This window comes from Roseicyclus sp., from assembly GCF_018402035.1.
GTDB lineage: Bacteria > Pseudomonadota > Alphaproteobacteria > Rhodobacterales > Rhodobacteraceae > Roseicyclus.
Map to the genome: position 1 here is coordinate 1 of NZ_JAGYJN010000010.1, position 51,797 is coordinate 51,797.

The following is a 51,797-nucleotide window of genomic DNA, read 5'->3' on the forward strand; positions in this document are numbered from 1 at the left end:
AATCGTGATCCGTGACAATCTGGCCCAAGGGGCGATCCCCGCGACCGAAACCGAAGTCGCCGAAGCCGTCGCCAGCCAGATTTTCGGCGTTGTCGGCAGTTCTGACCTGCCGCTGATCTGGACCTTTGCCGGATCATTACCCGCGCAGCTGGCGCTGGTCGTGCTGGTGCCGGGTCTGCTGGCGCTGGTGTTCGGCTGGCTGGCGTTCCGCAGCCGGGTGACAGGCGTGTACCTGTCGATCCTGACGCAAGCGATGACATTGGCGCTGTCGCTCTATCTGTTCCAGAACGACACGGGCCTGCGCGGCAACAACGGGCTGTCGGGGTTGCAGAACATCCCCGGTGCGCTCGACGTGCCGCAGGCGGTGATCTCGGTCTGGTTCTTCTGGGCATCGGCACTGGCGCTGGGCTTGGGCTATCTGCTGTTCGCTTGGGTGGTGTCGGGCAAGTTCGGCTCTGTCATCCGCGCGATCCGCGATAACGAAGCGCGGGTGCGGTTCCTTGGCTATAACGTCGAAAGCTACAAGCTGTTCGTTTTCACGATCACCGCTGTCGTGGCGGGGATCGCAGGCGCGCTTTATTATCCGCAGGCGGGGATCATCAACCCCGCCCAGATCGCGCCCATCGCCTCGATCTATCTGGCGGTCTGGGTCGCCATCGGAGGCAGGGGGCGGCTTTATGGCGCGGTGATCGGGGCGGCCTTCGTGTCGCTGCTGTCAAGCTGGCTGACAGGCGGCGGCGCGCCCAATATCGCACTCGGACCCGTCCGCATCATCTGGACCGATTGGTGGCTGGTGCTGCTGGGCCTTGGGTTCGTGGCCGTCACGCTGTTCTTTCCCAAAGGCATCGGCGGATTGTTTGATTATCTGGTGAGGAAGAAACCATGACCCTGCTGGAAGTCTCGGGCGTGTCGGTCACCTTTGACGGGTTCCGCGCGATCAACAACCTGTCGATTGCGATAGGCGAGCCGGAATTGCGCGCCGTGATCGGGCCGAATGGCGCGGGCAAGACGACATTCATGGATATCGTCACCGGCAAAACGCGCCCTGACACGGGTCGCGTGCTGTGGGGCGAGCTGTCCACCGATCTGGTCAAACTGTCCGAAAGCCAGATCGCCAAAGCGGGGATCGGGCGTAAGTTCCAGAAACCCACTGTGTTCGAAGACCAGACCGTCCGCGCCAACCTGTCGATGGCCCTGAAAAACAAGCGCGGCCCCTTTGCCGTCCTGTCATGGAAAGCGACAGCCGCCGACAAAGCCCGGATCGTCGCACTGGCCGAGGAGGTCGGACTGGCCGACCGTCTTGACCACCGCGCTGGCGATCTGAGCCATGGGCAGAAACAATGGCTGGAAATCGGGATGCTGCTGGCGCAGGACCCGCGTCTGTTGCTGGTCGATGAACCCGCCGCTGGCATGACGCCGGCGGAACGCGAACATACGACAGACCTGTTGAAACGTGCGGCACAGACGCGGGCGGTGGTGGTGATCGAACATGACATGGAATTCATCCGCCGTCTGGATTGCCGTGTGACCGTGCTGCACGAAGGGTCGGTGCTGGCCGAAGGATCATTGGACCATGTGACCAAGAACCAGCAGGTGATTGATGTGTATCTGGGGCGCTGAACCATGCTGAAAGTCGAAAACCTGACGCTGCATTATGGTGCCTCGCAAATCCTGTGGGGCGTGTCGCTGGACGCGCGGGCGGGGGCGGTCACCGCCGTGATGGGCACCAATGGCGTGGGCAAGACCAGCCTTTTGCGCGCCATCGCAGGGCGGCATCCCTATTCGGGCGGAACCATTTCGCTGGACGGGCAGGTGCTGGATCATCCGCGCGCGGCGCAGGCTGCTCAGGCGGGCATCGCCTATGTCCCGCAGGGGCGCGAGGTGTTTGCGCTTTTGACTGTGACGGAAAACCTGCAAACCGGTTTCGCCTGCCTGCCACGCAGTGACCACAAGATCCCCGACCGGATCTATGACCTGTTCCCCGTCCTGCACCAGATGCGCGACCGGCGCGGGGGCGATTTGTCGGGGGGCCAGCAGCAGCAGCTGGCCATCGCGCGCGCGCTGATCGCGCGGCCAAAGGTGTTGTTGCTGGACGAACCGACCGAAGGCATCCAGCCCAATATCATCAAACAGATCGGCAAGGTGATAGAACTGCTCCGCGACGAGGGCGAGATCGCCATCGTGCTGGTCGAGCAGTATTTCGACTTTGCCTACAGCCTTGCCGACCAGTTCTGCGTGCTGAACCGCGGTGAGGTGGTGCTATCGCAACCCGCCAGCGCCGTGACGCGGGATGCGATCCTGCAACGGGTGTCGATCTAGCGGGCGTTACCGCGCGAAAACCAGCATCTCCTGCTTTTCCTCGAAATGGCAGGCGACCATATGGCCGTTGTCGGCGTCGGTCATCGGCGGGCGGATCTCGGTGCAGATGGCTTGCGCCTTGGGACAGCGGGTGCGGAAGACACAGCCCGAGGGCGGGCGCAGGGGTGATGGCAATTCGCCTTCCAGCACGGGTCGTTTGCGCGCGCGTTCCAGCACCGGATCAGGGATCGGGACCGATGCGATCAGCGCCTGACTATAGGGATGGCGCGGTCCGGTGGTCAGCGGTTTGCTGTCTGCCATTTCCATCGTGCGGCCCAGATACATGACCATCACCTTGTCAGACATGTTTCACCACGCTCAGGTCATGCGCGATGAATATCATCGACAGCCCCATGTCGCGCTGCAATTCGCGGAGCAGGTTGACCACCTGCGCCTGCACCGACATCGAGCGCAGACACGGGTTCATCGCAGATCAGCAGTTTGGGTTTCAGGATCAGCGCCCGCGCGATCCCGATCCGCTGGCACTGGCCACCGGAAAACTCATGCGGATAGCGGTTGACCAGATTGGGCAGCAGACCCACGCGTTCCATCAGCGCCTGCACGCGGCGGCGAACCTCGGCGCGGGGGACTTTGGGTTCATGCGTGATCAGCGGTTCGGCGATGATATCGCCCACCGTCATGCGCGGGTTCAGGGCCGCCAGCGGGTCCTGAAAGATCATCTGCACATCCTTGCGATGCACGCGGCGCGCCGATGGGGACATGGATGCCAGATCATGACCTTCGAACATGATGCGCCCATGGCTGGATGGCACAGTGCCGACAATGGCGCGCGCAAGGGTCGATTTGCCCGATCCGCTTTCGCCGACGACACCAAGGCATTGACCGGGGGCAAGATCAAAGCTGATCCCGTTCACCGCATGCAATTTCTGCGGCTTGGTCAGGGCCATGCGCCTTGCAGGTGGATGTCGAAGGTGACGCTCAGGTCCTGCACAGAAAGAATTGGTTCCATCACGCGACCTCTTCGATTGGCAGGTGGCAGGCGCGGCGGCGGGTGCCGTCGAAGATTTCCAAGCTGGGTTTCACTGTCAGGCAATGCGGCATCATGGCCGCACAGCGCGGCGAGAACGGGCAGCCCGCAGGCAGGCGCGACATGTCGGGCGGTTCGCCCGCGATGGTCAGCAGTTCGTCATCATCGCGGTCAAGCCGCGGCACCGCGCGCAGCAATCCGGCAGTATAGGGATGCGACGGACGGGCAAAAACATCATCGGTCGGCCCTTCTTCCATGATCTGCCCGCCATACAGCACCAGCGTGCGGTCGCAGGCATCGGCCACGATCCCCAGATCATGGGTGATCAGGATCATCGCTGTGCCGAAATCGCGCCGGATATCGGCCAGCACCCGCATGATCTGCGCCTGCACCGTCACATCAAGGGCGGTGGTCGGTTCATCCGCGATCAATAGGCGTGGTTCGCACAAAAGCGCCATGGCGATCATGATCCGCTGGCGCATGCCGCCGGAAAATTCATGCGGATAGCTGCTGATCCGCGCTTTTGCATCAGGGATGCCGACCGCATCCAGCATCCGCACCGATTGCGCGATGGCATCGCGTTTGCTGATCCCTTTGTGCAGGGTCAGCACCTCGGCCATCTGGTCGGAAATGCGGATATAAGGGTTCAGCGATGTCATCGGGTCCTGAAAGATCATCGCGACATCATTGGCGCGGATCTTGTTCAGCACCTTTGCGGCATTGCCAGCAGGTCTTGGCCGTCGAACAAAGCCTGCCCTGTCGCTTGGCCGTTGCGGGCAAGCAGGCCCATGATGGCAAAGGCTGTCTGGCTTTTGCCCGACCCGCTTTCGCCGACGATGGCCAGCGTTTCGCCTTTGTCGATGCTGAAATTCACGCCGTTTACCGCGTTCACGGGGCCATCGGCGGTCTGGAAGGTGACGGTCAGGTCGTTTGTTTGCAGCAAGGTCATGTCAGCGGTCCTGGGGTCGAGCGCGTCGCGCAGCCCGTCGCCCACGAAGAAGAACGCAAAAAGCGTCACGATGAAGAAAAACAGCGGAAAGACCAGTTGCCAGATCACGCCATATTGCATCTGGCCTCACCCGCCGAAATCAGCGCACCCAGCGATGTGGCGGGTTCCTACACGCCCAGCCCAGAAAGCTGATGAAACTTTCGGTGATGATCATGGTCGGCACAAGCAAGGTCGCGTAAACGATCACCAGCCCCAGCAGGTTCGGCACGATATGGCGCAGGATGATCGTCATCGGGCGCACGCCGATGGCGATGGCAGCCTCGACGAATTCCTTGTTTTTCAAGGTCAGTGTCTGGCCCCGCGCGATGCGTGACATATCCAGCCATGAAATCAGCCCGATCCCGATGAACAGCATCAGGATCGACCACTAAAGATCACCAGCATCAGGATCAGCACGAACATGAACGGGATCGCCATCAGGATATCGACGATCCGCATCATGATCCCGTCAGTGCGCCCGCCGAAATAGCCTGCAATCGCGCCATAAAGCGTGCCAACGATCACCGCGATGGCGGCACCCACGAAACCCACCAGCAGCGATATGCGTGTGCCTTGACGGTGCGCGCATAAAGATCGCGGCCCAGTTCATCGTCACCGAAATAATGACCATTGGCGATGCTTGGCCCGCCGGCCTGCGCGACATTGCCCATCATCGCCCAGTCGATTTCCTCGGCGCTCCACCTTGCCAGAAACCCGCCGAAAAAGGCAAACAGCGTGATCAGGATCAGCGCGACCAATCCGGCCACTGCCGCCTTGTTGCGCATGAACCGCTGGCGCGTCTTTTCCACAGCGACCGGCCTTGCACCTCGGCCAGATGGGCGGCATCGACCAAACTGGCGGCGGTTGTCTTGTCCGGGATACATCGCGCGCCCTCAATACCGGATCTTGGGGTCGATCCATGCGTAAAGCACGTCGACCAGAAGGTTGAAAACAATGGTCAGCACGCCCACCAGAATGGTGAGTCCCCATGATGACCGCATAATCGCGGCTGAAGGCCGAATTGACGAAAAACTGGCCGATCCCGCCGGTCGAGAAATAGACGTCGATCACGACCGATCCCGTGATCATCAGCACGAATGCAGGCCCCAGATAGGACAAGACCGGCAGCATCGCGGGTTTGAGCGCATGGCCCAGAATGATCCGCCATGTCGGCAGGCCCTTGGCACGCGCCGTGCGGATGAAACCGGCGTTCAGCACTTCGAGCATGGATGATCGCGTGATCCGCGCAATCGACGCCATGTAACTGGTGGACAGCGCGATCACTGGCAGGATCAGATATTGCCATTGCCCGCCTTGCCAGCCGCCGCCTGGCAACCAGCCCAGCCACAGCGTAAAGACCAGCACCAGAATAGAGCGCCATGACGAAGTGGAGCACCTGCGCCGACCGAAATGCCGACGGCAAGGTAATCCAGCCATGTGTTGTGTTTGATCGCGGCAACCACGCCCAGCGACACACCGACGATCACCGCGACGACGAAGGACCAGAACCCATAGGTCAGCGTGACGGGAAACCCCTGCATGATGACATCTGTCACCGTCCGGTCGCGGTATTGAAACGACGGGCCGAAATCGAACCGCGTGACCACGTTCACGACGTAATCATACATCTGTTTCCAGTAAGGCTGGTCCAGCCCGTAACGCGCCTCGAGATTGGCCAGCACTTGCGGCGGCAGCGGGCGTTCGCTGTTGAACGACCCTCCGGGGCCGCGAACATCAGCATGAAGGACAAAACGATCAGGATCAGGATCGTCGGGACCGCAATCGCCAAGCGCTTGAGCACGAAATTGAACATGGCAGTCTCCGCTGCGACAAACGACAACCTGCGCCCCCGTCAGGAAGGCGCAGGTCGGATTTCAAACTGTCAATCTATTCGCCAGCGACCTTATAAAGTTCGCGGCTATACCAGTTTTGTTCGACGTTATCGACAGGCCAGCCCTTCAGTTCAGGGTTGAACATGTACCCGTCAGCATAATGGTAGATCGGGATGATCGGCACCTCTTCGGCGATGATCTGCTCGACGCGGGTATAGTTCGGCTGCGGGTCTGCGGCTGTCTTGGCCTCTGCCATCAGCTGATCGACCTCTGCATTCAGATATTCGCATCGTTATAGCCCGAATTGGTGGTCACCAGATCAAGAAAGGTCGATGCCTCGTTGTAATCACCACACCATGCGCCACGGGCCATTTCAAAGTTCTGGTTGCCGCGGGTCTGCAAAAGGTCTGCCATTCCTGATTGGCCAGCGTGGTCTGGATCCCCAGCGTCTGCTGCCACATCTTGGCCAAGGGCCACGGCGATGTTCCGTTGCGCCTCGTCCGTGTTGTACAGCAGTTCGATGCTCAGCGGCTCACCACCGATGCCGTAACGGCTTCGGTTATCAGCGCGACCGCCATCGCGTTGCGGTCTTCTTGCGTCATGTCGGCAATCGGCAGATCTGGCAGGTTGAAACCAACGTACGCACCGGGGTAAAGTTATAGGCTGCCGTTTGGCCTGCGCCCAGAACGTTGTTCACGATCACATCGCGGTTCACGGCCAGGTTCATCGCCTGACGGACGCGGACGTCCTGCAACGCCTCTGGCCCGCCTCGACAGGTTGAAGTTGTAGTAGAGACACAGGCGCGGAATGCTGATCGCCTGATCGGGATATTCGCAGACAGACGCTGGAACTGGCCCGGGGCACCTCGGTCCGGTCAAGCTCGCCTGCCAGATAGCGGGTCAGGCCCTGATTGACGTCATTGATCACCAAGGATGTGACTTCGTCTATGATCGTGTTTTCGTTGTCCCAGTACATTTCGTTGCGCACGCGGACCAGACGTTCCTGCGGGACATGTTCACGCAGCACATAGGCGCCGTTGGACACGATGTTTTCGGGGCGGGTCAGGTGTCGCCATGCGCCTCGACCGTGGCCGGATGCACGGGGAAAGTCGTAGAATGCGTCGTCATCTGCGCGAAATAGGGCAGGGGCTGTGACAGGTCACAACAAAGGTGCTGTCATCGGGGGCTGTGACGCCAGTGCGTCCTTGTCCATCTCGCCCGCGATAATGGCGGCGGCGTTTTCGATCGACATCAGTTCCATGAACCACGCGTATTCGGACGCCAGCGCCGGATCAACGGCGCGTTTCCATGCGTAAACAAAATCGCTGGCCAGCACCGGATCACCGTTTGACCAACGGGCATTGTCGCGCAGGGTGAATGTATAGGTCAGCCCGTCCTCGGACACATCGAACCCTGTCGCCACACCGGGGACCAGTTCGCCGGTGGCATCCTGATTCATCAGACCTTCGAACAGGTCGCGCACGACCTCGGCACCAGTCACATCCTCGACCACCTGCGGATCAACAGAGGAATGTTCATCCAGCACGCGGTAGGTAAAGGTCTGCACCTCTGCCAGCGCCTCGCCGGTTTGGGGTGGGTCGCCTGCGCGTTTGCGGCGATGGCCGACAGCAGGACAATGGCGCTGCTGGCCTTGAGTAGAGTTTTGAGTGTCACGGAAATCTCCCTGTTGCCTTTGTTCGAAAGGGCTGTCGGCACCTGCCGCAGATTGTTGCGTCCGGCGTCTGACGGCAGGACGCGCAACCTTCGGATGTAATAACCGGATTGGCAGAGCATGGGGCAGGTGCCGCCACGGCAGGCCGCGACATCGGACCAGTAGATGCCTACAAATCTGCAATGGTGCCTCGTGAACAGGCACCAAAAATATGCTCATCTGTCACATCCTTAAATTATTGCGTGGTGACGTCTTGTTCGGAAGCCGTCAGCGACCGGCAAGGGGCTGTCGGTCATGAACAAATGCACAGCACCCACCTGTTCTGGCGCTGGCCTGTGGCACGCGACTGACATATTGCCTCGGTTGTACCGCGCGGTCGACGACGACTGGGTACATTGTTGACGGCGTGCGGGCCCGGGGCTGACATGAGCCGGTCTGACTTTGGGGCGCCTCTTGCTTTGCAGCACCTAAGACGAAGCTAGTCAGGCAAAATCGACGCCTTGCGCGTCATTGAACCGCCCCATGCCCTGCAGGTGTTTGCAGTCGGCACCGGCGCGACAAACCTGATCTATAGTCTGACAGTGCCTTCTCGTTTCACACTGTCATGGCCAAGCTAGCTACAGCTGTCACTTTACCGCTTTGCACCACGCGCCGCATCTTTGGCTGCTGCTGATCACGACGGGGCAGAAAATGCCCCACCATCGCTATGGTCCCACGCTCAATCATGAACCGATTTGCTCGGTCGGCATGTTATTTGCATGAACTTTTGCGTCACGCGAAAGATATGCACTTGCCCACCAAGCCGCCATCTCAGCATTTGTCAGTGGTCAACGATTCCCATGTCGCGGCCAATCATGGCCGCATGCGCACGATTGCGTGCTCAAGCTTGCGGCAGATCGTGCGCATATGCATCTTGATCCGCGCTTCGTTCATATCAAGGTTATTGGCGATATGCTTGTTCGTCATGCCCGATGCTGCCATCTGCAGGACCGCCAATTCGCTTTCGCTCAGAACCGATTGTCCGCGGGAATCACCGGGGGTATGCGGTTTTCGGCTGGTATGAACATCTGTCCGGACTGGATAAGCCGCAGAACACTGCCCAAGGACTGCAGCGGCAGGGTTTTCGGCACAAGACCCGCACACCGACCTCGATCGCGCGTGCCACGGTATGCGTGTCAGCATTGGCCGAAAACAGCACAACATTCGCGTCGCCAGCGGCATCGACCACCTTTTTGATGCTGTTGATCCCGTCCATACCAGGCATGCGCAGATCCAGCATGACAATGGCATAGGGTGGTTCTGAGATGATTTTTCCAAGGTCGAGGACAGGCTATCCGAGATTTCGACATCGAAACCCCTCGCTCATCGACAGCGAAAGCGAGACGGATCCACGATCAATCGGTGGTCATCAGCGACAAGTATCCGGGTCATGGCTGCTGACCGACGAGAAAACGTTTTGTGTCACTAACGCCTCCTTACATTTCCGCACATCTGGTGCGTGCATCGAGATATTTAATACCTTATAAAGTGATTTTGTATAAGTTGCTTACGCCAGTTCCCGTGTAAAGTTCTTAAACTAGTAAAAGGAAAAGTAACACAACAACTTAAGATAACTTTATATCTAAAGTTAGCTTTATATTGCTTTGGGCGCTGTTATCCGTCTGTTGGGGAAACTGGTTGGTTGCGGCAAAGCTTTCAAGACTCAAGCAACATGCGCGCCGATGTTACCGAGAGCGTGTTGGAGACTAGTGCTTGGTCCGATGCTATCAAATCTCGCGGCGCAGGGTGGATAGATGTTGATGTGCCTCGAACACGCATGAATATGCAGCCCGACCCGTTGCATAAGATGATGGCCCAGACCACCGCAGGCGCCGATTTCCCAACATTACGCGCGGTCCCTGCAGTCGCGCTATTGCGCGGACGCTTGCATTTGGTGCGCGTCGGTCGCGATATCCGCATCGCCGGTGATGCATTTTGTATCCGGAACAAAAAGTATGGTATTTGTAAAGCCTCGGTCCGATAGCCTCGTCTGCTGTGGGATCGAAAGTTTTTACCTTCAACTGTTTCTTAACGTACTCAGGCCGAGGTTCTCGCGGACTGAAGGGGTGTCATGGCGTCCGCTACATCCATTTTCTTGCGCCATTGAAATCACGTCGTTTTTTCGTCGGTCGATTGTCCTTTTCCTTCTTCTGACTTGCATATTGATACTATTTAATGCCGCATCGCTGCAGCAACGGCAAAAGACAATGCGTGAGACTGCGGCCGAAGCTGCGCGCGCGCAGCTCGTCGATCTTGACGTGATCCATGGCGCACTGGTGCTGGCGGCGGATGGTCTTTTGCTGTCCCGTTCAGATCCAGAACTGGATTCGCAAAACGGTTTGGCCCGGTTGAACCTTTTGTTCGACGGATTTTCACAACGCGTTGAAGCGGCAAGGTCTTGTTGTCTGATCCTGATCTTGCTCTCGGTATTGGCGAAAAACTTGTGGCGATTATGCGGTCCGTAACGCGCTCGCGGATCGGATTGATGCGATCGATACAACGGATGCGCGTACGATTCGTGTCGTGACGACACGCCTGCACGCGGCTGCACCGATCGTGCAAGACATCACGGCTGCGGCTGTCTTGTATGCTGTCCGTACAGTTGAGATCGCGCAGCAGGCTGAGCGGTCATTTTGCGACAACTTTGGATACACAGTATCGTGGCGATACCGTGGCAATGTTGTTGTTGGTGGCTGGCCTGTCCCTGTGGCATCGCGTCGAAGGTCGGGCGCAGCACCTGTCAGGCATCTTGGGCAAGGCATACGATTCTGCCGTGGACGCGATCATCGTTGTCGATGCAGACGGCAGGATTGTGCTGACCAACCAGACGGTGACTCGCGTTTTGGCGTGCCGGGTGACGATCTGGCCGGAGTCATCACATCGGCGCGCTGATCGACATGCAAGACGTGCAGCCAGCAATGCGCAACCAGAGGATGCCGCTGTGCTACCGCCGCTGATCGCGATGGGCGTTACGCGTGTCACGGCACGCCGACCGAACGGGCCGTCATTCCCCGCAGACCTATCCGTGACAGCCGATATCGACCTTGATGGCCGCCCGATCATGATCGTGTTCATCCGCGATATGACCGCCGCCGCCGCCGCCGAAGACCAGCTGCGCATTGAACGCTTGGGCGCAGAAAGGAACGCTGCAGCCAAGACTGCCTTTCTGGGGATGATGAGCCATGACATGCGCACGCCGCTGCAGGGCATGATCGCGGCGCGATTTGCTGGACCAGACAGGAATGGACCAGGTCGGCCGCAACTTGGTGCAGACAGCGCGTGACTGTAGCCTGCGTGCCTTGCAACAGATCAATGATGTGCTGGATATGACGCGGTTGAATGGGCAGCAGCAGCAAGAGGTGCTGTTTGATCCTCCTGCGATCGTTGCCGCGATTCTGAACGAATTGACCCCGCTGGCTGCTGGGCAGAATACGCAGCTTGCCCTGCGCGTAGAACAGGGCGACACGCCGCTACCGTCCTTTGTCGGCACGCCGCCCGCCTTTGTGCGCGCTATCTACAATCTTGTCGGAAATGCGGTCAAATTCACGGCGAACGGGCGCGTTACCGTTGCGCTATCTTTCCGTGAGCCCAGCGTAGAAAGTTCACGCTCGACGTGGCAGTGGTAGACACTGGCGTCGGAATTGCGCTAAAAACAAGAGAGTTTGTTTGAAGAGTTCAAAATGTTAAATGGTGATCGTGCGCACCCGCGCGAGGTGCCGGGCTTGGCTTGGTGATTGCAAATGCTGCCATCAAGCAGATGAACGGCACCTTGGGTCTGACAAGCAGCCCGGTGAAGGAAGCACCTTCAGTTTCAGTATTGATCTGTCGACTGCCACCGACAGTGCCTCTGCGCAGACGCTGTCGCAGCCTGCAGCGCAAAACCGGCATGAGAAAACCTTGGTCGGGCCGCGCAACATTTTGGTGGTTGATGACAATGCAATCAACCTTGCGCTTCTTGCGGCGGTGGTCCGTCAGCTTGGGCATAGTGTCGATGAAGCAAAGGATGGCAGCATCGCTGTCGGTCTTGCCGCAATGCGGGCCTATGATGTCATTTTGATGGATGTGAACATGCCAGTAATGGACGGCTATATTAGCATCCCGCATCATCCGCGCGGGTGGCCCGTCTTGCGATGCGATGATTGTCGCGGTGACAGCCTATACCGATATACAATACAGCGACGACGTGCGGAATGCGGGCATTGACGGCGTATTGACCAAACCAACGACGCAAGCCGAGATTGCGGCGGTTCTGGATGGGTACTTGCCACAAGAAACTGCGCCCGCACCCGCGCCCGTCGCGGGCGACCCCGAACGCACCAGTTGCAGCGCGCTGTCGCCGCATTGTCGGAAACGTTGGGTGACGACAATGCGATCAGGCTGATGAAGGCTGGGCTGACAGAAGTTGCCGAATTGTTGGATGCGCTGGATGCGCATCCCGACGCAGATGATCAGGCTGCGCGCGATCCATCGTGTGGTCGGATCGACCGCGGTTTGGGGTTTTCAGGATTGTCCAAAACGCTCTCCGCCGCCGAGCAAGCCGCAAATGCGCGCGACAGGCAAAACTGTGGAGCTTGCTCGAAACGGTCAAGTCTGACCGCGCCAGTATAGCCAGCGCCTTGGCCGCCCGTACCGCCTGACCAAAAGATCGTGATCTTTCACTGAACGCGCTGGATAAAACGTGGCGTCTGCGGGGATTGCCCTAGCTACGCCTGTCTTTGTTATTCAAGATGCCGCTTTCAATGGCCAGTGCAAGTGACACATCGGTACACGGCAGGCGAGGATGCATCAGCGATCGCACGTCTTTGGAGCGAAATTGTTTTCGAGAATGTGCTGCTGCAGATAATCACCGGCACGTCGGGCAAAGCCAGCTTGACGGCGATCAACTGTTCAACAGCATCATTCATGTCCACGATCAGGTCAATATTCAGCACAAGAGCGACGCTTTCGTGCAGCGTGTCCATCGCGGCCTCGGCTGCGTCTTCGAGGCTGGCGAAAGTTTCGATGGATTTTGCCGTCACGGCCACATTGCTAACCTTTGGGTATAAAGTGCCGCCCGTTTGATCAACGATATAGATCGCAGTGTCTTCGATCAGCTCTGGCGCGATTAGATCGAAGCTCGCAGTCGCAGTGTCGAATAAAAGCTGATCTTCAGCGGCTGATTGCGGCTCACGACCTCACCATCCACCCAGGACCGGATATCATAGAAGATACCGCGCAAACCTGTGGGTCTTTTTCAGTTTGGCTGCCGGGGTATTGATGTTGATAAGCGACATGGTCAGATCAGCTTATCTGTTGATCAGTCCCTTCCATCGAAGGGCAAGACACCGCATTTTACCATGCCGCCAACAGATACAGCATCAATCCAGAAGTATGATATTTCTATCTTTCGACATTCTGATTTCAAAGATCGGATTATTTCGGCTTTACCCGTGAGCAACGAGGTGGGTGCGTGCCGGAAACGCCCAGTCTGACTGTCATGACATTGCGGCAAACACAGGGTGCTTTCAACCACAGAAGGGGCTGAAAAGCAGATCAAGAAATATGTTCATGTTGGTCCTTGACCTTCCAGCGACTGGAATACCCATGTCGACAATCAAGGTATCAATCGGGTTGGAGGAACCATGCAGTTTCAGATCGACAAGATGGGGTGCGGTGGATGCGCCAGATCCATCCCGCCACGATCCACACACTGGACCCCGCAGATGTCGTCATCGACCTACCGACAAAGCGCGTCGCGGTGACATCGACAGCTGACGGCATTGCGATCGAACAGGCGCTGTCGCAGGCCGGTTTCCCGCCACGGCGGATTGCGTGACCCGCATCGCCCCGACAGGCCGTGGCTTGCGATTGGCGCTGTTGCCGGTCCTTGTGCTGATCGCGCTATTTTCGGGCTGCCGGGCGATGCCGCAGTGGCACCAAGCCATGATCGGGCTTTACATGCATCCCATGCGATGCATCATGAGCCTGTGGCCGCAGATGGCCACCATTTGCCTGCCGATTGCGCGGGTTCTGCGTTTTGTGCGATGATGGGCCTGTGCCATCCGGCCCTGACACCAGCCGCGCTGTCATGCCATGGTATCGCATGTGAACGATCCGGTCGCGTCCCACGTTACTGTCAGGTCGGACGTCATCCGGCAATTATCGTTCCGCCACCCCGACGGTTGTTCGTTTGACCACGCAAGACATTCAGAAAAATCAGGAGAAAACAGATGAACACCGCTAAAACACTTTTTGCGACTGCAGTTGTTGCAACCACTTTCGCAGTCGCGGCGCATGCGCAGGAACCTGTGTTCCAGCTTCCCGACCAATGCAATGTCGTTCCCGCGATGGTGCGATGGACCATAGCGCCATGGGCCATGGTGCCATGCATGGCGACCAGTCCGGCGGCATGGGGTCGGCATGATGGGGATGATGGACATGGGAGATGTCGATCTTGAATCCATGCCTGAACATGTGCAGGACAACATGCGCCGCATGATGATCAGCATGCCCGCCATGCAGGACGGCATGATGAACGAAAACGCCGATGTGGCCTTTGCCTGCGGGATGATTGCCCACCATCAGGGTGCCATCGACATGGCGCAGGTACTGATCGCACATGGCGAAGATCCGCAGATGCTTGCTCTTGCGAATACGATCATCGCGGCACAGGTGGCCGAGATGGAAGAGATGCGCAATTGGTTGGTTGAAAACGCCAATTGACCCGATCAGGACCGCGCGGTGCAAACCGCGCGGTTTTCACAAGACGAAGCTGTGGTTCGCATAGCATGTCGATGGGCGATTGGGGCTAACGCAGACATGAATACTGCTGCCGACCTCTGGTCCGGTCGGGGCGAACGATAAATTATCACCGCTGAGAAAGCCGTTACTGTAGCAAGGTTGGGAGCTTTCAAATGGTTGACATCAAAGCCCATCACTTGACCGACGGCGCCCTGTCCGATCGGCGTATGACATCCGCTTGCTACGCCGCGCTGGGTGGCCTCTGCACTGCGCCAAAGATGCCGCAAACAGATCGTGCGACGGCAAGCGTTCAAACGGCAATCTCGATCAGGCGCAAATCTATCAGGCCTTTAGCAGCCTCAGGTTATCGCTTGAAACGCTGACCGGAGCCAAAGAAAACACCAAGATCGCGCAACCGCTCGCAAGTGGCGCGCCGGACAGGATCAGCCGGGCTGCATTGTCATCCGATCCAGTTACGCGGCCACAAGGCGTCCCAGATCATCGTTGTGAGATTTGCCCAATATGCGCAACAGGGGACGATCTTGCTGCCGCCTGCTGGCCCCGTCAAACTGTCCACCGGCACCACCAGATCACACAGTTGCGATTGGCGCTGGCAAGCGACAGTTTGAAATCCCTTGTCCAAAGCCTGAATGGCCTACCCGGCCTGAAGGCTTGGCTGTTGCAGACAAGGCAGGGTCTAGCACTTGTTCTCAAAGCCTTCCGGCACGGCGCATGCCTGCAACTGGCGTCGGTCGCGACAATTTTACGCGTCCTGCAAGCAGCTTTGCCGCCCCAAGGCCAGCCGCTTGTGGTGTCGGTTGACGAAATTCCGGCCACGGATGGCGTGGCGGTGGAGCCTCGCATCGTTCTGACACCACAAAATCACGCATATCTGCACCCAAAGAGACGATTGCCGCTTTGCAGCTAAGGGTGGCGTCGCCAGTCCGTGAAGTGAATGCGATACAGACTTTTCTTGCAGGCATCGCAAAACGAGGCGCCGGCAGCAGCACAGATATCAGCCCGCAAGACCGGATACTGGCGCAAGCTCTGCTGGACCGGCTGCGCAAGATCACAACCCGTCCGGTCTATGGCTTTGCGTCAAATCCTGTTTTGCCTGCCGACATCGGGATTGACGTCGGCGAAGATGGTTTGCTGACGTTCAACGCGGGTTCGTTTAACAGGATGTCGAGGAGAGGCCGGATCTGCTTGCGGCGATGATCGGCCCCAATGGCAACCCTGATGACATGGTCCCGCCACCTGATACCCAAGCGGCAGATCTGCTGAAACAAGGTGTTTATACGCTGATCTATGACCCGACACAGACGCCCGTCATGGCGACGTTGGACAGGTTCCCCCTGCAATTATCCCACGATCCGGACGGCCGGCCAGTTTTGACCCTTGGCGCACACGATCAACACATTGCCATCGTCCTGCCCATGGATGCGCCAGTGGCAGCCAAGCTTGTTTACCGGCTGAGCCTGTTTGATCAGTTGGCCGAGATCACCGCCACAACCTTGTCGCCCGACGCCCCGCATCTGCAATCTGGCACGGTGCACGATATGGTGTCGCCTCGGACAAGAAGGACGACGCGTCAGTCGAGAACATGATCCTTGCCGTATTGGCGCAGGCGGTCGACCAATCCGCCATGGCCCAGCCGGCACAGAGTAATACAATGCCTGTGCAAGTGGCCGAGTTGCTCTTCTATCTGCTTTGGATCGGTTTGTTTGTGCCTAGGGTTGATCGTGACCGGCGCAAAAAGCAGCATCAGGAAAGGCAGCCAATGCTGCATGGCGCATCTGTTCGTATTATCTGGCAACCGCCGCCGCCAAGCGCGCATGGTGATCTTTGAAGGCCGCGGGTTTGAGCTAATCGCCGGATACACCCTGATCTTGGCCGCGGAACCTAGATTGGGGAGGATAAACCGTCAGGGGCCAGCGTGCCTTTTTGCCCGCCCGGTTGAACGGCTCACGGTCGATGACACCGCCCCAACAGACAATCTGTCGATCCAGATGGACCGAACTGGGCGCGCTCTGCCGCCACCCCAGCCCAGCGGCGGCAGCTTCGCGTTTTGCGGATCGCGGAGCAATGCGATGCATCACGCGAATCCTCTGACAAGGCGAAATCAAAAGCCACATTTGGACGGCTCAAATTCGCCAAGTACTCTGATTTTGCAGTATACCTTAGGATACAAAAATTTTATTATTTTACAAGAGCTTAAAAAACATCACAAAATCGTCATATTAAATTTATTACGCATTTTACCACTTGACGAAACATTCCTGCGCGTAACTTTATTGCGTACCACCTTTCGGATGGGCCCGCTCAAAGGTTCACCCCGTAAGAATACGCCACGATGTGGCTGCGAATAAGACACGGGAAAGAGCACGATGTTAAAGTCAATTTTGGTTCCAGTGCGCGGCGATGGCATGGCTGCGACCGTGTTTGCCCACGCGGCACAGCTGGCAAAGCAGCATGGTGCACAGGTCAATGTTGTGCATTGCCGCGTCCAGCCCAACGACCTTCTGCCGCAAGGCGTTCCGCTGAAACGACTTTGCGCGCAAGGTGATGCTAGAGCAGGCGGTCAGGCTTGCCAACCGGCAGGAAGACCATCTGCAGGGCATCCTGCATCGTCTGGCGCGTGAATTCGGGCTCAGCGAAGATGGCGGCGAAGCCGGTATCGCGACCTGCACTTTCGCGGAAGAACCTGGGCGCATGGCCGATGTGGTCCGGCACGCGGGTCGCCTGACCGATCTGATCGTGCTTCCCAAGCCCCAGCGGGAAAACAATTTGGGACCGACTTCGCTCAAATCGGCGCTCTATGGGGCGGGTCGCCCGGTGCTGATCTGTCCGGGACAATTGCAGCCTGACGCGACCTTTGCGCAGCATGTGGCCGTCGGCTGGAACGGATCGCTGCCAGCGGCGCGCGCTGTCGCGTCGTCATTGGACATCGTACATGCGGCCCAGCGCGTCAGCATTCTGACCGGCGGCAAATTGCAGCCGCACGGTCCTACATCAGAGGAACTGGCCGCCTATTACGCCATTCGCGGGATCACTGCCGAGATCGTTCACTTTGATGGCAAGGACCCTGCGACCGCGCTTTGGCCACCTGCAAAGCATCAGGGCCAGTTTGCTGGTGACAGGTGCCTATAGCCACAGCCATGAGACCGAAATGCTGTTCGGCGGCAACACGCAGCGCATCGTGGATGGCACCGAGATGCCGGTTTTGATGGCGCATTGATGCATCACCCGTCGGCGCGAAACGCCACAGTGCGGCGTTTCGCAGGAATTAAGCAAGGCCGCGCAGAACGCGGAAACATCAGGCCGGGACAACCGGACATACCAGGGAGGAACCCACCATGAAACTTACCAAAAGACTTTTTCTTGCGCTGGCAGCCAGCACCACAATCGCGACCCTGCACTAATTGCGGCTTTTGCCCAAGACTGGCAGCCCAAACGCCCGATCGATTTGACCATCATGGCAGGCGCGGGTGGCGGTGCGGATCAGATCGCGCGTTTCATCCAATCCGTGGTCGAGGAAAACAGTTTGACCAATGCCCCTTGATCCCCACCAACCGGGGTGGCGGTTCTGGGGCAAGTCGTGCTGCACCTCAACGATGCGCGTGACCCTGATCACACGCTGATGGTCACGCTGAACTCCTTTATACGACACCGATCCGTCAAGAGGGTCTGGGCGTCGATATTGAAACCTTTACCCCGGTCATCATGATGGGCGTCGATCCGTTTGTGCTGTGGGTCCATAAGGATTCCGGCATCACCACCTTCGAGGACTTTGTCGCCAAGGTGCGCGAAATGGACGGCGAATATGTCATGGGTGGCACCGGCACCGGTCAGGAAGATTCGATTGTGATCGCCTATCTGGCCAGCGCCTATGACCTTAAGATCAAGTATATCCCCTATGATGGCGGCGGTGCCGTGGCCAAAGATCTTGCAGGCCAGCAGGTCATGGCAACGGTGAACAACCCGTCCGAGGCCAAGGGCTTTTACGAGGCGGGCGATGTCGTACCGCTGCTTAGCTTCTCCGACGAACGGATGGACGCCTATCCAGATGTGCCGACCCTAAAGGAAAAGGGCCACGATTTCTCTTATTACAACCAGCGGGCTGTCGTGGGCGCACCCGGCATGTCGGCTGAAGCGGCAGCCTATTACCGCGAGACATTCGGCAAGGTTTACGACAGCGAAAAGTGGCAGGGATACCTTGTCTCGGAAAGCATGTCCCCGCTGGTGATGGATGAGGCCGAGACCCGCGCCTATTGGGCTGTCCAAGTCCAGAACCATCGCACGCTTTTGTCTGAATTGAACAACTAAGCCGAAAGGCAGGAAAGAGGGCAGTCATGCGCCAAGGTGAGATATCTCTGTTGGGCTTTTGGCCCTCTTTCCCCTCTACCTGATATGGAAGAGCACCGAACTTCCAATCGGCTACATTAGAGGACAGGGGCCAGGCGGCGGGTTCTGGCCCTTTGGCTTGCTCTGGGCATGCTGCTAAGCTGCTTGGCCAGTGCAGAAATGGTGGCGCACACAATCGCCTGCGTCGCGGTCGGACGAACCGTTTATGGATGCTTTCGGGTGGCGGACACTGCTTTATGTCGGCGGCAGCGTGATCGTTTGTCGGGCTGATCTCGATTGTGTCAATGTATGGCGCGGTTGCGGTGTTTCTTTTGTATTACTTGCGCTTCCTTGGACGGCATTCATGGTTTCTGACTTTGGCGATTTCGCTGTCGTTACCAATTGGGCTGTTCTTTTTCTTCGAGGCCGTGATGCTGATTTCCATGCCTCAGGGGATGTCATTCACCCAGCCCGCCTTCGATCTGATGTACGACATCATTTACTGAAATCCCCCAGACCCGGGTCTTCTATGGAAGTCATGTCCTTTCTTGCCGATGGTATCTTGTTGGCGCTTGAGCCAATCAATCTTGCCTTGATCATCGCCGGTGTCACTGTTGGGCTATTTATCGGGGCGATGCCCGGTCTGGGTTCAGTGAACGGCGTTGCGATCCTTTTGCCGATCACGTTCCTTGTGCCGCCAAATTCGGCGATCATTTTTCTCGCGGCGATCTATTACGGCGCGATGTATGGCGGGGCGATTTCGTCTGTGACATTGGGGATCCCCGGCGCGTCGACGGCTGTGGCGACAACCTTTGACGGCCGTCCACTGGCGCTTAAGGGGCAGGCAAGTCTGGCACTGGTGACTGCGGCTTTGGCCTCATTCGTTGGTGGGACTGTTGCCACTGTCCTGTTTACGCTTTTCGCGCCTGTTCTTGCATCGACGGCGTTGTCTTTTGGGCCACCGGAAATTTTGCGCTGATGCTACTGGCCTTTGCTACTTTCGTGGGTCTTGGCGGCGACGACATTCCAAGACTGTGTTTTCGATCTGCCTTGGCCTTGTTCTGGCGGCCGTCGGGTTTGACACGATTTCCGGCGAGCCGCGGATGTGCTGTTCGAGATCGACGGTTTTATGCGCGGGATCGGCTTTATCGTTCTGGCGATCAGCGTCTACGGGATTGGGGAAATGCTGTGGACAATCGAGCAGACCCGAGGCGAAGTCACCACAACAAACCCCAAGATGACGGCAAAAGGCATGATGTCGGACGCCAAGGAAGCCGCGCAGCGCGGATGGAAAGGGACCGCGATCGGATCGCTCATTGGGTTCTTCGTGGGCATCCTGCCGGCGGCGGGCGCGACACCGGGGTCCCTGATGTCCTACGGCGTGGCCAAGATGTTGTCAAAAACGCCCGAGGAATATGGCAAAGGCTCTCCGGACGGTGTGGCGGCGCCCGAATCAGCCAACAACTCTGCCTCGACAGGCTCGATGTTGCCGATGCTGACGCTGGGGATTCCAGGCTCGCCGACAACAGCGATTCTGCTGGGCGGCATGGTGATCTGGGGCCTGACACCGGGACCGCGTCTTTTCATTGACGAGAGCGAGTTCGTCTGGGGCCTGATCGGTTCCTTCTACATCTCGAACATCGCGGCGCTCGTCATCAACCTCGCTTTCATTCCACTGTTTGTGTGGATGCTCAGGATGCCGTTCACGATTCTCGCGCCGCTGATCTTTGTGCTGTCTATCGTCGGCGGCTTTGCCGCCTCCCGCAGCATCCATGACCTCTGGCTGATCGTGATTTTCGGGCTTTCGGCGTTCTTTCTGCGCAAGTTCGACTATCCGCTGGCCCCCGCCGTGCTGGCCATCGTGCTGGGACCCATTGCCGAACCCACGCTGCGCCAGTCCCTGCTGCTGTCCTCGGGTGATCCGATGATCTTTTTCACCCGTCCCATTGCAGGGCCGATCACGATCATCGCAATCATCTTGATCCTGTTGCCGGCCGTAAAGCTTTTGCGGCGCAAATTGGCTTTGGCAAAAAACTGATCGCACGCTAGCCATTGTCCGGCGTGTCGGATTTAATACGACGACCAACAAGAGAGAAAATTGATGCACACACTCGCAGACTTGATCCAGCGACATCCTGACACCGCAAATGCCATTGGTGCCCCTGGGCGGGACTGGATGTCCTATGGGCAACTGAACAGCCTGACGCGCACGGTTCGGACATTCCTGCGGAGCGCCGGTATCGGCGCGCAGGACCGTGTGGCGATTGTGTTGCCCAATGGGCCAGAGATGGCAGCGGCTTTGTGACCGTGGCGCAATCCGCCACCACCGCACCATAAACCCGGCCTATAAAGAAGACGAATTTCGCCTTCTACCTTGCTGACCTCAAAGCCAGCGCAATCATACTCGAGGCAGGTTATGACGGTCCAGCGCGCGCGGCGGCGCGCGTTTTGATCTGACCGTGATAGAGCTAACAGCGACCGAACCTGCCGGTACGTTCACGCTTTCGACCAGTGACCGGCACGGCTGCCGACACAGTCCCACAGCGGATGACGTGGCGCTGATCCTGCATACGTCTGGGACAACGTCGCGTCCAAAGATCGTGCCGCTGCTGCAATCCAACATCGCCGCGTCGGCCCGCCACATCAGCGCGTCTTTGGCGTTGACGCCTGCCGACCGCTGCATGAACGTGATGCCGCTGTTTCATATCCACGGCCTGATCGCCGCAGTGTCGTCCAGCCTTGCCGCGGGCGGCTCGGTCTGGTGCGCGCCGGGTTTCGACGCGCTCAAGTTCTTCGGCTGGATGGAAGACGCGCGCCCGACATGGTACACGGCCGTTCCCACCATGCACCAAGCGATCCTCGCCCGCGCCGGGCGCAATGCCGACACGATTGCAAACGTGCCGCTGCGATTCCTGCGGTCCTCCTCCGCGTCGCTGCCCGGCCCGGTGATGGAGGCGCTGGCAGAAACGTTCAAGGCGCCGGTGATCGAAGGCTATGGCATGACCGAAGCTGCGCATCAGATGGCATCGAACCCGCTGGGTGCCGGCAAACAGAAACCCGGATCGGTCGGGATCGAGGCCGGACCGCTGGTCCGCGTCGCCCATGAGATCGAAAACCGGCTGGTTACTGGTGTGGGCGAGATCGTCATCTCTGGCCCCAACGTGACCCCCGGATACGAGGGCAACCCCGAGGCCAATGAAAAGAACTTTTTCGAGGCTGAAAACCGGCGCTGGTTCCGTACCGGCGACCAGGGCGAGTTCGACGCCGAAGGCTATCTGACCCTGACCGGTCGCCTGAAGGAGATCATCAACCGCGGCGGCGAAAAGATATCGCCGCTGGAGGTGGACGGCGTTCTGTCGGCGCATCCCGCGGTGGCCCAGGTCGTGACCTTTGCCATACCGCATGACAAGCTGGGCGAAGATGTCGGCGCCGCCGTCGTGCTGAAGGAAGGCCATGACGCCACCGAACGCGAGATCCGCGATTTTGCAAGCGCACAGCTGGCTGCCTTCAAGGTGCCCCGCAAAATAATGATCCTGAACGATATCCCAAAAGGTGCGACCGGCAAGCTGCAACGCATTGGCCTGGCCGAGAAACTGGGGTTGGTGTAAATCAATGAAAATCTGTATTTTCGGCGCCGGCGCCATCGGCGGCTACATGGGCGCAAAACTGGCCGAGGCGGGCGCGGATGTCAGCCTTGTCGCGCGCGGCCCGCATCTGGCGGCGATGCAAGCCAATGGCCTGACCCTGATCGAAGAAGGCGAGACGAAAACCTATCCGGTCAATGCCTCGGACGATCCGGCAGCTTTGGGGCATCAGGATTATGTGATCGTCACCCTCAAGGCGCATTCGGTGCCGCCGGTCGTGGCGCGGATGCAGCCCCTGATCGGGCCTGACACGACAATCGTCTCCGGCGTGAACGGCGTCCCTTGGTGGTATTTCCACAAGGTTGGCGGCCCGCTGGAAGGCACGCGGCTGGCCTCGGTCGATCCGGGCGACGCGCAATGGACCGGCTTTGGCCCGGACCGCGTTCTGGGCTGCGTGGTCTATCCCGCCGCCGAGGTGATCGCCCCCGGCGTCGTCAAGCATATCGAAGGTAACCGCTTTTCGCTGGGCGAACCTGACGGGTCCAAATCCGCGCGCGCCACGCGCCTGTCCGAGGCGCTGTCAAAGGCAGGTCTCAAGGCGCCGGTGCGCCCCAAGATCCGCGACGAAATCTGGGTAAAGCTCTGGGGCAACCTGTCGTTCAACCCGATTTCGGCGCTGACCCATGCGACCCTTGACGTCTTGTGCACAGACCCCGGCACCCGCGCCGTCGCGCGCGCCATGATGCTGGAAGCGCAGGACATCGCGGAAAAGCTGGGCGTGAAATTTCCGATCGACGTGGATCGCCGCATCGAGGGCGGCGCAGCCGTGGGCGCGCACCGGACCTCGATGTTGCAGGATCTGGATGCCGGACGGCCGATGGAGATTGACGCGCTTTTGGGATCAGTGCGCGAACTGGGGCGCGTGACGGACACGCCGACCCCGACGATCGACACCGTGCTGGCCCCTTGTCAGCCTGCGCGCAAATATGGCCAGGCCTTTACGGCGCGTGACGCGATCAACCAGCTGGTTCCGCCCTGGCCTGTGGGCGGTTGACCGTGGCTGGCAATAAATTCGCGCCCTACCCTTTTCACTATCCATAGTTGTATTAATTTTTATTACTCATCCCTGAGTGTTTTTGTGGAGTGAATCGGTATGTTTTTCAGCGGCGGCGGCGCTTTCAAGTGGCAAAGGCAAATCATATTCAAATCAACAGCTTGTCGTAACAGCCAAGCCGCGCCAGATCGGGTTAGCCAGCGCAGCCTGACACGGCGCTGCCGCCTGGCCGCGCGACGAAGAGCTTGTGTTCATCACGGCCATGGGCGCGCTGATCACCATCGGCAGAGGCCACCGCGCAAAGCATCACCTATAATGACGGGGAAACCCGCACGGCAACGTTATTGGATACGACAGGCGATATTGATCTGACGGTGAACGCGGGGAAGCCACGCAATCAGGCGTGATTTCTAGCGTAGGCGTAGGCGACCTCAATAAACAAAGGCGCAGGCACACTGACCCTGTCGAGTGCGAATACCTATACGGGGATGACCTATGTTAACGAAGGCACGTTGCGGGTCAGCGCTAGCTCCGGCAGGGCATCACCGCAAGCGGCACGGTTGTCGCCGACGGGGCGACGTTAGGTGTCGGGTGGGATTACCACAAGCGGGCTGATCACGCTGAACGGCGCAGGCGTGGCAGGCGGCGGCGCGCTGCGAAGTGTCGGGGAGGGCACGAGCACCGTTGGCACCATCACTCTTGGGTCTGCGGCGCGGATCACCTCGGATAACTTCCTGCGCTTTATGGCAGGCACCAGTATTAACGGAACCAACCAGAACCCTGACCTTTGATAGTGAGAATACGATTTCGAGTATTCCGGTACCATCGCCACGGGCAGTGGAACCTTGACCAAGAGGGGACAGGCAACCTTGTTCTGTTTGGAAACAACACCTTTACCGGGGATGTGTTTGTCAATGCGGGCAGGCTTGAAGTCTACAGCGGCGCGGCAGCCAGCCAATAGCGCGCTGGTGCAGGTAGCGTCAGGTGGCAGGTTCAGGGTTTCAATAGCTGAAGCGATCGGCAATCTTTCGGGCGACGGCAGGGTGGATTGATAAATTCCCTCACGCTTGGCGATACGAAGTGACCACCTTTTCCGGTGTGATCGGAGAGTTGACCTTTGCAGAGCGGGTCATCAAACAAGGCACAGGCACGCTGACCCTGTCGGGGCGAATACCTATACGGGGACGACCACGATCAACGGCGGCACGTTGCAGATCCCGGGGCAGGCGGCACCACGGGCTCGCTTGGCACGGGCGGGATCATCAATAACGCCACGCTGCGTTTTGACCGCAGCAATGATGTGACCGTCGGCAATGTGATCTCGGGGACAGGCAATCTTGTCAAACAGGGCGCAGGCAGGCTGACCTTGTCGGGGACGAATACATATTCAGGTACCACCACGATCAACGAAGGCACGTTGCGGATCGGCGATAGCTCCGGCTTGGGCAGCACCGCGGCGGCGCAATTTATCATCCGACGGGCGACGTTAAAGAGATGCTGAGCGTAGTCAACCTGAACAGAGGCGATCACGCTGAACGGCGATGGCGTGGCAGGTGGCGGCGCGTTGCGAGCATCGGGGAGCACGAGCACCATAAACGGAACCGTCACACTTGGCTCTGCGGCGCGGATCACTTCGACGGGACTTATACGCTTTAATACAGGCTCCAGCATCAGCGGACCCAACCAGAACCCTGACCTTCGATGGTGGGGGATCGATCGACATGTTTAGCACTATCGCCACGGGCAGCGGAAGTTTGACCAAAGAAGGGACAGGCACACTTCGTCTTTATGGAAACAACATTTACCGGGGATGTGTTTGTCAATGCGGGCACGCTTCAGGCCCGTAGTGGCACCGCAATAGGTGACGCCGCGCTGGTGCAGGTGGCGTCAGGTGCGAACTTCTCTGTCTCAGAAGCTGAAACAATCAGCAATCTTTCAGGCTGCCGGGATGCATCGCTGAGCATGGGGCTGACGCGCTTGGCGTGCAAGTGACCGCAGCTTTTCCGGTGTGATCAGAGAGTTCGGCGGGGCAAGGAACCTGATCAAACAGGGCACAGGCACGCTGACCCTGTCGGGGACAAATACCTATACGGGGACGACCACGATCAACGGTGGCACGTTGCAGATTGGGGCGGGCGCTGCAGGATCGCTTGGCGCAGGCAGGGTCGTCAACAACCGGTGCGCTGCGTTTTGACCACCCAACAATAATCTGTCCTTTGGCAAAATGTCATCTCGGGACAGGCGGCATCACGCAGGCCAGGCAGCACGACGATCCTGACGGGGGCGAATACCTATGCCGGGTTGACGATCAGCAACGGCACGTTGCAGGTCGGCAATGGCGGCACCACAGGGACGCTTGGCACGGGCGATGTCGTCAATAGCCATGTTGCGTTTTGACCGCAGCGATGATGTGATCGTCAACAATGTGATCTCGGGGACCGGCAATCTTGTCAAACGGGGCGCGGGCATCCTGTTCCTGTTTGGGGCGAATACCTATACGGGAACGACAAATGTCGATGCAGGCACGTTGCGGATCGGCAGTGGCAATGCCTTAGACGGCTGGCGGGTGGCACAATTGTCGCCGATGGTGCGACCTTAGATGTGTCTAACGTACTCAACCTGAACGAGGCGATCACGCTGAACGGCGCGGGCGTGGGAGGTGGCGGCACTGCGAAGCGCTGGTGGACACCTCAGCACCGTCAATGGTGCCATTACTCTTGGGTCTGCGTCGCGGATCACTTCGTTTGGCACCGGTAGCACGCTTCGCTTTACGGCAAGCTCTAAACATTAGTGGTGCCAACCAGAACCTGACCTTTGATGGCAGGGTATTGAGATGTATGGCGTTATCGCCACGGGCAACGGAACCTTGACCAAAGAGGGTAGGCAGCCTTATCCTATATGGAAACAACACATTTACCGGGGATGTGTTCGTCAATGTGGGCAGGCTTGAAGCCTTCAGCGGCGCTGCAATAGATGATGGCGCGCTGGTGCAAGAGTGGCGTCAGGTGCCACGTTCGGTATTTCAGAAGACGAAACAATCGGCAATCTTTCCGGCGCGCAGGCGGGAAACGGCTTTGAGCGCGAACCTGACACTTGGCGTGCAAAGGTGACCGCACCTTTTCCGGTGTGATCGGGGAGGTGGGAACCTGACCAAACAAGGCACAGGCATGACCCTGTCAGGGCAGATACCTATACAGGAACGACCACGGTGTCGGGGGGCGGTTGCTGGTCAACGGATCGCTGGCATCCGCTGCCACCACGGTGCAAACGGCGGCACGCTGGGCGGGCGGCACGCTGGGCGATGTGATGTGTTAGCGGCGGGACATTGGCGGCGGGCAATTCCATCGGCACGCTGAATACTGGCAATATCACCTTTGACACCGGTGCGGTGCTGCAAGTCAGGTTGACGCCGCCGACGCCGCCCGCGCCGACCTGATCAATGCCCTGGGCAATGTCACCATCAACGGCGGCACGGTGCGTCATATCGGCGAAAACGCCACCTATGATCCCAGCCGCACCTGGCGCATTGTCACCGCCAGCGGCAATCTGACAGGGACATTCACCGGTGTGACATCGGATTTCGACTTTCTCGACCCGACCCTGATCTATAGCGCCAATAGCGTCGATCTGCGCTTGGTCCGCAATGATGTGTCATTTGATTCTGTGGCTGTGCCGCCAGCAGAAAGCCACGGCCAATGGCATTGAAACCATATCCGGCAGCACCGTTTTCAACACTTTGGCGGGCCTGTCCGGCGCTACCGCGACCGCGGCGCTGGATGCGTTTTCAGGTGAAGGTCTGGTGGCCATGGATGCCGGGGCTTTTGACCGCCGGCAGCTTGGTTTGGCCGCTTTTGGTGCCGCCCAGCTGGGCGCATCCCGGGTGGCAGCGCGGGCGATCTGGCAACACATGGCACGCTTTGGAACAGGCAGCGGGTTTTGGGCCAGCCTGTACGGCGCGTCCCATCAAAGCCGCGGTGGCGATTTCAAGAAAAGTACCTGGCGGGACAACGGGCTGGCCGTAGGGTACACTTGGGACAGTGACACTGCCTGGCAGTTCGGTGGCATGGTCGCGGTCAGTACAGCCAACAACAGCACCCCTGATCTGGCCACAACGGGCGAGGTCGCAAACCACAGCCTGGGCCTGTTTGCCGCGTGATCTGGACGGGCTGGAATGGACATTCGGCCTGATCAGCACAATGGGCGATATCGACAGCCAGCGCCGCGTGACGGCTGGCGGGCTGACCTGAACCCTGACGGCGCGCTATGACAGCCGCGTCAATACTGCCTTTGCCGAAGTCAGCCGCGATCTGACAGCGGGTGACTGGACATGGTCGCCTTGCCCAGATGACCGCGCAGCATCTGTCGCAAAGGCGCGTTCACCGAAACCGGCGGTGATGCCGCGATCACCCGCACCGCCAGCACCGACACCAGCCTGCGCGCGAAAATCGCGCCAGCAGCACGCGGGATCTGACGCTTGGCACATTGCCTGCCACATGGTCGGCGCATCTGGCCATCAGCAAAGAACTGGAAGGGTCCGGCACCACCGCGCTGCATGCGATTGCCGGTTCGACCCCGTTCAGCATCCCACCAGCACCAGCGCCGACACGCAATTCGACCTTGGCATGGGGTTTGATCTGCAGCTGGCCGCGCAGACGAGCCTGACGCTCTCGGCCCAAACCAGCCACAGCGGCGGTGTTTCGCAGACGACCGCCGGCCTGCAGTTTGGCATCAGGTTCTAAGGGGACAAAGCGCAACGCACAATATGCGCTTTTACCAAAACCTGCAGGGGCGTGACCAGCGATGTGGCGCACCGCCCCCGGGCCTGTTCATGTGGCGAGCCATCCCGGGCGGCGTATGACCGAACAGCAGATGCCTGATCGCTCGGCTGCAACGCGCCAACCAAACCTGTGGCACAAGGCTCGGTCTGGCAGGCTTTCTGCACCCAAGTGGCGGAGGAATGACTCATGCGCCCAACTCTCTCCCGTGCCAGTGTCGGCGGGTGGCATTTCATGCACTATTCCTGCGCAAATCTGGCGTTACCGGAAAACATATTGCGTATTTGGGCGTTTGGTCTCGGCCATACATGGCCTCTCATCCAAACGTGTTCATGACTATTCAGGCCGCAAAAGCGGCTCATTTGACACATCAACCTCTTTGCAAGCCAACGCCATGTCATGGTTGATTTGCATATTCATCCAGTATGCCGGGGTCGTGTTGAACGCCTGGGCCAAGCGTAGAGCCGTGTCTGGGTCATGCTGGTAGCGCCCCTTCACAAGCCGCTCGATCCGCGTACGGGGAACATCCAGACGCCTTGCGAGGAGCAATCGGCCCCCATGTCAGAGGATCAAGGTAGAGTTCCTTAAGGACTTCGCCGGGATGCATTGGTTCTTCAAGCAAGCTCGCGGTTGTTCCTTTCAGTGGTAATCGACGATCTCCATCGGCGGGACCTTGGGCGTCCAGACAAAGCAAATACGCCACTGCCCGTTTATCCGCCTGGAATGCTGTCCTATCCGATCACCGCCAGTTCTTCCAAATGGTTGCCCGGTGGAAACCGTAAATCCTCCACAACCGCTGCATCAAGCGCCGTGAACATCGCACGCGTCCATCACCAAGTCACCGGGGAAGCCTTTGCCATACTTGCCTTGGACAGCATTGCCGGCGCGTTTTTGTCCTTGGTGCTTTGGATCATGCGATATGTACCATCACGCGATACATGTGTCAAGTCGTGATACATGTATGCCCTGTCTGCTGGACCCTGACACGGCAATTGAGTGTCTGTCTGTTCAGCCAATCCCTGAAATCATCACGGAAGCGGTCAATCTGATGCATCCGCTCGTGCAGGATAGTCACGATCCCGATGTCGCCATTCGAGAGATGACGCCAGTAGACGAAATGACGCTCGTAGCGAAAGAAGTATCCCTCGACGCCAAATTCCGCCGGGATGGGTTTGACACGACGCCGTGGGCGGCGATCTTGTCAGATGCGGCGAACAAGAAGCCAGTGATGTACGTCTCGGCCTGCTCGTCCCCCACCTGTCACGGGTGTAGCGGTAGATGTCATCGAGGCGATGGGATGCCCCCTTCCTGTATACGGATTGCTGGCACCGGGTCAGGTCGATTCCGCGCGATCCCACCTCTGCCGCTGTCAGCGGCTTGTACGTCTCCTCCGGGGCCGCGAAGGCATGGGTCAACTCAGCCTTCAACCGGTTGAGAAGGCCTCGGCCTCAGCCCTCTCTTTGTCACGCCGGATCAGGTCACGGATGTACTCGCGCTGACATTCTCATAGGACCCGTCATCGCCTACGTTGGCCGACACGAAATCACTCAGGGCTCCACCAAGGCGGACGGTCATCGTGGTCGTTCGGGACATGGCGCAGCACCTCTAAGCTTCGGTGTATTCAATATAACCAAAAACACACAAAACAAGTCGCCGATCACCGGGCTTCCACCCCTTAGAAACTACCGTCAGTCGTCAGAGTCCTCGACAGTGTGGCGGCCCGCAAGCGCAAAACAACATACAGCACAGCATCCAGATGCCGCGCGAGGGCGACCAGATGATCACCGCTCGGCCCCCGCTCGCCCGAAAACCAGTACTTCACGGTCCGTTCAGCAGCGCAATCGGCGCATGGCCAACAGTCGCCCTGTGTGTGTCGTCCAACTCTTCGTGCAGAATTATCGCTATGGCGGTTCCTGATAATCGGTTGGTTTTTCGACCAGGTGCACAAATGTGCCCATTTTCGGCACAACTGTGCCCATCTTCACGCGCATCTCCACGTCGCTTCTTCGTTAAACAATTGAAAAACCATGAAAACGGCGAAAGTCGATTTTGTCCGCGACAGGTCATCTTGCCGTTGCTGAAGAACACGACTGATTTGAGAGGCGAAATGATGAGCGGGGATTTCAAGACCGACCGCAGGCAAGCGGAAAGATTGCCCGTTTCCGAGCGACTTTCCAGACCTGCTCGCGTCAGATGGAAAAATAGAAAACCAAACAAGGCTGAATAGGAAAACCTGATTTGAATACCGGTCGATACAACACCATTGACAAAGGCGACGAAGCCGGACGGGATATTCCGGCCGTCGCCTATGTGCGGATGTCGACCGATCACCAAGTACTCGACCGAGAACCAGCTCGACATCATTCGGAATTACGCCACGGCCCGGGGTCTGCAGATCCTGCGCGTGTTCGAGGACTCCGGTCGCTCAGGTTTGCGGCTCGACGGCCGCGAGGCGCTGCAGAACCTGATGGCCGGTCCGAACCAGCCAAGCGGATTTCAAGGCCATTCTGGTCTATGACGTCAGCCGCTGGGGCCGGTTTCAGGACACGGATGAAGGGCGTATCACGAGCATGTCTGCTCCCGCGCCGGGATCCGTGTGCACTACTGCGGCGAGCAGTTCCGAAAACGACGGCAGCATCGGATCCAGCCTGCTGAAAACCGTCAAGCGGGTTATGGCGGGCGAGGTACAGCCGTGAGCTTTCAGTGAAGGTCTTCGCCGGGCAATGCCGCCTGGTTAGACTTGGCTACCGCCAAGGCGGAGCGGCTGGATACGGCCTGCGCCGGGTACTGATCGACGAACACGGCAACGAAGGTGCTTTGTCCCGCAGCCAACAGAAGAATTTTCAGACCGACCGTGTCGTTTCTCGTTCGGGCCCTGAGCAGGAACAGGATGTCGTGCGCCGCATGTACCGAATGTTCGTCGGATGGCCGCTCGGAGCGTGAGATTGCGGAAACCCTGAATGCCGAAGGGCATCTGACGGATCTTGAGCGGCCATGGTCCCGGGCATCGGTGCACCAGGTCCTGACCAACGAAAAATACATCGGCAACAACGTTTACAACAAGGTGTCCTTCAAGCTGAAGCACAAGCGAGTGGTGAACCCACGCGAGATGTGGATCCGGGCCGAGGGCGCCTACCCCGCCATGTGGACGAGGCACTGTTTTTGCGCGCGCGCGAAATCGTCGACGCGCAGCCAACATTTCACAGACGCCGAACTGCTCCGAAGCCCTGCGCGCCGTGCTTAAAAGAAAGGCGTGCTGTCGGGACTGATCATTGATGACAGGACAACGTGCCGTCGTCCAGCGCCTTCCGTAACCGCTTTGGCAGCTTGCTGCGCGCCTACCAGATGATCGGCTACGAGCCAGAGCGCGACTATCGCTACGTCGAGATTAACAGGGTGTTACGGCAGGCCGCAGCATCGTAGCCCAGATCCTTGACGGTATCGGCGAACGCGGCAGCCAGGCTGTCCAAGATCCAGACACCGACCTGATCCGCATCAACGACGAGTTCACAGCGTCGGTGGTGTTGGCTGCCCATTTCCGAGACGCAGGGCGGCTCCCTGCGATGGCGCATCCGCCTCGATACTGGCCTGGTGCCCGACATCACGATTGCCGTGCGGATGGACGCGTTGAACGAAGCGCCGCGCGATTGTACCTGCCGAGTATTGATATGACCACGGCCAGACTGAAACTTGCCGAGCAGAACGGGCTGTCCCTGGATACCTATCGCTTTGACACGCTCGACTATTTTTATGGAGCTCTCCTTGGCCGGGCCCGGATCACGGAGGCCGCCTGATGCCAGATGACATGAACATTGCACAGAAACACGTCACTCTCATCCCCACCGACCACGTCATCCTCAATCCCCGTGTGCGCAACCGGCGCAATTTCGAGGAAATGGTCGAAAACATTGCAAAGATCGGACTGAAACGACCAATCACCGTGGCGCAGCGCGCGGGTCAGACCCTGCGGAATATGGTCGTCTGCGGTAAGGTCGGCTCGAGGCGTTCATGGAGCTTCCAGCGGGATGCCATCCGGCCATCATCATCGACGCCGATGAGGCATTTGCCTTGTCATGAGCGCCGTGGAAAACTGTGCGTCGCCAGCACAGCCCCATCGACCTGATGCGCGAAATCGGCAACCTGAAACGCGGCTAATGATCGCCAGATCGCTAACAAGATCAGCGATACGCCAGACTATGTCGGCATGATCGCGGGGCTTCTGGCGCGCGGGAAGAACGGCTGGTCTCGGCCATTGAAACCGACCTTTGCCGCCTCGCCATCGACATTTCAAAGACTGATGCCAAGGGGCGGGCAACGCCTGATGGACGCCTACACCCAGAAAAAGCTGCGCGGTAAGGGGTGGCCGCCGTGCGCCATTCTCATCCAACAAAGGGATGCGCAAGGCCCGCGCCCTTCACCGAAACAACTATAGTAGAAGCAACGGCGCTAAACGGCCTTTGACCAGCGACGCCCTCATTGCGCGCCTACCAACAAACAGAACGCCAAAGGTGCTGATCAAGAAGGCCAGCGACTGACGCAGGAAGCGCCTGATGTTCGTCGTGGAGGCGTTTCGGCGGTTGTTGCGTGACGATGATCACTTCCTGACGCTCTTGCGTGCGGAAGGAGCTGGACACATTGCCAACCCTATCTCGGGCAATCCCTTGGAACCAGGGCAGCGGAATGAGCCGGGGCAAGCGCAAATCCCAAGACGCGGTCACGCTCGGCTTTGAAAGCGATTGTGTCACTGTGCCAGTTGCGGCCATCCTGCCAGTGCGGCACACTCGGCATCGGTCAAATCCAGCCGCAAGTATCGTCAGATCACCGCATCCATCAGGAAGTGATGGGCTAGTCAGGCCGCCGGTCGTCACGCGATCCCCGGGTGGGAAGACACCTATATGCTGCTCGATGGGCATATCCGCATCGAGGTGTTGAAGGATCTCGGCTTTTCCAAGAAAGGTCGAATGTCTGATCTCCACGGACGACGAGGCCTTCACATACAACAAGCGGATCGACGCCTTGCGCCCATCCAGGAGCACAAGATGATCCGCAAACGGTGAGCCTGGGGTCTCGAGGAAAAGATCGCGCTGGCGCTCGACGCAATCCGCGCAGCATTATTGCGCAAGGCCAAAGCTCCCTAGACGGGATCTGCGAAGAAGCCGTCAGCATCCTGAAGGACAAACACTGCGCGACCGCCGTGTTCGAAACCCTACGCAAGATGAAAGCAATGCGCCAGATCGAAGACGGCCGAACTGATGATGAACGCAAACAATTATTCTCCAAATGCATCTCCGCGATCCTTGCCGGAACGCCCCAAGCACAGCTGGTGGACACCAAGCCCAAGAAGATGAGGCATCACCCCCGAGGCCATGGCCCGCATGGAGCACGAGCTGGCCCGGCTGCAGGAGAATTATCACTTCGATCCAAGACTCCTACGGCCAAGACCACCTGCAGCTGACTGTCATCAAAGGGGTATCTGGAAATTGCTCAGGTACGCCCGGATCCTCCGTTACCTGATGCAGCATCGGCCGGAGTTTCTGACAGAATTTCAAGCAATCACCGAGATGGCCTCCGCCCCGCCGCCCGAAGCGGAGTAGCCAAGGCGGCCCAGAACTGATGGGGACCCGACAAGCGCGGGGACCGCAGGAACGCCGCACTGTGGGGCGGATCGAGCGCCCCGGCGGTGGGGATGGCGGCGAACCAGCTCCGGAGCCCACCAGGTCGGCCGAGATTTCGCCGACCGCGTGGCCGCTACATGTGGTCCCGATCTTTGCAGGCGTGCCGGTGGTTGGTGCGGCCCGGTACGCCTGCTTAACTTCCCAATATTGCCCCTTTGAGTTGTGCACAACCTGGCCTTTAGTTTTCATCTACGGCATGTACTCGGATCCCAGCCGATTTGAAGGGAGAGATATTACGCTGAGTTTCAGAAAAGCAGATCATCGGTGTGCTGCAGGAGCAAGAGGTGAGATCGAGTGTCGTGTGCACCTTCGAAATTGCTGACTGAAGGTCACACCGTCGGCGGTTTACGGCCGGTTCATCGTCCGCCATTTCTGTCAATCGCTTGTTCACGGAAATACTAGCGCTGTTACGCTTATGTCGTGATGTTGATTGATGAAGCTGGATGGGTGGGTTCGACACGCCGACGGCATAATGAGGACTGTCGCGACTTGAAGGTTAATATGCCCACTGTCGGCTGGATCCGTGAAGATGACCTTGACGCCTTTTATGAAGGCACCGAAGGACGCCAGACCCGACTCTGCCGAGTGAGCCAAGCTTTTTCTTGCCCCTTTTGCGCATCCGGTATTCTCAAGTCAGTCCGAATTCCACGACCATGTTTACTCAAGCACCGCGTCAACGACCGTTTTCATGCTACGAGGTCGAGAACCGAGCGCCAATGGTGTTGTTCGATCCAGCATTAATTTTATCTGATATTGCGATCGCAAACACGAACCATGCGTTTGTGTTGACAGACGAGCCCATACTAGGTCTCCACTGACCAGCTCAAAGAAATAATGGCCAAGGCAGAAGCAAGCGGGTGCTGCTTGAATTCAGGCACGTTGCAGTTAATTGGCCTCATATCCTGCTGCTTTGAAGAAGTTATAACTTATTCCTCTTCTGAGAACAGGTCGCAAACACGTCCGACGGCTTGCCAGAGGTTATCGTATCATTCCAGGCCGCGGCTTTTCTGATCAGTGCTTTGAGTTTCGAGAACGCCATTTCAATTGGGTTCAGATCGGGACTGTAGGGCGGCAGGAACAGGAACCATGCGCCAATCTCGCGCAGGGTGCCCGGGCCACCAGAGGGGGTCTTGTGACTGGACAGGTTGTCGAGAATGACGACATCGCCTGCCCGCAATGTTGGAGACCCCAGTTGTGTCGCTACATATCGATCAAACATTTCGCCGTTCATTGCCCCCATCCGATGACCAAAGGGCCCGCATCCAGCCGGTTATGCCGGAGGGCGCCGACAAATGTTTAGGTGCGCCAGTGCCCAAACGGTGCATGATCGATCAAACGCTGCCCGCGCGGTGCCCAGCCGGTCGTCTTAGCCATATTAGTTTTGACTGAAGTTTCATCGATGAAGGCCAGCCTTTCCAGATGGTTGGCCATGAAGGGCCTGACGTTTCGTGATCAGATATTGCGCAGGTCGGCAACATCCTTGCGCTTCTGCTCAAGCGCCTGCAGGTCTTTTTATGCGTCAATCGAGCCACGCAGAACCCGCCACACGGTGCCGCGATGAACGTCGATGCCGTGGGCCTCGGCCAGCCCCAGCAGTTTTATACAGTGCATCTTTGTTTCGAAACGGCTTCGTCAGTGGTATCCACTCCAGATTTCGCCAGATCGCACGGCCGAGATATTTCGGCGGCCGTAGGGCCTCGTTTCTAGCGACAGCACCAGCGATGACGGTCTTCCACGGCTTCGCGTTCTTGCCAGGCGGTATGACGGCATTTGCGCCGCGGTCAGCGATCGCGTCATGGTACTTTCGGGTATCATAAGCGCCGTCAGCGAAGTGACGCTGCCGATCTCGTAGTTCGAGCGGACTGCGGTGGCGGCATGTCGCTACCTGATCGAGCGGATCAATAAGGAATACGTCGCCACTTCAAATTAACGCTTCAACAGGCTTGTGCGGTTTCGCCCTGATTTCCAAAGCAAACATTGGACCAAATCTGTTCTACCAAAATCCGAACTGTTTCGTGGCTGATCTCGATGCCGCGTTCGTGCAGAAAGATCACTCCACGTTCGAAGCGAAACCAAACATGCACCATCGGCAAACCGATCAACTCAGAACTGCTTTTGAAGTAGCGAAGTGGGATGCGTTTTATCATCCACCGTAGCTGAAGGGATGCCCTGCCCGCCTTAACCGGTTTGCTCTGGCAGCGGCGTTTTGACCCATTCGTCCGGCGAATAGACCGTCAGGATCATAATGGACGTGCTCGGCAGAATTATCATCTGCCAACATAGTCAACGCGACAACCAGTCTCAGCCGAAAGAGTCCTGAGGCTTTGTGCGTCGTTCAGTTCTAGACTGCCACATCATGCCCCGGAAAGGACGGGTTATGAGCCATATCGAAACCCATCCGCCCCAAACCAACAAACCCAACGCGCATGTCAGGAAGACTATCTGCGGCAGTGATTCCTGAAATTGCCTGAATAAGGTTATCTTCCGTTACTTCTTCCAAACGTGAACGTCCGCATAACCTTGCCCGCAAACATCGCGACGATCTTGTCACTAACGCAGAGGACTTCGCGCATTTCAGAGCTGACGACGATCACAGCATAGCCTTGCGCTGCCAACTCGCGGATCAGGTTGTGAATTTCGACCGAACCAACGTCGATACCGCGCGTCGGTTCGATCGACGATCAGTACCTTGGGATGCATCGATAGCCATTTTGCATTGACAATCTTTTGCTGGTTTCCGCCCGACAGATTGCCGCTGACAGATTGTTTCCAGCTCGGTGTCCGAATATCCAGCTTTTTCCCGGTACTGGTCGAAAATGGCGATTTCTGCCCCTTCAGCGACAAAAGGGCCTGCGGTGAGATCACCAACCTGCGGCAGGTCATGTTGTCGCGGCAGTTCACATGCCAAAACAAGACCCTGGCCTTTGCGATCCTCAGGGAACCAGCGAGATACCTTTGGAAATCGCATCGGCAGGCGAGGAAATTTTGACCTCTTCGCCGTCAAAAGTATTCTACCGCTGCTTGGGTTGCGCATACCAAAAAAGCGTTTTCGACGAATTTCGGTGCGCCAGCCCCAACCAACCCATAGAAACCCAACACCTCGCCACGACGTACTTCAAAACAGACGTCCTTGAAGAGCATGCCGCAGGACGGGTACAAACTTCCAACGCGACATCGCCCAATGTGCTCAACTTTACTGCGACAAATCAGTGCGCGGCCAATCATCAATTGTGTGACCTCGTCTTCGTTGGTCTGTCTTGTCTCTAGCGTGCCCCGATACGACCGTCCGCAGAACACTTATACGGTCGGTAATCTTAAATATCTCCTCCATCCGGTGCGAGATATAAATGATCCCAACGCCTTGCGATTGCAGATCAGCTATAACTTCAAACAACACGACTTTCTCGGCATCGGTTAGCGATACGGTCAGTTCATCAAAAGATCACGGCCTTTGCATCAACCGTCAAAGCACGCGATTTCAACCATTTGCTGATTGGCAATAGACAGGTCCCCGACACGGGTCTTTACGTTGAACCCACTTTGAGCTTTGCCAAAATCGCGTCAGTTCTTGCGTAAAGCTTGGCCCAATCCAACCCGCCCGAATGACAGGCAGGGCAACTCGCCTTAGATAGATGTTTTCAGCCACGGTCAATTCTTCGAGGCTGAGTTGATGAATAAACACGATGCCTTAGTTTTGCTTGCAATGGCGATGTCATCACCGTTGGCACTTCGTTGAGCGATAATCTGGCCTTGATCGGTTGATAAATACCACCCAGAACTTTCATCAAGGTCGATTTTCCAGCACCGTTCTCACCCATCAAAGCGTGGACCTCCCAGGCATCACCGAAAAAAGACACACCGTCAATGCGCGTACCCCAGGGAACGTTTTAACAGTACCTTCGAGCCGCAAGGCTGGGGCTTGATCGGTCATATCTTCCAACTCCTCTTTGCCTTTTACGTTCAACTGACGATCAGAATCCAGCACTGCCGCGAAATAAGATCAAACCGATCACAAGGTTCACTGTTTCGGTATTATCAGCACCGATGTGGCCCAACCTTGCGCAGAAGCTGGATCGCCAGAACCTACGCCAATGTGGATAAGATGCAGACCCGCACCGCCGTTCGGCTTAGTGCCTCAGGACCACGGCCGTGATTACCCAAAGTTCATACAGTTGGCCATCATTGGGATTGACCGACCCACTTTCAGATAAAACACTACAGCCGACAGGGCTGCTAGAAACCGATAATCATAAATTGATCACCATATGCGGGCCACGCGGATACCTGCGTTGACGGCGGCTTCCGATTGTTACCGATGGCATAGGCATTGCGGCCATGCACCGTACGCGTCATCACATACCATATGATCAAGGTCACAACCGCAGAAACCACATCGCCGTATGAGGGCCAAGAAACTGCGTCTCGGCAAAATCAACGAGGTCCAGTTGAGATGTGAGGTCGGGTTTCGCCATTGTACATGAACACAAGCCGCGAAACCCCAGCATGGAACCCAGTGTCACAATAGAAATGCGTCAACGCCTGTGCTGAAACAATCACGCCGTTGATCGCCCCAAGAACGACACCGTATGAGCAAGGCAAGACCCCAAGCCACCGGAATGACCCAATCCCCGAAGCCCGCAAAGATCGACCATGTACTATCGCAGATCACCGCAGACAGGGCGAAAATCAGCTCCTACGCTGAGGTCAATATTGCCGTTGATCTGATGACGGTCATCCCAATCGCGATGATGCCGATCGGTGCAGATTGTTTGAGCAGCAACCAGCATATTGTCGACGTCCATAAACGCCTTATCTGACAGGACAGAAATTCACCTGCCACGCTGAAAGATCAACTCTAGCACGATAAATCCCCAAATCGCGGCTTATTCTTCATAAACTTGGACAGTTTTGCGACTTCCATGTGCTTCACCCCCTAAGCTATATTTGACCACAGTTTGCCGCGTTTGGCCTGTCAGGCCAGACAGCAAGGATGATAATGACCCAAGTCACAACGTATTGGACATAGAATTGCAGACCCACAAGCAGCAGACCGTTCACAGATAAACCAAGGATCAGAACGCCTATGACAGTTTGAAAATGGTACCGGAACCGCCCGAAGCGACGCGCTCCGCCAGGATCACCGCTGCCAGAACATCAAGCTCTAGCCCCTGCCCCACAGTGTTCTGCGATCCCAAGAGCGACTTGCCTGCATAGGCCCAGCTGTAGCAACACAACCTGCCGACATAATGTAGCACAAGGAATACAATGCGTGCGCGGCGGATGCCCGAAAGGTGGCCTGCAGTCGTTACCACCCACAGCATACACTTTGCAGCCGAACAGCGTCTTCATAACCTGATCCCAACAAATGCGGCGAGCCCAACAAAAATATCAAGATTGGGACAGGAATGCCAAGCGCTGTTCCTTCGACCAAGACCTTCAACCACGTTGCCTTCTTTGTCGGCGATATCCATGTTTTGACCACCTGAATAGGTCGAGTGTCAGCCCGTGGATCGCCGACAACATACCCAAGGTTACGATCGAAATTCAGTTTAAGGTAGCCAACCAAGAACCCGATAAACGCGCCCAGGCCTAACGTCATGGCAAACATTGCCGGAATGGCAAGGCTGGTCCAATCTTGTCATGCCGACCCAACACGACAATGGTTGAAAACGACATCATCGACCCAACCGACAAGTCGAGATTTCCGCTGATCACCACAAAGGTAACACCAAGCGCCATTACCCCAAGGATTGCAGATGAACGGACCACGCCCATCACGTTTTCAGGGCTGAGAAACCGTCGTTCGCGATCGTGAACCCGATGATAAACAGGGCAAAAGCAATCAAATGCCTTGCCTTGCCAAAAGTCGTCCGATGTCTGACTTTGACATGCTTGCCATTTTCCTCCACGGGGTGATCCCCGCTAATGAAACTCATTCGTCAGACCAGCGTCATTCCACCGTCGATCATGACGATTTGGCCAGTCATATAGTCTAACTGTCTTTTGACTGAAGTGGGATAGCGATGGGGTTCCAGAGGTTCCAGCTGCGTGATCGGATCTTAGCTATGGAACACTCGAAGGAGCTGCGTGGTCAGCGCGCCTTTGGCTCTTTGCCTGCCTGTACACGTATGCACGGGCGTACAGGCTTATTGTCCGAAGTTCATTCGCGAGCAGCTGCCTGAAGATCAGCACGCTGGCGTACAGCTGGAGCCATTTTGGCGCTCCGCGAGCCCAGCGTGTTCGAAGTCTCAGCACTTATCGTGGCAAGTCGCACCGCTGTTGGCCCTGTTCAGGTCGAAGACACTGCAGCTGTACTCTCTGGAAAGATTATTTCTGCGCTCCCTGCTGAAGAGAAATGGTACCCAGCAGCGAAAGGTACGATTCGATGGCGCAAGATCCGTCTGCCGGATGGATCATGAAGCATGTTGAGCATCGGATCCAACGGTCGAAGCGGTACGCGCTGCGATCACGGAAGATAGCTTAGAGCAGGCTCTTGGCCGTGGGCGCAATGTGCGGCGTTCAAAAAAACAGACCGCTGGTCGAATATGTCATTGACTACAACCCCGACCAACCGTCCTGTAGACGGATCTTTTTTTCTCAGCCCAGAATTTAAGGCTGCAACGGGGTGGGTAGGCGCTTTCCTCGAAACGGTGTGGTTTGAGGGGATAAGGGCATTAAGGCGGGGTCCTGTGCGGATTTCAGAAATACCGGACAGCGATTTCACTAAGTCGCGGACAGCCGTTTCGGTAGTCGGACACTTGGTCGGCGGCTGGTCACTGCGTTGCTGTCATTCGTCTGTGGTGATGGTTTCGGAGTTTGGGCTTGGGTCAATCCTTGGGCTTGGCTTTTTCGGCGCATGCTGTCGCCCCCAGGTTCGACGCGATGGGCATTGTGTATGATGCGGTCAAGGATCGCGTCAGCAATGGTGGGTTCGCCGATCATCTGGTGCCAGCCTGAGACGGGCAGCTGCGCGGTGATGATGGTTGATCGGCATTGATATCGTTCCTCGAACAGCTCCAGCAGATCGAGGCGCTGCTGATCTGTCGAACATTGGGTGCCCCAGTCATCAAAACGAGGAGCTGGACGCGCGCAAGCTTGTCGATCAGTTTTGGAAAGCGTCCATCGAGCGGGCTGTGGCCAGATCTTCAAGAGGCGCGGCATGCGGGCATAGGCCCTGGAATAATCCATGCGGGCCCTTGATGGGCGAATGCAGGCGAGCCAGGTTTTGCCGGTGCCTGTTTGGCCGGTAAAATGATCTGTTCATGGGCCTTGAGCCACCCACCTGACCCAATGACAGGATCTGTCGGCGATCAAGGCCACGGGTGGCGGTAAATCTGATGTCTTCAATGCAGGCATTGGGAAAGCGCATCTTTGCATTCACAGGCCTGTTGGCAAATCGCTTGTCAGCACGATGGGCAACCTCGCGATCAAGCATCATACCCAGCCATTCATTGCGGTTCAGCGCCTCGCCGGGGTCACCTGCTCGGCCAAGGCGCGCGAAAGGCGGCAACCATGCCGTTCAGGCCAAAGACTGGCCATTTGATCAAGGGTGGGATGTGTCAGCATCGTTTTGTCCTTTCTGCTGTTACTGGTAATAGGCGGCGCTACGAATGTTGTCGTGACGCGGGATTGGGCGTGATCGTAGCCGGATCGATGGCGCGGCTTTGTCAAGCCAGTGACCAGGATCGACTTGACCGGACATAGCTGACAGTGTTGTGGGTCAGCGCCCGGTCGCAGGCGGCCCAACCTGTCTTTGTAAATCTGCGCTCAAGGCTCAGAACTGAGGGATGAGCGATAACCTTGTTCGGATAGGGTCGGTCGCGCATCAGACGCTCGACAAGGACAGCGACGTGGTAGCCCACGCGGCCCGCGCGGATGATCAGGTATTCCGGGGTCATGCCACCATGCCGCTGATGCGCCTTGGGCATGTGTTCTTCACGGTGGAGTGGCCGCCGCGTGTGCCACGGCGCGTGTGAACAGCAACGCGAGCGTGATTGTGGAAGACCTCGACCATACGATGCGTCAGCCGGATATCGACCTTCTTGCCAATCAGGCGATGAGGCACCGAATAAAAGCTGTGAAGCACATCGACATGGTAATCGGCATGCACCTTGGCCTGTTTCCATTCGGCATATTCAAACGGTTCAGGGGGAAGATCGCGCAGCGCGGGGCGTTCGATATCCTCGAACAGCTCCCGCCGTGACCGGCCAATCCGCCGCATCGGGCGATGTCGTTCATCTCGGCCAGCAATTCCGCAATGGTGATGTTGAGCGCTGCATGACCGAGAAGAACTGCATGTTGCGCAGCCGGGCCAATATCCAGCGCTCGATAATCAGCACAGCGCCTTCGACCTTGCCTTTATCTCTGGGCTTGCGCGGCGCGTAGGTGACCAGCACGGTCGTGTCATAATGCGTCGCCATATCGGCGAAGGTCTGGGTGATCGCAGGCTCGAACCAGAGCGGCTTCACAACAGCAGCTTTAAGATTGTCGCAGACAATCGCCTTGGAGCACGCCGCGAAGAACTTCAGCGCGCGGACCTGTGCCTCAATCCAGTCTGGCAGCGTCTGGGTCAGGCTGGCCCAAGCAAAGGTGTAGTTTGATGCACCCAACACAGCGACAAAGATCTGCGCCCTGATGCACCGCCCCGTGGCCGGGTCTGTGACCGGGATCGTATGTCCGGCGTAATCGGTCTGCATGACCGCGCCTGCTTCGTGCCGGTTGCGGAAGCTCAGATAGTGCGGTTCTCGAAGGCCCGGAACTGTTCGCAAACCACGTGTAGCCGTAGCCATCAGGATGCCGCCCGATATTCCTGCCACAGCGGACCGCCTCTCTTGCGCTTCAGTTCGGTGGAAACCTTGGCCCAGTCCGGGTTCATGCAGATCGCGGGCTGGAACCCCAGCCCATTCGCTGGAAAAGTGCGGCTTCTAGCGTGGTGTCATTATCGCGTTCGGATGGCGGCGGCCAGCAGTTCCAGCCCGGCCTCTCGCGCACAGAAGCAGATATGTCGCCACCGTCGTCTTGCTGAGCTTGAGCCGAAGTCCGATCTCTCGCACCGAAAGACCCTGTTCATGTGTCCAGCCTTAAAATCGTTCGTATGTCTTGCACGGTCATTCGCCTCGCTTGCTTGCGTCGTGGCATACTTCCCTCCAGTCTCCAAGACCGACAGAGTGCCGCGACATCGCTGGCAATGATCAACCGTCAAACCGCCCATAGCTGTCGGGACTTACTGAAATCGCTGTCCGCGACTTACTGAAATGCCTGTCCGGGACTTTCCATCGCTGTCGGGACTTACTGAAACCCGCAGTCCTGCACGCGCTTGCGCGCGCAATCCAGCGCTCAAAGGCCGGAATCCCTATATATACCTCTTATTGGTAATCCGGCCTTTGAGGGCCAGATGCCGCCGCCGATTGGCGCAAGAAACAGGCTGACGCAACCCCGAGATCGGCGCCCTCACCCGCGAGATTGACAAGGCCCTAGGTGCGAGGGGCCGAGCGTCGAGATGTTGTGCGCCCACTACCCTCTCCATGACTTTGTACCAGTGCAAGCCAAGGTCCGAGGTTCACGGTACTTTGCTCAGGTTTAATATTGCGCACTGGCGAGGGACAGACCGCTGTCGAGGCGCTAAGCGCGCTCCTTGGACCTGTGGCTGATGAATTGGAAGTGGGGCTGGTTCAAAGGCTTAAACTGGTCCTTCCAATCACGATCCAGCAGACCTTCTGACACAGCCCAACGCTCAATTTCTTTAGCTCCGCACGGATCTCGCGCCCGACCTGCGCCCGCCGCTTGGCCTCTGCGCGGGCCTCTTTCGTCAACCGTCCATGCGTCGTCTGCGCGGCCGCGATCCGAGCACGTCCCTCCTCGGTCCGAGGTCCGGTCGACTTCACCTCCGTGATTTCGGCAGCGGGATCGACCCTTCATCGAGGCCTTTTTGCATGGCTCACCCGACCGGGTCTTTGCGCCACAACGTACTCCGGGCCAATCGGGCCCAAAGCGCGTGACGATGCCGATTGTATTGCCCTTCCGAAACTTCATTTTAACCCCATCATGAGTGTTATGATATAACATTATTTGCGGTGGCAGTCGAGGGCCTAGTTCCAAGAACCGCGGTCTGCGACCCAACCACAGAGCCATCATCAGCACGGAAGATCAAGGATCGTGGAAAGCATCAACGAGAGCCACCGACGCCTTACGCACAAACACTTGACCCGTCGGCTTCACCAAGAGAACTTACGACTAAGTTGTAAGTTGAGAGAATATGGGCAACGGTGTAGCTACCAAGGATGGTGCGGTCGATCGCTGCAAAACAGAAGGCAGGTGCGAGATGGCCCAGAGAATTGAACCTCCTTTGCGATCACCCAAAACCGAACATCCCTCTCAATTGTCCCGTAAGCTGCATCAAGAAGCCCCTACTACACCCCCTACACGCCAAAACAGAAATACGTTCCGATCCCCTAAAAAAATTACCTTTATCGTTTTTTTTGTTGTTGTAGGTTTTATATTATATTTAAGATCGTCTCTTAATGAGCCCAACTTTGCATGGGCACAAGATATAATGGTGGAAACCGCTGCCACATTTACCTCGCTCAAGAGTAGTGCTCAGACTGCTTTTGTGGGATTTAAGGAAGCAGCGCTTACAATCAATACTCCACAAGAAAACCGCACGAGCCAATCTGAGTGGATAAATGAAGCAAAACGTACCTTTTTTCAATTGTCAGCATCAGACCGAACGCGCATCCAAAAATGGCTTGCAAACAATTATGGATATAATGGAGCGCTCGATGGACTGTGGGGACCTCGCACAGAGGCAAGCCTTTTGCTTGTACGCAACGTACATAACGATGTTGATCGTTTATTTATGACTGCTTTTCGAGAGACGCCTGCGATTAGGCAAGTCAGTAGGCCGCCCGTCCAAAGTGGCAGCCCAGCCAATCCCCAACAAGATCTACAAAACCGCATCATCCAACTGCGGTCAGCTTGCAGTATTTCGCCCAGAGGGTCCGTTGGTGAAAGATTGGTCGATCAACAGCTTTACATCTTAACAGGCGAGCGATGCGCGCGACCACCCCTAGTTTTTCAACCTATCGCACCAATCCAACCGAACGTGCCAACGCGGTGCACAACGCGACCGCGTTGGAGTCATATGGCTCCAAGCATAACAAATTTAGAGATTTATTGCCAATGAAGCTCGCCGACAAGTTCGTGTATGTCCTAATATTTTGGTCAGCCATAGCTCAGATTACCCAAGCGGATACAATGAACGAATTGTGTCCATCTCCTCCAAAAGCGCAGCGTTGCACATCAGTCAATTTTGAAAGTGGTTTACCCAATGAGTACTATCAAGAAACACTGCGGTCTGTCGCCAACTTAGTTATAGAGGATTTTATTTTTTACCTTACGCAGTCACACGGTCCGTTTAGCGATGGCAAATCCCCAACCATTGACTATTCTGTGAGCTTCTTCTCCTCCTCGCTTGAGACAAAAAACCATGGAAATGTTGTATTTGTTGTCGTAAGTTCACCAACTTCAATAAAGCCTTTTGGGATTAATGCAGTAATGAGTGACGGGAGTATTTCAAGAATAGATATCTCGTTTGGTTATAGTGAATATGCATTATTGGAGGAAAAAATAATCTCTTTTTCTGTACAAAGATCGTTTTTCGGGCGTAGTGCAATCAACAAAAATTCGGTAATTTTAGCTTGTCATGGCTCTGATGCATCATGCCCAAATGGATATCCGTTTTACATGGTGTCGTCTGTTGCATGCTAATGGTTCAATGCTTCAGGGGATTGGGTAAAAATCCGATAGACTGGGATCCGAGTTGCAAGGTCCTCGGTCCATGATCCGATTGCCTCAGCGCGAAGGTCCCCAGTCACCAGTCCCCGTTACACGGGCAGGGAATGTGGGCCAAGGCATCGCAGTGCTCGGCACGCGCAGCCCGCACCTCGGTCCTCAGGCCTTGTTGAGCTGCGTTGCAACGACACCGCGGGGCAGTTCGGGTAGATGGTGACGACTTGTATGCCAACAACAAGCCCGAACGAAAAAGTAGCCAACAGAATTTGGCGACCAAACAAGATAGGTGCTTGCTTACAGCAAGGGGGTCAAAAAGGCGGGTGGGGGTCCGGCTGGCGTCGTTTTCATGGGGATGGAAAGGCTCCAATTACCCCCGTTGCGTTGGTGGGTTGGTGGCAAATATAGGCTATGTTCGCGGGTGGTGCGCGCGATTTCCTAGAAGGACCGAGGGCCGAGAAACAATGGCCGCGTGCCGCGCCGTCCCCCGCCGCGATCCTGATCCGCGGACCACAGTAATCTAACCTAGAACCCCGCATCCTGCCCCCCCCTGGTGCTTGCCTGATCTGCATTTGTGTTATATTATAACACTCGTGTGGGGCCGCAGCACTCACCCCCCCCCCTCTCAAGCGGATATCGAAGTCCTCGGTCCATGATCCGACGGCCCCCCGGGCCAAGGTTCGAGGGGCCACGGTCCTTGGAACTTGATCAGGCCAACGGCTGAGGGTTGGCGACGGCGCATGGAGGCCGGCGAGTTCGGCACCGTTCGGGATTTGGCCATCGCCGTAAACCTCGCAGAGCGCCATGTTAGCAGGCAGCTAAGGTTGGCATATCTGGCGCCCGAGGTGCTGAAGCGGCTAACCTGCAGGCGCGAGGCGTCCGCGATCAGCCTGTATGATCTTTGCTTTCTGGTAGGGGAACCGTGGGGCGAGCAGGTTGGGCAGGCACTTGTCCGCTAGCCGTTACAGCATGCACCACGATGAATTAGCGAGCACCCACTTGGAAGGCCCGCGTTTGCATCGTCGAAGGATTGAGGGCACGATTAGCCCTATGGATCAGGCTTGAAGATGGCTACGAGCCCTATAGTGAGCGACTGCGCCCGACCGGCCCGCAACACCCAAACTACGCCTTGACATGCCATCGAAGGACATGTCGCTACGCATCTTCGCGCGAATAGACCTCCTATCCAACGAGGCGGCAGACACTGCGTGCGGCACATTTCTCTTCCATTTAACCCGACAGCATAGGGCGATGTCCCGGCAAGGATCACGAGGTTAATGGTTATGACCCGCGTGGCCATGTGCAGTGGCATTCTTGTCCTCGACTTCGACATGCACGTCCAGACGTAGGTCGCCGAACAAGACCTCGATTTCGATCTCGTCGCCTTCAACCAAGGATGCGGAGAGACCGGAAATTCGGAGGGCAACGCCTCTGGGTGCTAGGTCAAGATTACCACCCGCGGCGATCGGCATCGCGGGCAGGACCTGCCAAGCTTCGACGCCGTCGGTATATGTGAAGCCGACCAGTTCGACCGTCATCCCGTCCGGTGCTTCTGCACCGCTTAGGGTCACGAGACCGTCCGATCCGTTCTCGATCTCCATATAAATCATTGCATCCGGGCCCGAAGTGGCGGGCATCCACGCATGAACAATTCGCAACCCGTCGATTTCAGTCAGATGCTTGTGGTCGTCTTGGGCAAGCAGAGGTGTTGCAGCAAAAGCAAGCGAAATGGTGGCAGCGAGAAAACGCATGTCAAACTCCGATGATCTCAGTTGCGTAGGTCAGTGAGCAACGGGCGGCGGGTGGCCGCCCATGCGGGTATCAGGGCAAGCAGCAGGGTCAGGCTGAAAAAGCCCGCAACAAGGTGGACTTCGGTCCATGTGACGCTTGCTGTCACGAACACATCGGTCCGGGCTGTGACGATGCGCGAAAAGCCAAACGCGAACAGCCAGCCCAGCATCAAACCGATCAGTGCGCCGCCTGAAATCAGGCTGGCGCTATAGCTCCAGACGACGGCAAAGATGAAGCGCCGTGTCGCCCCGATTGCTCGCAAGAGAGCGAGGCCGCGCGCAAAGATGCGGGTGAGGATCATCAACCCGGCCAAGATCGACACGGTGACCAACACCTGCGTCACCACGGCCAGCATCGACATCGCCTCACGAACGTCACGCATGAGGCCGTGCAGTTGCGCTAGAACTGCGCCTGGAAAGAAGGCCATCATGTCGGGCCGGGAGTAGCGCGACTGGAGCGCATAATTGCCCCAGAGGGCATCGGCACGGACAAGAATGGCCGGTGTTCCGGGAAAGTAGGCGGCATCGAAAGGTGCGCCGATCCGGTCGCCCTCATCCAATGCATGGCCATTGGCAAGACCATGAACCTCCCAGACACCTTCGATCGGAACAAGAATTGCGCGATCCCATGGGCTTCCTGTCGGGGCCATACGGCCGGTGACGGTATAAACCGAACCTGCGTGCGCATCCGCCTCGGCGGCGGGGCCATGTCCATGGGCGGGCGTGAAGCTCACTCCTGTGGCAACCGGCGCAAAGGCGCCGGCAACTGCCTCTGCCGAGGTCGCGAACATCCGGCCTTCTACGACGTCGCCTGCCAGATGGGTTACGAACTCAGCCGTTGTCCCGATCACCGGGGCTCCTTGGTAACTGTCGCCAAAGGCGATCGGCGCGGCAAGTGCCACATCTGGATCGGACGCAACTTCAACATATTGGGCGCCAGTGAGCAGCGGCACGTCAGAAGGTTGCAAATAGACGGCGGCGAGCATCATGGTGATCTCGCTACCCGGTGCCGCAATGATCAGATCGAAAGCTCCGGCTGCGCGGGCGCTGCCCTGCCGCAGGCCGCGCTCCTGCGCCGTCAGGCCTACGCCGATGGCGACCGAGATCGCTATCAGCGCGACGAAGACCATGTTAGCGGTGCTGAAGCGGCGCAACATGGCCCGCACCAACCTCCCGGGCGCGTAGCCGCGCAAAACGATGGCGCCGGTCGCCAGCGCCGGCAGTAGCAAAAGCACCGTTGTCGCGACATCCTGCACACCGGCGGGCAGTCCAAACCAGATATCCGCAAGCCTATCCATGAGCGTCTCCGACGACCTTGCCCTCGGCCATGGTCAACGTGCGGTCCATGCGCTCTGCCAGTCCCGCATCATGCGTCACGGCGATCAGTGTCCGACCAGCACCTTTCGCAAGCCCGACGAGATCGTCAATCAGCCGGTCGGCGCTGGCCCGATCCAGACTGGCCGTCGGTTCATCCGCGAGGATGATCGCAGGTTCACCCGACAGCGCACGAGCGACAGCGATGCGCTGCCGTTCGCCACCCGAAAAGCTGTCGGTCTTGCGCAATCCTGCCCGTCCTAGACCGAGCCGGTCAAGCCAGTGGACCGCCTGCCGCCGCCGTGCTGCACGCTCAGCACGAGGCGCAAAGGCAGCGGCGAGGGAAGCATTATCAATCACGTCCAACTCCTCGAACAACAGGAAGTCTTGAAAGATCAGTCCGACGTTCTCGCGGCGGAACCGAGCGCGGGCGGCTTCGTCAAGTTGCGCAATATCAGTTTTGCCCCAAACCACTCTTCCAGCCCTCGGCTGCACCAAACCGGACAATGCATACAACAAGGAGGATTTGCCGGCCCCAGATGGACCACGGATCGCAAGAGAGCTTCCGGCTGCCAACGTAAGGCTGTGGAGACCGACGAGTTGCCGACCATCGGGAGCTCGAACGTCGAGGTCGGTCACGGCCAGATCAAGCCCGGCTAGATCACGCTCAACTTGATCAGCATCCATATCAGCCACGCGCGTAGGTCGCATCGACAAGCCGGACCTTCGAGTAAAATCCCAATTCCGGGTCAACGTAATCGCCAAGTTCCAACACACCCGTGGTCAACATTGGCGCGTTGAACGGCAGGACGTTTACGATCCGCTTTGTATAGACGGCAAGGATGTCATCGGGCCATGGCGTGCCGGGTTCGCAGAACGGACAAACGGCCATCGGCATTTTGGTCAACACGAAAAAGTGCGACTCGGCCCTCAGTGGGGGGGCCATGAAACCCGCAATCGTGATACGTGCGCCCTCGTTTGCGAGTGCCACGTTGGAAAAGCTCATGTCGCGGTTGTAGAGATCGCGCAACCGAAGTGGCTCGTCTTGCGCGTGGAGTTGTGCCGGAAAGGTAACCGCCACTGGCAACGCAGAAATGAGAGACAGAAGGTGGCGCCGCGTTGGCTTTTGCATCGAATCCTCCTTTAGTTTTTAAGTAGCGAAATTATTTAACAATCACGTGACACGCGACTGGCCAAACGTTACCGCGGGCGGAACAATGACCGCCTGAAAGCAGCCGAAACAGACACGGGCCCCACATTACGCGGAGCCCGGCTTTGCTTGTTAGATCAGCTTATTCGGTAGTCATAGCATGATGCATGACGTGGAAGATCACGTTCTGCTCGATCGTGCCGCCAATCAGGTGCGCGAAGGGGCCATGCGCATAGACGGCAACGTCAGAGCCCGCATGGGTTTCCGACGACATCGGCACCAGCGCCTGCTGGAGGTAGTCGGGGTCCATCGCCTCTTCGTTGGTCACGGAAGGACGCGATCCAAAGTACTCACCGCCGGCCTGTGCGGTCAGGACAGAGCCGGCACCGTTCAGATAGCCTGCCACTGTATAAGGCTTGCCGTCGGCCGCAAGATTTGCCTCTCCAGTGTGCTCAACGCCGTTGTTGTTGATCTTCATGCAAAGACCGGTGATGTCGGACCCACGGCCGCAATAGCCGTTGAACGTGATCGCATGTTCATGATCGGCGGTAACGATGATCAGCGTCTCGCTGGCATCCGTCATATCCATCGCCATCTGTACGGCCTCGGCAAAAGCAACGCCGTCAGTCAGAACACGGTGCAGGTTTCCACCGTGGTTGGCATGGTCGACGCGGCCAGCCTCGATCGACAGGAAATAACCTTCTTCATTGGCCGACAGACGCTCGATCGCGGCTGCAGTCATTTCGGCCAGAGATGGCTCGCCGGTGCGGTCGAATTCGTACATCATGTGCGAGGCTTCGAAAAGGCCGAGGATCGGGCCATTGCCACCTGTAGCAAGGGCGTCAAAGCCTTCGTCGTTCCAGACATACTGGCCGCCAAGCGCTTCGATCTCTGCGATCAGGTTGCGGCCATCGGTCCGGCGGCCTTCTTTGCCTTCGTCATCCACGAAACCGGTTGGCAGGAAGTTGTTACGCCCGCCACCCATGGCAAGATCAATGAGGCCATTGCTCATCGCGTCAAACAGCTGTGCGGCGATGTCCTTTTGCGTGTCGCAGCCTTCGGGCAGCGCGCTGTCGTTTTCCCAATTGCGATGGACCGTCACAGCATAAGAGGCTGCAGGGGTTGCGTGGGTGATCCGCGCGGTCGAGATGACACCGACCGACTTGCCCATACCGTCCGCGATTTGCGCCAGGGTGGTCAGTTCGTTGCCCGGAAGAGCGGCACAATCGCCGACATTCACACTGCCGTCGACGTTGATCATCGTGTTCTTGCTTTTTACGCCGGTGACCATCGCCGACGCGGTCGGGGCCGAGTCAGGGGTCTGGCCATTGACTGTATAGGTCTTGACCAGCGCCATATGGGGGAAAGTTTCATAGGGCAGCACGTGATCGTCGCCCAGACCGCCAGCCTGCTGGCCCGCGAACAGACGGATGGCGTAGTTGGTGTTGACGCCGTTGCCATCCGCATTGAGCAAGATGACGTTGCGGGCGCGGTTGGTATTGGGCTGCAAAGCCAGCCGCTCTTCAAGCGTGGCCTGTCCCGCGACGAACCAGTCGCTGTTCGCTTGGGCGATGTCCTGCGCCGCGGCGCCAGTAGCCGTCATTGCGGCAACGATCGCAAGTCCAGAAATCTTCATGGGTAGAGCTCCTCTAGGTGTGATTCTGCACGCGCTACGCTATGCAGCGACGGAAACAATTTGATGACGCAGTCGAGAAAGCTGCGTGCAAT

The 51,797-nt window shown here is 57.7% G+C and carries 58 protein-coding genes and 13 pseudogenes; 41 read left to right on the top strand and 30 right to left on the bottom strand.

Annotation, left to right across the window (positions count from 1 at the left end; all coding sequences use genetic code 11):
• The 3 genes from KG698_RS12720 to urtE form a co-directional block, all read left to right on the top strand.
• On the top strand, positions 1-886 hold an 886-nt coding region (locus KG698_RS12720; protein WP_213685964.1), incomplete at its 5' end, for an urea ABC transporter permease subunit UrtC.
• Positions 883-1,620, top strand: a complete 738-nt coding sequence (urtD, locus tag KG698_RS12725) for an urea ABC transporter ATP-binding protein UrtD (RefSeq protein ID WP_213685965.1) — start codon at positions 883-885, stop codon at positions 1,618-1,620. The genes KG698_RS12720 and urtD, both read left to right, overlap by 4 nt.
• Positions 1,621-1,623: 3 nt before the next feature.
• Entirely contained in the window at positions 1,624-2,319 is a 696-nt protein-coding gene (urtE, locus tag KG698_RS12730; protein WP_213685966.1) for an urea ABC transporter ATP-binding subunit UrtE, read from the top strand.
• Positions 2,320-2,325: 6 nt separating this feature from the next.
• Here urtE and KG698_RS12735 read toward each other — a convergent pair.
• From KG698_RS12735 to KG698_RS12765, 7 genes and pseudogenes are all read right to left on the bottom strand, one after another.
• Positions 2,326-3,328, bottom strand: a pseudogene (locus KG698_RS12735) (oligopeptide/dipeptide ABC transporter ATP-binding protein).
• Positions 3,328-4,295 (bottom strand): annotated as a pseudogene (locus KG698_RS12740) (oligopeptide/dipeptide ABC transporter ATP-binding protein). The pseudogenes KG698_RS12735 and KG698_RS12740 overlap by 1 nt, the downstream one beginning before the upstream one ends.
• 9 nt (positions 4,296-4,304) lie before the next feature.
• Positions 4,305-5,169: pseudogene (locus KG698_RS12745) on the bottom strand (ABC transporter permease subunit); the annotation flags it as partial.
• Between the two features lie 58 nt (positions 5,170-5,227).
• Positions 5,228-6,147, bottom strand: a pseudogene (gene oppB / locus KG698_RS12750) (oligopeptide ABC transporter permease OppB).
• A gap of 74 nt (positions 6,148-6,221) precedes the next feature.
• Positions 6,222-7,839: pseudogene (locus tag KG698_RS12755) on the bottom strand (peptide ABC transporter substrate-binding protein).
• 850 nt (positions 7,840-8,689) lie between these two features.
• Positions 8,690-8,980, bottom strand: a complete 291-nt coding sequence (locus KG698_RS15870; protein WP_367114102.1) for a helix-turn-helix transcriptional regulator — start codon at positions 8,978-8,980, stop codon at positions 8,690-8,692.
• On the bottom strand, positions 8,868-9,146 hold the full coding sequence (locus KG698_RS12765) for a response regulator transcription factor (RefSeq protein WP_367114103.1): 279 nt from the start codon (positions 9,144-9,146) through the stop codon (positions 8,868-8,870). Before KG698_RS12765 ends, KG698_RS15870 begins: the two co-directional genes overlap by 113 nt.
• 937 nt (positions 9,147-10,083) lie before the next feature.
• Here KG698_RS12765 and KG698_RS12770 point away from each other — a divergent pair.
• From KG698_RS12770 to KG698_RS12790, 5 genes are all read left to right on the top strand, one after another.
• The gene (locus KG698_RS12770; RefSeq protein WP_213685969.1) at positions 10,084-10,341 is read left to right on the top strand and encodes a hypothetical protein; all 258 of its coding nucleotides are present in this window, start codon (positions 10,084-10,086) and stop codon (positions 10,339-10,341) included.
• Positions 10,342-10,520: 179 nt separating this feature from the next.
• On the top strand, positions 10,521-11,159 hold the full coding sequence (locus KG698_RS12775; protein WP_213685970.1) for a PAS domain-containing hybrid sensor histidine kinase/response regulator: 639 nt from the start codon (positions 10,521-10,523) through the stop codon (positions 11,157-11,159).
• A gap of 16 nt (positions 11,160-11,175) precedes the next feature.
• The gene (locus tag KG698_RS12780) at positions 11,176-11,502 is read left to right on the top strand and encodes a hypothetical protein (RefSeq protein ID WP_213685971.1); all 327 of its coding nucleotides are present in this window, start codon (positions 11,176-11,178) and stop codon (positions 11,500-11,502) included.
• 61 nt (positions 11,503-11,563) lie between these two features.
• Positions 11,564-12,079, top strand: a complete 516-nt coding sequence (locus KG698_RS12785; protein WP_213685972.1) for a response regulator — start codon at positions 11,564-11,566, stop codon at positions 12,077-12,079.
• Positions 12,080-12,229: 150 nt separating this feature from the next.
• On the top strand, positions 12,230-12,484 hold the full coding sequence (locus KG698_RS12790) for a hypothetical protein (protein ID WP_213685973.1): 255 nt from the start codon (positions 12,230-12,232) through the stop codon (positions 12,482-12,484).
• A gap of 128 nt (positions 12,485-12,612) precedes the next feature.
• On the opposite strand, the gene KG698_RS12795 is transcribed toward KG698_RS12790, so the two are convergent.
• Complete coding sequence (locus KG698_RS12795) at positions 12,613-12,900, bottom strand: hypothetical protein (protein ID WP_213685974.1); 288 nt, start codon at positions 12,898-12,900, stop codon at positions 12,613-12,615.
• A 632-nt stretch (positions 12,901-13,532) separates the two neighbouring features.
• On the opposite strand from KG698_RS12795, the gene KG698_RS12800 reads away from it, so the two are divergent.
• The 6 genes from KG698_RS12800 to KG698_RS12825 all read left to right on the top strand — a co-directional run bounded on the left by KG698_RS12800 (position 13,533) and on the right by KG698_RS12825 (position 16,203).
• The gene (locus tag KG698_RS12800; protein WP_300983920.1) at positions 13,533-13,691 is read left to right on the top strand and encodes a copper chaperone; all 159 of its coding nucleotides are present in this window, start codon (positions 13,533-13,535) and stop codon (positions 13,689-13,691) included.
• On the top strand, positions 13,688-13,903 hold the full coding sequence (locus KG698_RS12805) for a hypothetical protein (RefSeq protein WP_213685975.1): 216 nt from the start codon (positions 13,688-13,690) through the stop codon (positions 13,901-13,903). The genes KG698_RS12800 and KG698_RS12805 overlap by 4 nt, the downstream gene beginning before the upstream one ends.
• A 372-nt stretch (positions 13,904-14,275) precedes the next feature.
• On the top strand, positions 14,276-14,578 hold the full coding sequence (locus KG698_RS15615; RefSeq protein WP_300983922.1) for a DUF305 domain-containing protein: 303 nt from the start codon (positions 14,276-14,278) through the stop codon (positions 14,576-14,578).
• A 256-nt stretch (positions 14,579-14,834) separates the two neighbouring features.
• Positions 14,835-15,524, top strand: coding sequence for a hypothetical protein (locus KG698_RS12815; RefSeq protein ID WP_213685976.1), 690 nt, complete (start codon positions 14,835-14,837; stop codon positions 15,522-15,524).
• A gap of 23 nt (positions 15,525-15,547) precedes the next feature.
• Positions 15,548-15,814, top strand: a complete 267-nt coding sequence (locus KG698_RS12820; RefSeq protein ID WP_213685977.1) for a hypothetical protein — start codon at positions 15,548-15,550, stop codon at positions 15,812-15,814.
• Positions 15,811-16,203, top strand: a complete 393-nt coding sequence (locus tag KG698_RS12825) for a hypothetical protein (RefSeq protein WP_213685978.1) — start codon at positions 15,811-15,813, stop codon at positions 16,201-16,203. Before KG698_RS12820 ends, KG698_RS12825 begins: the two co-directional genes overlap by 4 nt.
• Here the strand turns inward: KG698_RS12825 and KG698_RS12830 are convergent.
• On the bottom strand, positions 16,188-16,385 hold the full coding sequence (locus tag KG698_RS12830; protein WP_213685979.1) for a hypothetical protein: 198 nt from the start codon (positions 16,383-16,385) through the stop codon (positions 16,188-16,190). The two genes, KG698_RS12825 and KG698_RS12830, sit on opposite strands and share 16 nt — an antisense overlap.
• Here KG698_RS12830 and KG698_RS12835 point away from each other — a divergent pair.
• The 19 genes and pseudogenes from KG698_RS12835 (at position 16,384) to KG698_RS12930 (ending at position 27,734) form a co-directional block, all read left to right on the top strand.
• On the top strand, positions 16,384-16,965 hold the full coding sequence (locus KG698_RS12835) for a hypothetical protein (RefSeq protein ID WP_213685980.1): 582 nt from the start codon (positions 16,384-16,386) through the stop codon (positions 16,963-16,965). The genes KG698_RS12830 and KG698_RS12835 overlap by 2 nt on opposite strands.
• A gap of 57 nt (positions 16,966-17,022) precedes the next feature.
• Positions 17,023-17,238: a hypothetical protein gene (locus KG698_RS15875; protein ID WP_213685981.1), complete on the top strand. Its 216-nt coding sequence runs from the start codon at positions 17,023-17,025 to the stop codon at positions 17,236-17,238.
• Positions 17,162-17,746, top strand: a complete 585-nt coding sequence (locus KG698_RS12845; protein WP_213685982.1) for a hypothetical protein — start codon at positions 17,162-17,164, stop codon at positions 17,744-17,746. Before KG698_RS15875 ends, KG698_RS12845 begins: the two co-directional genes overlap by 77 nt.
• Positions 17,747-18,319: 573 nt before the next feature.
• Positions 18,320-18,922 carry a tripartite tricarboxylate transporter substrate binding protein gene (locus tag KG698_RS15620; RefSeq protein WP_300983927.1) on the top strand — a complete coding sequence of 201 codons (603 nt, stop codon included), beginning with the start codon at positions 18,320-18,322 and terminating at the stop codon, positions 18,920-18,922.
• A gap of 556 nt (positions 18,923-19,478) precedes the next feature.
• A pseudogene (locus KG698_RS12865) lies at positions 19,479-20,978 on the top strand (tripartite tricarboxylate transporter permease).
• A 138-nt stretch (positions 20,979-21,116) separates the two neighbouring features.
• Positions 21,117-21,245: an AMP-binding protein gene (locus KG698_RS15625; RefSeq protein WP_300983929.1), complete on the top strand. Its 129-nt coding sequence runs from the start codon at positions 21,117-21,119 to the stop codon at positions 21,243-21,245.
• 247 nt (positions 21,246-21,492) lie between these two features.
• Complete coding sequence (locus tag KG698_RS12870; protein ID WP_367114098.1) at positions 21,493-22,548, top strand: AMP-binding protein; 1,056 nt, start codon at positions 21,493-21,495, stop codon at positions 22,546-22,548.
• Positions 22,549-22,552: 4 nt separating this feature from the next.
• Complete coding sequence (locus tag KG698_RS12875; RefSeq protein ID WP_300983931.1) at positions 22,553-23,578, top strand: 2-dehydropantoate 2-reductase; 1,026 nt, start codon at positions 22,553-22,555, stop codon at positions 23,576-23,578.
• A 434-nt stretch (positions 23,579-24,012) separates the two neighbouring features.
• Complete coding sequence (locus KG698_RS15880; protein WP_213686004.1) at positions 24,013-24,162, top strand: autotransporter-associated beta strand repeat-containing protein; 150 nt, start codon at positions 24,013-24,015, stop codon at positions 24,160-24,162.
• On the top strand, positions 24,163-24,369 hold the full coding sequence (locus KG698_RS12885; RefSeq protein WP_213685984.1) for a hypothetical protein: 207 nt from the start codon (positions 24,163-24,165) through the stop codon (positions 24,367-24,369). It begins immediately after the preceding gene.
• A 2-nt stretch (positions 24,370-24,371) separates the two neighbouring features.
• Positions 24,372-24,539 carry an autotransporter-associated beta strand repeat-containing protein gene (locus tag KG698_RS15885; protein WP_213685985.1) on the top strand — a complete coding sequence of 56 codons (168 nt, stop codon included), beginning with the start codon at positions 24,372-24,374 and terminating at the stop codon, positions 24,537-24,539.
• 106 nt (positions 24,540-24,645) lie between these two features.
• A complete protein-coding gene (locus KG698_RS15890) occupies positions 24,646-24,882 on the top strand; it encodes an autotransporter-associated beta strand repeat-containing protein (protein ID WP_213685986.1) in 237 nt (78 codons plus the stop codon).
• Between the two features lie 11 nt (positions 24,883-24,893).
• Entirely contained in the window at positions 24,894-25,079 is a 186-nt protein-coding gene (locus KG698_RS15895; protein WP_367114104.1) for an autotransporter-associated beta strand repeat-containing protein, read from the top strand.
• Between the two features lie 287 nt (positions 25,080-25,366).
• Positions 25,367-25,570 carry a hypothetical protein gene (locus KG698_RS12905; RefSeq protein WP_213685988.1) on the top strand — a complete coding sequence of 68 codons (204 nt, stop codon included), beginning with the start codon at positions 25,367-25,369 and terminating at the stop codon, positions 25,568-25,570.
• A gap of 16 nt (positions 25,571-25,586) precedes the next feature.
• A complete protein-coding gene (locus KG698_RS15900; protein WP_213685989.1) occupies positions 25,587-25,772 on the top strand; it encodes an autotransporter-associated beta strand repeat-containing protein in 186 nt (61 codons plus the stop codon).
• Between the two features lie 162 nt (positions 25,773-25,934).
• Entirely contained in the window at positions 25,935-26,177 is a 243-nt protein-coding gene (locus tag KG698_RS12915) for an autotransporter-associated beta strand repeat-containing protein (RefSeq protein ID WP_213685990.1), read from the top strand.
• A 292-nt stretch (positions 26,178-26,469) separates the two neighbouring features.
• The gene (locus KG698_RS15905) at positions 26,470-26,688 is read left to right on the top strand and encodes a hypothetical protein (RefSeq protein WP_213686005.1); all 219 of its coding nucleotides are present in this window, start codon (positions 26,470-26,472) and stop codon (positions 26,686-26,688) included.
• Between the two features lie 364 nt (positions 26,689-27,052).
• Entirely contained in the window at positions 27,053-27,283 is a 231-nt protein-coding gene (locus tag KG698_RS12925) for a hypothetical protein (RefSeq protein WP_213685991.1), read from the top strand.
• Entirely contained in the window at positions 27,234-27,734 is a 501-nt protein-coding gene (locus KG698_RS12930; RefSeq protein WP_213685992.1) for a hypothetical protein, read from the top strand. Before KG698_RS12925 ends, KG698_RS12930 begins: the two co-directional genes overlap by 50 nt.
• A gap of 140 nt (positions 27,735-27,874) precedes the next feature.
• Here KG698_RS12930 and KG698_RS12935 read toward each other — a convergent pair whose 3' ends face one another.
• From KG698_RS12935 to KG698_RS15635, 5 genes and pseudogenes are all read right to left on the bottom strand, one after another.
• On the bottom strand, positions 27,875-28,132 hold the full coding sequence (locus tag KG698_RS12935; RefSeq protein WP_213685993.1) for a hypothetical protein: 258 nt from the start codon (positions 28,130-28,132) through the stop codon (positions 27,875-27,877).
• A 557-nt stretch (positions 28,133-28,689) separates the two neighbouring features.
• Positions 28,690-28,851, bottom strand: a complete 162-nt coding sequence (locus KG698_RS12940) for a transcriptional regulator (RefSeq protein ID WP_367114105.1) — start codon at positions 28,849-28,851, stop codon at positions 28,690-28,692.
• 523 nt (positions 28,852-29,374) lie between these two features.
• Positions 29,375-29,690: pseudogene (locus KG698_RS15910) on the bottom strand (type II toxin-antitoxin system RelE/ParE family toxin); the annotation flags it as partial.
• A gap of 9 nt (positions 29,691-29,699) precedes the next feature.
• A pseudogene (locus tag KG698_RS15915) lies at positions 29,700-29,946 on the bottom strand (type II toxin-antitoxin system ParD family antitoxin); the annotation flags it as partial.
• A gap of 225 nt (positions 29,947-30,171) precedes the next feature.
• A complete protein-coding gene (locus tag KG698_RS15635) occupies positions 30,172-30,714 on the bottom strand; it encodes a hypothetical protein (RefSeq protein WP_300983965.1) in 543 nt (180 codons plus the stop codon).
• Here KG698_RS15635 and KG698_RS15640 point away from each other — a divergent pair.
• The 6 genes from KG698_RS15640 (at position 30,662) to KG698_RS15920 (ending at position 33,808) form a co-directional block, all read left to right on the top strand.
• On the top strand, positions 30,662-30,871 hold the full coding sequence (locus tag KG698_RS15640) for a recombinase family protein (RefSeq protein WP_300983961.1): 210 nt from the start codon (positions 30,662-30,664) through the stop codon (positions 30,869-30,871). The genes KG698_RS15635 and KG698_RS15640 overlap by 53 nt on opposite strands.
• A 336-nt stretch (positions 30,872-31,207) precedes the next feature.
• Complete coding sequence (locus tag KG698_RS15645) at positions 31,208-31,597, top strand: recombinase family protein (RefSeq protein ID WP_367114099.1); 390 nt, start codon at positions 31,208-31,210, stop codon at positions 31,595-31,597.
• A 44-nt stretch (positions 31,598-31,641) separates the two neighbouring features.
• Entirely contained in the window at positions 31,642-31,776 is a 135-nt protein-coding gene (locus tag KG698_RS15650; protein WP_300983940.1) for a hypothetical protein, read from the top strand.
• 245 nt (positions 31,777-32,021) lie between these two features.
• Positions 32,022-32,147: a hypothetical protein gene (locus KG698_RS15655; protein WP_300983942.1), complete on the top strand. Its 126-nt coding sequence runs from the start codon at positions 32,022-32,024 to the stop codon at positions 32,145-32,147.
• On the top strand, positions 32,147-32,476 hold the full coding sequence (locus KG698_RS15660) for a hypothetical protein (RefSeq protein WP_300983944.1): 330 nt from the start codon (positions 32,147-32,149) through the stop codon (positions 32,474-32,476). The genes KG698_RS15655 and KG698_RS15660 overlap by 1 nt, the downstream gene beginning before the upstream one ends.
• Before the next feature lie 930 nt (positions 32,477-33,406).
• Positions 33,407-33,808 carry a plasmid partitioning protein RepB C-terminal domain-containing protein gene (locus KG698_RS15920; protein ID WP_213685994.1) on the top strand — a complete coding sequence of 134 codons (402 nt, stop codon included), beginning with the start codon at positions 33,407-33,409 and terminating at the stop codon, positions 33,806-33,808.
• Positions 33,809-34,947: 1,139 nt separating this feature from the next.
• Here KG698_RS15920 and KG698_RS12970 read toward each other — a convergent pair.
• From KG698_RS12970 to KG698_RS12975, 3 genes and pseudogenes are all read right to left on the bottom strand, one after another.
• Positions 34,948-35,259 (bottom strand): transposase, encoded by a 312-nt coding sequence (locus tag KG698_RS12970; RefSeq protein ID WP_213685995.1) that lies wholly within the window; start codon positions 35,257-35,259, stop codon positions 34,948-34,950.
• Between the two features lie 65 nt (positions 35,260-35,324).
• Entirely contained in the window at positions 35,325-35,459 is a 135-nt protein-coding gene (locus KG698_RS15665) for a hypothetical protein (protein ID WP_300983946.1), read from the bottom strand.
• Between the two features lie 204 nt (positions 35,460-35,663).
• Positions 35,664-35,876 (bottom strand): annotated as a pseudogene (locus tag KG698_RS12975) (transposase); the annotation flags it as partial.
• Between the two features lie 167 nt (positions 35,877-36,043).
• Here KG698_RS12975 and KG698_RS15925 point away from each other — a divergent pair.
• Entirely contained in the window at positions 36,044-36,184 is a 141-nt protein-coding gene (locus tag KG698_RS15925) for a hypothetical protein (RefSeq protein WP_213685996.1), read from the top strand.
• Between the two features lie 418 nt (positions 36,185-36,602).
• On the opposite strand, the gene KG698_RS12985 is transcribed toward KG698_RS15925, so the two are convergent.
• The 8 genes and pseudogenes from KG698_RS12985 to KG698_RS15700 all read right to left on the bottom strand — a co-directional run bounded on the left by KG698_RS12985 (position 36,603) and on the right by KG698_RS15700 (position 44,162).
• Entirely contained in the window at positions 36,603-36,941 is a 339-nt protein-coding gene (locus tag KG698_RS12985) for a hypothetical protein (RefSeq protein WP_213685997.1), read from the bottom strand.
• A 725-nt stretch (positions 36,942-37,666) separates the two neighbouring features.
• Entirely contained in the window at positions 37,667-37,846 is a 180-nt protein-coding gene (locus KG698_RS15675; protein WP_300983948.1) for an ATP-binding cassette domain-containing protein, read from the bottom strand.
• A 116-nt stretch (positions 37,847-37,962) separates the two neighbouring features.
• Positions 37,963-38,949, bottom strand: a pseudogene (locus tag KG698_RS15680) (ABC transporter permease); the annotation flags it as partial.
• Between the two features lie 424 nt (positions 38,950-39,373).
• Positions 39,374-39,499, bottom strand: a complete 126-nt coding sequence (locus KG698_RS15685) for a hypothetical protein (protein ID WP_300983950.1) — start codon at positions 39,497-39,499, stop codon at positions 39,374-39,376.
• Between the two features lie 1,252 nt (positions 39,500-40,751).
• Positions 40,752-41,267: pseudogene (locus KG698_RS15690) on the bottom strand (ATP-binding protein); the annotation flags it as partial.
• A gap of 109 nt (positions 41,268-41,376) precedes the next feature.
• Positions 41,377-41,466 (bottom strand): annotated as a pseudogene (locus tag KG698_RS15695) (AAA family ATPase); the annotation flags it as partial.
• 147 nt (positions 41,467-41,613) lie between these two features.
• Positions 41,614-43,166, bottom strand: a pseudogene (gene istA, locus KG698_RS13010) (IS21 family transposase).
• Positions 43,167-43,649: 483 nt separating this feature from the next.
• Positions 43,650-44,162, bottom strand: coding sequence for an HGGxSTG domain-containing protein (locus tag KG698_RS15700; protein ID WP_367114100.1), 513 nt, complete (start codon positions 44,160-44,162; stop codon positions 43,650-43,652).
• A 915-nt stretch (positions 44,163-45,077) separates the two neighbouring features.
• Between KG698_RS15700 and KG698_RS13015 the strand changes: the two genes are divergently transcribed.
• Complete coding sequence (locus KG698_RS13015) at positions 45,078-45,794, top strand: hypothetical protein (RefSeq protein WP_213685999.1); 717 nt, start codon at positions 45,078-45,080, stop codon at positions 45,792-45,794.
• A 1,295-nt stretch (positions 45,795-47,089) separates the two neighbouring features.
• On the opposite strand, the gene KG698_RS13020 is transcribed toward KG698_RS13015, so the two are convergent.
• From KG698_RS13020 to KG698_RS13040, 5 genes are all read right to left on the bottom strand, one after another.
• Positions 47,090-47,566, bottom strand: a complete 477-nt coding sequence (locus KG698_RS13020) for a copper chaperone PCu(A)C (protein WP_213686000.1) — start codon at positions 47,564-47,566, stop codon at positions 47,090-47,092.
• A gap of 17 nt (positions 47,567-47,583) precedes the next feature.
• Positions 47,584-48,903 (bottom strand): FtsX-like permease family protein, encoded by a 1,320-nt coding sequence (locus tag KG698_RS13025; RefSeq protein ID WP_213686001.1) that lies wholly within the window; start codon positions 48,901-48,903, stop codon positions 47,584-47,586.
• Entirely contained in the window at positions 48,896-49,606 is a 711-nt protein-coding gene (locus KG698_RS13030) for an ABC transporter ATP-binding protein (RefSeq protein ID WP_213686006.1), read from the bottom strand. Before KG698_RS13030 ends, KG698_RS13025 begins: the two co-directional genes overlap by 8 nt.
• Before the next feature lies 1 nt (position 49,607).
• Positions 49,608-49,811, bottom strand: a complete 204-nt coding sequence (locus KG698_RS15705; RefSeq protein ID WP_300983955.1) for a hypothetical protein — start codon at positions 49,809-49,811, stop codon at positions 49,608-49,610.
• 400 nt (positions 49,812-50,211) lie between these two features.
• Positions 50,212-51,705 carry an alkaline phosphatase gene (locus KG698_RS13040; RefSeq protein WP_213686003.1) on the bottom strand — a complete coding sequence of 498 codons (1,494 nt, stop codon included), beginning with the start codon at positions 51,703-51,705 and terminating at the stop codon, positions 50,212-50,214.
• Positions 51,706-51,797: the final 92 nt, after the last annotated feature.

What these genes read in the sequence shown, in the direction of transcription:
- KG698_RS13025 (WP_213686001.1), bottom strand. Translation starts at nt 48,903, where the DNA reads ATGGATAGGCTTGCGGATATCTGGTTTGGACTGCCCGCCGGTGTGCAG.
- KG698_RS15875 (WP_213685981.1), top strand. Translation starts at nt 17,023, where the DNA reads ATGGCTGCGACCGTGTTTGCCCACGCGGCACAGCTGGCAAAGCAGCAT.
- KG698_RS12770 (WP_213685969.1), top strand. Translation starts at nt 10,084, where the DNA reads ATGCGTGAGACTGCGGCCGAAGCTGCGCGCGCGCAGCTCGTCGATCTT.
- urtE (WP_213685966.1), top strand. Translation starts at nt 1,624, where the DNA reads ATGCTGAAAGTCGAAAACCTGACGCTGCATTATGGTGCCTCGCAAATC.
- KG698_RS15675 (WP_300983948.1), bottom strand. Translation starts at nt 37,846, where the DNA reads ATGGGTGAGAACGGTGCTGGAAAATCGACCTTGATGAAAGTTCTGGGT.
- KG698_RS15640 (WP_300983961.1), top strand. Translation starts at nt 30,662, where the DNA reads ATGTGCGGATGTCGACCGATCACCAAGTACTCGACCGAGAACCAGCTC.
- KG698_RS13015 (WP_213685999.1), top strand. Translation starts at nt 45,078, where the DNA reads ATGCGCGCGACCACCCCTAGTTTTTCAACCTATCGCACCAATCCAACC.
- KG698_RS13020 (WP_213686000.1), bottom strand. Translation starts at nt 47,566, where the DNA reads ATGCGTTTTCTCGCTGCCACCATTTCGCTTGCTTTTGCTGCAACACCT.
- KG698_RS12835 (WP_213685980.1), top strand. Translation starts at nt 16,384, where the DNA reads ATGGCGCATCTGTTCGTATTATCTGGCAACCGCCGCCGCCAAGCGCGC.
- KG698_RS15685 (WP_300983950.1), bottom strand. Translation starts at nt 39,499, where the DNA reads ATGGATATCGCCGACAAAGAAGGCAACGTGGTTGAAGGTCTTGGTCGA.
- KG698_RS12800 (WP_300983920.1), top strand. Translation starts at nt 13,533, where the DNA reads ATGCGCCAGATCCATCCCGCCACGATCCACACACTGGACCCCGCAGAT.
- KG698_RS12875 (WP_300983931.1), top strand. Translation starts at nt 22,553, where the DNA reads ATGAAAATCTGTATTTTCGGCGCCGGCGCCATCGGCGGCTACATGGGC.
- KG698_RS13030 (WP_213686006.1), bottom strand. Translation starts at nt 49,606, where the DNA reads ATGGATGCTGATCAAGTTGAGCGTGATCTAGCCGGGCTTGATCTGGCC.
- urtD (WP_213685965.1), top strand. Translation starts at nt 883, where the DNA reads ATGACCCTGCTGGAAGTCTCGGGCGTGTCGGTCACCTTTGACGGGTTC.
- KG698_RS15635 (WP_300983965.1), bottom strand. Translation starts at nt 30,714, where the DNA reads ATGTCGAGCTGGTTCTCGGTCGAGTACTTGGTGATCGGTCGACATCCG.
- KG698_RS15665 (WP_300983946.1), bottom strand. Translation starts at nt 35,459, where the DNA reads ATGGCCAACCATCTGGAAAGGCTGGCCTTCATCGATGAAACTTCAGTC.
- KG698_RS13040 (WP_213686003.1), bottom strand. Translation starts at nt 51,705, where the DNA reads ATGAAGATTTCTGGACTTGCGATCGTTGCCGCAATGACGGCTACTGGC.
- KG698_RS15615 (WP_300983922.1), top strand. Translation starts at nt 14,276, where the DNA reads ATGATGGGGATGATGGACATGGGAGATGTCGATCTTGAATCCATGCCT.
- KG698_RS12845 (WP_213685982.1), top strand. Translation starts at nt 17,162, where the DNA reads ATGCTAGAGCAGGCGGTCAGGCTTGCCAACCGGCAGGAAGACCATCTG.
- KG698_RS15655 (WP_300983942.1), top strand. Translation starts at nt 32,022, where the DNA reads ATGACCACGGCCAGACTGAAACTTGCCGAGCAGAACGGGCTGTCCCTG.
- KG698_RS15625 (WP_300983929.1), top strand. Translation starts at nt 21,117, where the DNA reads ATGTCCTATGGGCAACTGAACAGCCTGACGCGCACGGTTCGGACATTC.
- KG698_RS12970 (WP_213685995.1), bottom strand. Translation starts at nt 35,259, where the DNA reads ATGAACGGCGAAATGTTTGATCGATATGTAGCGACACAACTGGGGTCT.
- KG698_RS12905 (WP_213685988.1), top strand. Translation starts at nt 25,367, where the DNA reads ATGGAAACAACATTTACCGGGGATGTGTTTGTCAATGCGGGCACGCTT.
- KG698_RS12935 (WP_213685993.1), bottom strand. Translation starts at nt 28,132, where the DNA reads ATGCAGCGCGGTGGTGCCGGACCCTTCCAGTTCTTTGCTGATGGCCAG.
- KG698_RS12785 (WP_213685972.1), top strand. Translation starts at nt 11,564, where the DNA reads ATGGTGATCGTGCGCACCCGCGCGAGGTGCCGGGCTTGGCTTGGTGAT.
- KG698_RS12825 (WP_213685978.1), top strand. Translation starts at nt 15,811, where the DNA reads ATGATCGGCCCCAATGGCAACCCTGATGACATGGTCCCGCCACCTGAT.
- KG698_RS12830 (WP_213685979.1), bottom strand. Translation starts at nt 16,385, where the DNA reads ATGCAGCATTGGCTGCCTTTCCTGATGCTGCTTTTTGCGCCGGTCACG.
- KG698_RS15660 (WP_300983944.1), top strand. Translation starts at nt 32,147, where the DNA reads ATGCCAGATGACATGAACATTGCACAGAAACACGTCACTCTCATCCCC.
- KG698_RS15705 (WP_300983955.1), bottom strand. Translation starts at nt 49,811, where the DNA reads ATGGCCGTTTGTCCGTTCTGCGAACCCGGCACGCCATGGCCCGATGAC.
- KG698_RS15700 (WP_367114100.1), bottom strand. Translation starts at nt 44,162, where the DNA reads ATGATGGCTCTGTGGTTGGGTCGCAGACCGCGGTTCTTGGAACTAGGC.
- KG698_RS15620 (WP_300983927.1), top strand. Translation starts at nt 18,320, where the DNA reads ATGATGGGCGTCGATCCGTTTGTGCTGTGGGTCCATAAGGATTCCGGC.